Source organism: Paraherbaspirillum soli (assembly GCF_042654985.1).
Classification (GTDB): domain Bacteria; phylum Pseudomonadota; class Gammaproteobacteria; order Burkholderiales; family Burkholderiaceae_D; genus Paraherbaspirillum; species Paraherbaspirillum soli.
Genome location: NZ_JBHSMT010000029.1, coordinates 454623 through 511124, shown reverse-complemented (window position 1 = coordinate 511124; position 56502 = coordinate 454623). Strand labels below are relative to the sequence as shown.

The window sequence follows — 56502 nt, the reverse complement described above, 5'->3', positions numbered from 1 at the left end:
GGCCGCTGCGCTTGCCGCATTGCTGGCGCGCGGTTTCGACATGGAGCAGGCAATCGGCGCGGCGCAGGCCTATTGTCAGCAAACCTTGACTTCGTCCTACGCGATCGCGCCCGGGCAGCGGATTCCGCGGCGCATACTGCCGTTCATGAAAAACAGTTAAATGGAGCACCCGATGAAAGGTCTGTACATCGTCACGCCCGATTGGGATGACACCGACAAGTTGTTGGCAGTGACCGAACAGGCATTGCAGGGCGGGGCGGCGCTGGTGCAGTATCGGCACAAGAGCGCCGACGCGGCTTTGCGGCAGCGGCAGGCGGAAGCGTTGCTGGCCTTGTGCCGTCGTTATCAACGGCCGCTGATCATCAACGATTTTGTCGAGCTGTGCCTGGCGCTGGACGCCGACGGGATTCATGTCGGTGGTACCGACGCCAGCGTGGCCCAGGTGCGCGCCAAGGTCGGACCGGGCAAGATTGTCGGCGCTTCCTGCTATGGCGATTTGGCGCTGGCCCACGATGCCCATCGTGCCGGCGCCAGTTATATCGCGTTCGGCGGGTTTTATCCGTCGCGGGTCAAGAAATATCCGGTGACGACGCCGCCGGACATCATTACCAAGGCCAAAGCCGGGATTCCGTTGCCGAGTGTCGTGATTGGCGGCATGACGCAGGAAAATGCGGTGCCGCTGGTTGCGGCGGGGGCGGATATGGTGGCGGCGATCAGCAGCGTTTATTTAGCGGATGATCCGACAGCTGCAGCGCGAGGCTTTGTCGATCTGTTTACGAAAAAGAAGGGGAGCGCATGGTGGTGAGGGCAAAACTATAGCTGTCACCGTCATCAGGAAGAAACAGCGGGACCATTGCCCGCTGCTTCATCCGATCATCAGCCTTCCAGCAAGCTGCGCAGCATCCACGCATTTTTTTCATGCAGCTGCATGCGTTGCGTCAGCAAGTCGGCGGTCGGCGCATCGTCAGCCGCATCGACTACCGGGAAGATCGAGCGCGCAGTGCGCGTGACGGCTTCCTGACCTGCCACCAGTTGCTGAATCATCTCGGTGGCGGTCGGCACGCCTTCTTCTTCGGTGATCGAAGTCAGCTTGGCAAGTGCTTTATACGTTCCCGGCGCCGGATAGCCGAGAGCGCGAATCCGTTCCGCGACCAGGTCCACGGCCAGCCACAGTTCGTTGTACTGAGCTTCGAACATCAGGTGCAATGTGTTGAACATCGGGCCGGTGACGTTCCAGTGAAAATTATGGGTTTTCAGATACAAGGTATAGGTATCTGCCAACAGCTTGCTGAGGCCGTCGGCGATTTTCTTGCGATCTTTATCGTTGATGCCAATGTCGATTGCGGTGACGTTTTTCTTTGCCATTGTGCTGCTCCTTCTTGTTGGTAGGTGAATGAGAGACTTGCATTCCGGATTCTATGTTAATTCCTTGATCAGGAGAAATGTCGCGCCCGTCGATACAGCATGCCTGTCAAGCCGACCGCCGCCAGCGCGGCGATTGCAGCAAACAGGAATACTTCGGCATAGCCGAATCGACTGACAATCAGGCCGGCCACGGGACCGGTAATGCCGAGCGACAGATCCAGAAATAACGAATAAGCCCCCAACGCGCTGCCTCGGTTATGCGCCGGCAGCAGATTCACCGCTTCCACCCCGAGCGCCGGAAACACCAGCGCGAAACCGATTCCGGTCAATCCGGCGCCGGCCAGTGCAAAAGCCGGTGCGCCGGCTTGCCATAACAGCAGCAAACCAAGCGCCTCCACCAGGAAGCAAATGATCGCTACCCGAAAGCCACCAAAACGGCCGATGGTTTGTGCCAGCAGGAGCCGCGTGCCGATGAAAGAAGTCCCGAACAAAGTCAGTGAATAGGCCGCGTTCGACCAATGCTGACTGGCATAGAACAACGTAATAAAGGTGGCGATCGAGCCGAAACCGATCGAGCCCAACGCCAGTCCCATGCCGTGCGGCAGAACCCTGCGCAGCACAAAGCGAAACGGCAAATGCTCGCCGTGCACCACTGGCGTGGCCGGCTTCCTGCGGGCCAGCAAAAAGCCGATCAGCGATAAGCCCGCGACCGTCAAGCCGACCGCCGACAAACCCCATGCATGAGCGATCGTCACGCCCAGCGGGGCGCCTATCGCCAGCGCGCTGTAGGTAGCGATACCATTCCAGGAAATCATGCGCGCGGTATGCGTCGCGCCGACCTGGCCTATGCCCCAGGTAATGGCGCCGGTGCCGACCATGCTCTCCGCACAACCGAGCACCAGCCGGCCGACCAGCAGGACGCTCAGACTGAGCCACGGAATATGCACAAACCACGCCGTCGCCAGCAAAAAAATGCCGCTGACGCTAGCGCCGAACAGCCCGTACAGCACCGCCGTCTTGGGACCGATAGCATCGGCCATGCGTCCGGCCAGCGGACGGCTCAGGAAAGTCGCTAGATATTGGGCGCTGATCGCGAGTCCGGCCAGCACCGAGCTGTAACCCAGGTCGAGATGCACATAGCCGGGCAGGACCGCCAGCGGAATGCCGATTGCCAGGTAACCGATAAACGTAAAGAAAACGGTGGAAATGATGCGAAACGACACTGCGGCCTGTGATCCGGGCGTGCTGGCGGGATCGAGACGGACTTCTTCAGACATGGATGACAACTTAGGTGATTTTGTGACGAGGGCGCGCAGCAGCGGATGCCGTTTGCCTATGCATGATGCAGCGCAAGATTTTACTCTTGATGTCGCCTGATTGCTTGCATTCGCAGTGACGGGAGGACGGCGTTCATGCGGTCGCGCGCGATCCGCTCATCACCGACAGCTGCGCAGCTTATAATGCGGGGATGCAAAATCTCCTTCATAACCTCAATCAGGAACAACTCGCGGCGGTAACCTTGCCTGCGCAATCGGCTCTCATTCTGGCGGGTGCCGGCTCCGGCAAGACGCGGGTGTTGACCACCCGCATCGCCTGGCTGATTCAGACCGGGCAGGTATCGCCGGCCGGCGTGCTGGCGGTCACCTTTACCAACAAGGCATCCAAGGAAATGATGACGCGCTTGTCGGCGATGCTGCCGATCAATACGCGCGGCATGTGGATCGGGACCTTCCACGGTTTGTGTAATCGCCTGTTGCGCGCACATTACCGCGATGCCGGTTTGCCGCAAACGTTCCAGATCCTGGATTCGCAAGATCAGTTGTCGGCGATCAAGCGGCTGTTGAAGTCGCTCAATGTCGATGACGAAAAATATCCGCCGCGTAATTTGATGTATTTCATCAATGGCGCCAAGGACCAGGGCTTGCGCGCCAATGAAGTCGAGGCCAACGACGATTACAACCGCAAATTTGTCGAGTTGTACGATTTGTACGATCAGCAGTGCCAGCGTGAAGGCGTGGTCGATTTTGCCGAATTGCTGCTGCGCACTTATGAACTGCTGAGCCGCAACCAGCCGTTGCGGGAACACTATCAGGCGCGCTTCCAGCACATCCTGGTCGACGAGTTTCAAGATACCAACGATCTGCAATACAAGTGGCTCAAACTGATGGCCGGCCAGCGCGGTGCGGTGTTTGCGGTGGGCGACGACGATCAGAGCATTTACGCATTTCGTGGCGCCAATGTCGGCAACATGTCGGCCTTCGAACATGAATTCCGGGTCGAGAATCTGATCAAGCTGGAGCAGAACTATCGCTCGCACGGCCATATTCTCGATAGCGCCAATACGTTGATTGCCAACAACAGCAAACGTCTCGGCAAAAATCTGCGGACCGATGCCGGCCATGGCGAGCCGGTGCGGATTTACGAGGCGACCAGCGACCTGCAAGAGGCGCAGTGGATTATCGAAGAAGCCAAGAGCCTGATCAACGAAGGCGCGACGCGCAGCGAAATCGCCGTGCTGTATCGCTCCAATGCGCAATCGCGGGTGATCGAGCATGCGTTGTTTTCGGCCGGGATCCCGTACCGGGTTTACGGCGGTCAGCGCTATTTCGAGCGGGCCGAGGTGAAGCACGCGATTGCCTATTTGCAGCTGATGGACAATCCGCACAATGATTCGGCATTTTTGCGCGTGGTGAATTTCCCGACGCGCGGCATCGGTGCGCGGGCGCTGGAACAATTGCAGGACGCTGCCCGTCAATACGGTATTTCGCTGTACGCCGCAGTGCCGTATGTGGCCGGCAAGGCGGGCGCGACGTTGGGCGCATTCCTGAAATTGATCGAAGGCGGCCGCTTCGAAACGCAGCATTTGCCATTGCCGGAAATGGTGCAGATCGTGCTGGAGATGAGCGGCTTGATCCAGCATTATCGGAATGAAAAAGAAGGCGCCGATCGGATCGAGAATCTGGAGCAACTGGTGAATGCCGCGACCTTGTTTGTGTCGGAGGAGGGCTTCGGCGCCGACGCCCCGGCGCTGCTCGGTCCCAAGGCGCAGGCGGTCGCCGGTGCGGCCATCACGACCGCCGAAGGCATCGAAATATTCGATGCCGATGCACCGTTAGCTACGCTGATGTCGCCGCTGTCGGCGTTTCTGTCGCATGCGTCGCTGGAGGCAGGCGACAATCAGGCCCAGGCCGGACAAGATGCGTTGCAACTGATGACGGTGCACTCGGCCAAGGGCTTGGAATTCGATGCGGTGTTTATTACCGGCCTGGAAGAAGGCTTGTTCCCGCATGAGAATTCGCAGAAAGAAAATGCCGGCGTCGAAGAAGAGCGGCGACTGATGTATGTCGCCATCACGCGTGCCAAACAGCGGCTGTACATGAGCTTTTCGCAAACCCGGATGTTGCATGGACAGACCCGCTACAACACGCGGTCGCGCTTTTTCGACGAACTGCCGGAGGACGCGCTCAAGTGGTTGTCGCCGAAGGTGCAGCCGCATTCCTGGTTCGGCAATCAGAAGTCGGCATGGGATGATGCACCTGAAAAAGGCGTCAATACCATCGCCAAGAATTTCAGCAGAAAAGATATCGGCTGGCGCATCGGTGAAAACGTTTCACATCAAAAATTCGGCGAAGGCGTGATCGTCAACATCGAAGGCAGCGGCGGCAATGCCCGGGCGCACATCAACTTCGGCAAACATGGAATGAAGCTGCTGGACTTGAGCGTGGCGAAGCTGGAGAAGGTGGCGCCGGCCTTGCGCGGCTAGGTGTCGGAGGTGGGCAATCCATTCCGCTGTATAGTGCGCAGCGGGATGGACGGTGCTTTCAGTTAATCCGGGGAATCCGGCAAATCGGCCTCAGGCTTGCCAAATACGTGCGTGTAAGTAGGGTAAAACGAGCAGTACATGACTGCCGACAGCACGATCGTCAGTGGCATCAGCACCATGATGGCGACAGATATATTGCCTGCTAGCAGCAATATCAGCGCGCCGAAGAATGCCGGCAGCAAAAACCCGATGACAACCCATGCCAGTCCATACACCGTGAACGCCCTCATTTCACGCAGCACGGCGAAGAAGCTGTAAAAAATCGCTTTCAACACGCCCATTTTTTGCCAGGCGATCAACGGCGCCGCGTACCAGAACGCCATTGCTGCAGGTGTGTATACCGCCGCGGCAAAAAGCATGGCCAACAGCGCCAGGTTGGCGTCTTGGACATCCTTTGGCTCCGGCGTGTGACCGGTCATGGCCATCCAGAACACCCCGCCATCGATCAATGCCGAGGCGCCGACGGCAGCGATCGCGGCCAGCGGATACAAGCAGCCGAGCAGCATCAATTTTTTCAGCGCCGGCGACTGGAAGCCGACCAACAACAAATTGGGATAAATGCGTTTTCCCTGCTCGATATTGATGCAGGCTTGCATGAAGACGATCGCAAACACCGGCACCAAAATCAACAGCAGTAATTGCCCCAGCAGCGGGATGATGTTGAGCGCCGCCATCAGGAAGGAATAACCCAGGAACAGTGTGGATATCTCAGCCGGTTGCTTGCGGAACAGCGCAAACCCTTCCTTGATCCACACCCATCCGGTTTTTGCAGGCAGTTTATCCATGGTTTCAGGTCACTCAGCTTGATACAGGGCCGGAGCCGGATGTGCCACGCGCTGTCGCAAAATCCGTTCGAAATGGGTCGGATCGTGCGGCGTCAGTATTTCTGCGGCGCGCGGCAAATAAAAATCGTACAAGCGCGATAACCAGAAACGCAATGCGCTGGCGCGCAGCATAGGTTGCCAGGCAATTTGTTCTGCCGCGCTGAACGGCCGTACTGCGTGGTAAGCATCGAGCATCGCACGCACTCTCGGCATGTCGAGTACGCCGCTGTCGAGGTCAATGCACCAATCGTTGACGGTGACCGCCAAGTCGAACAGCCAGGTGTCGCAGCCGGCGAAATAGAAATCGAAAAAGCCGGTTAGCCGGTCGCCGTCAAACATGACATTGTTGCGGAACAGATCTGCATGAACCGGCCCGTGCTGCAACTGGCGATAGGTGTCGGAGCTGGCGAAATTTTCCTGAAATGCCAACTCCGTGCGCAACAGAGCTTGTCCATCTTGCGGCAAATACGGCAGCACTACCGGCGTTGTTTCACGCCACCATGACAGCCCGCGCAAATTTGGCTGGCGGATCGGGAAGTCCTGGGCCGCCACATGCATTTTTGCCAGCATCGCTCCGACTGCCGCGCAATGGATCGGCGCCGGCGCCGGCTGCCATTCACCGTCCAGTTTGGTCACGATGGCTGCCGGTTTGCCATGCAGCGGGTTGATGATTGCGCCTTCCTGATTAGGAATCGGCTCAGGTACCAATACCCCATGCTGAGCCAGGTGGCGCATCAACTCCAGGTAAAACGGCAATTGTTCGAAGCTCAGTTTTTCGAAAATCGTCAGTACGTATTCGCCACGTTCGGTGGTGATGAAAAAGTTACTGTTTTCGATGCCGGACGAGATCCCCTTGATCGCCAATGCCTTGCCTAAGGAAAAGGTGGGAATCCAGCGGGTGAGGTCATCCAGGCTGACTGGAGTAAATACTGCCATGAGAAAAACCAAAAAAACGATGTCGGAATAAATATGCGGCAAACACACGGAGTTTTCCGCATATTGGCCGCATGACTGCCAAGTTTCGGCAGTGGCTTGTATTGTGGCTACTATTTAGCCGGAGTTACGGTGGGCGGCGCTGGCGCTGTGCCTTCCGTTGGTATTTCTTCACCTGGTTTGTGTAGCTTGCGGCCCAGGTCGAATTCCTTGATCTGCCACTGCGCGCCGCGCGCCGGAGCGCTCGGTGTGTCGCCGGGGACCGAGTTGCCGACTTGCTGCGGCTTCAGGTAATACGTGCTGCCGCCAGTTTCTACCTTTACCTCGGTGACGCGGCCTTGCTCGCGCTTCTCGGTGATTTTCGGCTTGGCTTCTCCCGGCTTGCGAGGAGTGGTTGCAGGTGCTACGCCTTCTTCCAGTTTTTCCAGTTCGGGCGGTGGCGGGGCTGCGTTTCCGGCTGCCGGCTGAGCATGTACCAGCAACGGTGTTGCGATAGAAGCAAGGCCTGCCGCGATGAGCTGCCAGACTTTAGATTTGTTCATGGAGTTGTTGGATGCCGTGATTGAAACAGGGTGAAAACAATTGGCCCATTGTAGCAAACCGCCTGCCTTGGTAGGCGATAACAGCCTATCAAGGCGGCCGTTTGCTACGGCTTCAAGGGACGGCCTTACAGCAGTACGCTGGTTTGTCTATCCTCTTCAGCCATGACGGTTTCTCCGGCTTCATAGAATGCTTCAACCGCTGCCAGAATCAAGGCCGGGTCGTCGATTACCTGGATCAGGTCCATGTCTTTTGCCGCAATCATGCCGTCGCCGACCAATTGCGTCCGGAACCATTCCAGCAAACCGCTCCAGAACGTGCTGCCGACCAGGATGATCGGGATATGACGGCATTTGCCGGTCTGGATCAGGGTCAGTACCTCAGTCAATTCATCCATGGTGCCGAAGCCGCCGGGCAGCACGATGTAGGCATCGGCGTAACGCACGAAGGCGACTTTGCGGGCGAAGAAGTGACGGAAACTCAAGGAGATATCCTGCCACTTATTGCCGCTTTGCTCATGCGGCAATTCGATATTGAGGCCGACTGACGGCGACTTACCTTCAAACGCGCCTTTGTTCGCGGCTTCCATCAAGCCCGGTCCGCCGCCGGAGATCACCGCATAGCCGGCATCCGAAAAACGGCGGGCGATATCCGAGCACAAAGCGTAATACGGGTTGTCCGGCTTGATGCGGGCGGAGCCGAAGATCGATACCGCGGGATTCAACTCGGACAGGCGTTCGGTCGACTCGATAAATTCTGCCATAATCGTGAACATATGCCACGATTCGCGCGCCTTCTTTGAGGTGGCGCGTTCGATGTCCGTCACTTGCCGCAACCGCGGCACATTTTTCCCGTTCAATTCCATATGCAAAAAACCCTACTGTTAGTTGATGGTTCCAGTTATCTATATCGAGCCTTTCATGCGCTGCCCGATATGCGCAATGCCGCAAATGAACCGACCGGCGCACTGTATGGGATCTTAAATATGTTGCGCCGCTTGCGCACCGATTATCCCGCAGCTTACCTCGCCTGTGTGTTCGATGCAAAAGGCAAAACCTTTCGCGACGACATGTACGCTGACTACAAGGCAACTCGGGCATCGATGCCGGAAGACCTGGTCAAACAGATTACGCCTATTCATGCTGCGGTGCGCGCGATGGGCTGGCCGATTTTGATGGTCGAAGGGGTCGAGGCCGATGACGTGATCGGCACGCTGGCGGTACAGGCGGTAGCGCATGGGATGGATGTCGTGGTGTCGACCGGCGACAAGGATTTGGCGCAGTTGGTGAACGAGCATGTGACGCTGATTAACACCATGAGCAACGAGACGCTGGACCCGGCAGGTGTCAGCGCCAAATTCGGCGTTCCGCCGGAACGGATTGTCGACTACCTGACCTTGATCGGCGACACCGTCGATAACATTCCCGGCGTCGCCAAAGTCGGCCCCAAGACCGCGGTCAAATGGCTGGCCCAGTACGACACGGTGGATCAGGTGATGGCGCACGCGGCCGATATCGGCGGCGTGGTCGGCGAGAACTTGCGGCAGGCGCTCGACTGGCTGCCGAAGGCGAAGGAGCTGGTGACGGTCAAAACGGATTGCGATCTGAGCGCTCACATGGTGTCGATTCCAGAGTCGCTGATAGCGCCGCAGCAGGACAAGGAAACGCTGATTGACATCTATACCCGTTATAACTTCAAGACCTGGCTGCGCGATCTGAGCACTGCCAATGCCGGTGGCGCGGCGGCCGGTCCGGTCCAGGCCGAGGCCAACGCTGCCGTGCCTGAGAAGGCGGTCAGCGCCGACCAGCCAGCGCAAAGCAGTCTGTTTGCCGCGGTAGCGCGTCATTACGAAACGGTCTCGACCGAAGCGCAGCTGGAACAATGGCTGCAGCGCATCGACCGCGCGGCATTGACCGCGGTGGATACCGAGACCACCTCGCTTGATCCGTTGACGGCCCAGCTGGTCGGAATTTCGTTGTGCTGCGAAGTCGGCAGCGCCGCGTATATCCCGGTCGCGCATCGTTACCAGGACGCGCCGCCGCAATTGTCGCGCGAGTTTGTCCTGCAAAAAATGCAGTCCTGGCTGGAAGACGACAGCAAACCCAAGGTCGGTCAGAACCTCAAATACGACAGTCATATTTTTGCCAATCATGGCGTGACCTTGCGCGGCATTGTGCATGACACCTTGCTGCAATCCTATGTGTTCGAATCGCATCGCAATCACGATATGGACAGCCTGGCGCTGCGCCACCTGAATCATCAGACCATTACCTTCCAGGACGTCTGCGGCAAAGGGGCATCGCAGATCGGGTTTGACGAAGTCGAAATCGGCCGCGCCACCGAATATGCGGCGGAGGATGCCGACATCACGCTGCAATTGCATCTGGCCATGTGGCCCCACATCGTCGACGACGCCAAGCTCAGGTTCATCTACGAAAAAATCGAAGTGCCGACTTCGGTCGTGCTGCAAAAAATCGAACGCAACGGCGTGTTGATCGACGCCGCCCAACTCGCTACGCAATCGCATGAACTGGGCAAGCGGATGCTGGAGATCGAGCAGCAAGCCTACGAGCTTGCGGGGCAGCCATTCAATCTGGGATCGCCGAAGCAACTGGGTGAAATCCTGTTCGAGAAGTTGAAGCTGCCGGTCGTCAAAAAGACGCCTTCCGGCGCGCCGTCGACCGACGAGGAAGTATTGCAGAAGCTGGCCGAAGATTATCCGCTGCCGAAGGTGTTGCTTGAGTACCGCGGCCTGTCGAAACTGAAATCGACTTATACCGACAAGCTGCCGAAGATGGTCAACTCCACGACTGGCCGGGTGCATACCAATTACGCGCAGGCGGTCGCCGTCACCGGTCGTCTCGCATCGAATGATCCGAATCTGCAAAACATACCGATCCGCACCGCCGAAGGCCGTCGCATCCGCGAAGCGTTTGTGGCTGCTGGCGACAACGTGATTGTGTCGGCCGATTATTCGCAAATTGAATTGCGCATCATGGCCCATATTTCCGGCGACGAAAACATGCTGCGCGCGTTTGCCGATGGCGAGGACATTCACCGCGCCACCGCCGCTGAAATTTTCGGCGTTACGCCGCAGGAAGTGAGTGGGGAGCAGCGCCGTTATGCCAAGGTGATCAACTTCGGTTTGATCTACGGCATGAGCGCCTTCGGCTTGGCCGGGAACCTGGGTATCGAGCGTGCCGCCGCGCAAATGTACATCGAAAAATATTTCATGCGCTTTGCCGGCGTCAAGCAATACATGGACCAGACCCGTTTGCAAGCCAAGGCGCAGGGCTATGTTGAAACCGTATTTGGACGCCGTCTGTGGCTGCCCGAAATCAACTCGCCGAACGGCCAGCGGCGCCAGGGTGCGGAACGTGCTGCGATCAATGCGCCGATGCAGGGCACGGCCGCCGATCTGATCAAATTGTCGATGATCGCGGTACAGGGCTGGATCGAAACCGAGCAGCTGAAATCCAAGATGGTCATGCAAGTGCACGATGAATTGGTGCTGGAAGTACCGCAAGACGAATTGGCGCTGGTGCGCGAAAAATTGCCGCAGCTGATGGCCGGCGTGGCGGCGTTGCGGGTGCCGCTGATTGCCGAAGTGGGTGTCGGCAAGAATTGGGATGAGGCGCATTGATCGTGGTGTAGGCGTCTGGCAGCGTGGTCGGCTAACGTCGGTCGGCAACAGAACGGGTTTGCGTCCGAAGCAGTGGATTCACGGAATTTTCACCGAAATGTATTCAATCTTTTCAGGAGAATTTTGATGCCGAATTTAAAAGAAGATTTTGATAGCCTGGTGGCAAAAACCAGTTGGTCCGACGATCTCGATCGCCGCACTTTTCTGAAGGCTACCTTGGGGACCGGATTTGCAGCGGCGGTCATGCCGGTATCGGCTCAGAGCTTGATCAAGACCGACACTGCCGGCCTCACTGCCGGTGCGGTCGAGGTGGAAGTCAATGGCCTAAGCGTGCCGATCTATCGCGCGCAACCGGAAGGCAAGCGCAATTTGCCGGTGATTCTGGTGGTCTCGGAAATTTTCGGCGTACATGAGCACATTGCAGATATAGCCCGTCGTTTTGCCAAGCTGGGCTATCTGGCGATCGCGCCCGATTTGTTCATTCGGCAGGGCAATCCGGCGGCTTTCGCATCCATCCCGGAGTTGCTGAAAACGGTAATTTCACAGGTGCCGGACGATCAGGTTTTGGGCGATCTCGATGCGTGTGTCGCCTGGACCAAAGATAACGGCGGCAATGTCGATAAATTGGGCATTACCGGCTTTTGCTGGGGCGGCAGGATCGCCTGGCTGTATGCCGCCCACAATCCGAAAGTCAAGGCCGCTGTGGCCTGGTACGGTCGCCTGGTGGGAGAAAAGAGCGCGCTCAATCCGAAGCAGCCGATTGATATTGCAGCGACGCTGAAAGTGCCTGTATTGGGTTTGTACGGCGGCAAGGATGACGGCATTCCGCAAGAAACCGTCAAGCAGATGAAGGACGCGCTAGCCAAAGGCAGCAGCAAATCGGAATTTGTCGTGTATCCGAACTCCGGTCACGCGTTCAATGCCGATTATCGGCCCAGTTATGTCGAGGCGGATGCCAAGGATGGCTGGATGCGGACATTGGCCAGGTTTAAGAAATATGGCGTGAGTTGATCGGGGGCAATGCGCTTGCCGTGATTGGGAAGCAACTCAGAACACTAGTTCAATTAATCGCTTAACTAGTTTGCTCAAAATCATCAGGTGTGCTTTAATTTGCAACCCTGTTGCATTTGATGTTTTCCGCTGAGGCTTAAAATTAATTCCACACTTGTTTCGATCCTGCTGGCGACCACTATCGCCGGCGTTTTCAGTATTACAGCCGCGGCTATTTTTTCGTTCGCGTTGCTTTCCAAAATGGTCGAGCGCATGGTCAGCCTGTCGGTCGGGATCATGCTGGCGACTTCCCTGCTGCACGCATTGCCGGAGGCTTTCGAGTCGAAAGCAAACAGCCACACTCTCTTTGCCGTGTTGCTAGGCGGTTTGCTGGCTTTTTTTGTGCTGGAGAAATGTGCGATCCTGCGCCATTCGCATCATCACGAAGACGACGGTCATGGTCACCACCACGGCCACGACAAAAAAGAGGCGGGCAAGGCCGGCTGGATGATCCTGGTTGGCGACGGCCTGCACAACTTTACTGACGGGATCCTGATTGCCGCAGCATTTTTGGCGGATCCGCATTTGGGTTTGATCACCGGTTTGGCCATCATCGTGCACGAAATCCCGCAAGAAATCGGCGATTTCATCGTGCTGCTGAATGCCGGATTTACGCGTACCCGAGCCTATGTTTACAACTTGATTTGCAGTTTGATGGCAGTGATCGGCGGCTTGCTGGGTTACTTTACGCTGGAGCGCGGCATGGAGTGGATTCCCTACGTGCTGGTATTTGCATCGTCAGGATTTATCTATATCGCTGTCAGCGATCTGATGCCGCAGATGCAGCGTCGCTCAACCTTGCGCGAAACGATTCCGCAAATCGTGTTGATCGCCGTTGGTGTCGGCATCGTGTTGATGTTGACCCGTCACGCGCATCAGCACTGAAACCTGTTCAAGATCTTGCTGCGCGGCCCAATCTCGGGCCGCGTCCTTTGCTCAGTTAAGCACCGGTAGCGATCGGCCGGCTTGGATCCGAGCACCATTCGCTCCATGATCCTGGATAGAGCGCAGCGCCGTGCAGCCCGGCGATTTCCAGGGCCAGCAGATTATGGCAGGCAGTCACGCCTGAGCCGCACTGCATGACCGCGGTTTGCGGCTCGCTAATCAATTCGCTGAATTCTTCATGTAACTGATGACCGGGCTTGAAGCGGCCATCGGCTTGCAAATTGTCTCTGAAGAAGCGATTTTTTGCGCCGGGAATATGGCCGCCGACCGGGTCGATGGTTTCGTTTTCGCCGCGGAAGCGATCAGGCGCGCGGGCATCGACCAAGGTGCGCCGGAGGTTGGTCAGATTGCTCAGCACGTCATGCGCATCAACGCTGGCGACCAGTGCCGGTTTGAGACTGATGTTGCCGATCGCCGGCGTCGGCTCCACTGCGGAGAGTGTTTGTCCAGCGGCCAGCCAGGTCGCCAGTCCTCCATCCAGCACCGCGACCGAGGCGTGCCCGAGCGAGCGCAATAACCACCACAGCCGCGCTGCGTACATGCCGCCATGGGCATCGTAGGCAATCACTTGGGTGTCGTCGTTGATGCCCCATTTTCTCAATGTGGCGAGCAAGGCATCTGGCGCCGGCAATGGATGGCGGCCTTTGAATGTGCCGTCGGCAGTGTGTGTGGGACCTGATAAATCGCGGTCCAGATGAGCGAAACGGGCTTGCGGAATATGGCCGGCATCGTAAGCCGCGCGGCCGGCAGCAGGGTCGGCCAGATCGTGACGGCAATCGACGATGACCCAATTTGCTTGCTGTGCATTTTGCTGCAGATTGACGGCGGAAATCAGCGTCGTGTACGGGTGTGCTTGGGACATGGCATTCCTTTAATTTCCAATGGTTGTCAGGTTCTGCAATGGACGCGCCATATGTAACGGGCACGCCTGTTGTAATTATAGAACCTTGCCAACAAGCTGCCGCACAGACGGTGCAAATCCCCAGCGATCAAACCAATCCGGTCTGGCTCCGATACCACTCATGAAAATGCTGCATGCCGTCTTCCATCGGCGACTGGTACGGCCCCGTTTCGCTGGTGCCGCGTTCCATCAGGATCCGGCGTCCGGCATCCATGCGCAGTGCGATTTCGTCATCTTCGTCACAGGTTTCCATGTACGCGGCGCGTTCCGCTTCGACCAAATCGCGTTCGAATAGCGCGATTTCTTCCGGGTAATAGAACTCGACCACATTGGTGGTTTTCTGCGGGCCGCGCGGCCACAGCGTCGATACCACCAGCACGTGCGGATACCACTCGACCATGATGTTCGGATACAGCGTCAGCCAGATCGCGCCGAATTTTGGTACCTTGCCATTGCTGAATTTGAGAACCTGTTCCTGCCATTTCTTGTATGTCGGCGAGCCGGATTTCGCCAGGCCGTGATTGACGCCCACCGTTTGCACGCTGTAATCCTTGCCGAACTGCCATTGCAGATCGTCGCAGCTGACAAAGCTGCCGAGGCCGGGATGGAACGGTTCGACGTGATAATCCTCCAGATAAACCTCGATAAAGGTCTTCCAGTTGTAGTCGCACTCATGCACTTCGACGTGATCGAACAAATAGCCGCTGAAATCGAGGTCTTTGGCAACTCCCAATTGGCTTAGTTTTTGCCCGACGTTAAAGCCGTTCTGTTCGAACTGCAGGCCGTTCCAGCTTTGCAGCGGGGTTCTGGACAGGTTCATGCACGGCGTCTCGGCGAAGTGCGGCGCGCCGATCAGTTCGCCTTTCAGGTCGTAGGTCCAGCGATGCAGCGGGCAAACGATGTTGCGGGCATTGCCGCGGCCGTCGAACATTTTTGCCTGCCGATGTCGGCAGACGTTGGATATCAGTTCAATCCCCTGCGGATTGCGGACCAGCATGCGGCCTTCGTTTTCAGATGCCAATGTCGCGAAATCGCCGACGTTGGGCACCATCAGCTCATGGCCAACATAACGCGGGCCATTCTGAAAAAGTTGCTGAACTTCACGCTGTAACAGCGCTTCGTCAAAATAGACGTTGACCGGAAGTTGCGCGTCGGAGCGCGCGAGCTTGGAAAAGGTAGCCAGATCGGACATCCCCCACCCCCTAATGTGTTGCCAACCAAAGAGAGAAAGAATCCGCAAAAACCTGTGTTCAAACAATATGAAACGGAAATTTTGGACAGAACCGTAGATTATTGCATGAAAAATGGGGTAATTGATCGAAATTCGGCCGATTTATTTGAAAATTGGAAGGCAAACCCTTCAAAATTCAACGAGTTATAGAGGTTTGCTCTAAAATAGCGGGCTAAACTATTTATCGCTACTATGCCAAAAAATCCGATTTCCGCCAGTCGTCCCGCCTCTTTTGAACAGGCAATGGCTGAGCTGGAGCAACTGGTCGCTCAGATGGAAGCCGGCGAGTTGCCGCTGGAAGCATCCGTCGCCGCCTATAAACGCGGGTCGGAGCTGGTCAAATTTTGCGCCGACCAGCTCGACAAGGTCGATAGCCAGGTCAAAGTGCTGGAAGGCGACATGCTGAAACCGTTTGCTGCGGAAACCCTCAACGATCACAGCGGCGGGGCCGACGAATGACGCAAGCCGCTCAGGAACCAAGTTCGATACAACAATCATCAATGCAGCAATTCAGCGACTGGATGCATCAGGTGCAGGGCACGATGGAAGCCGCGCTGGCGGCATTCCTGCCGGAAGCGCACAGCGTCCCGCAGCGTCTGCACCAGGCAATGCGCTATGCGGTGCTGGATGGCGGCAAGCGAGTCCGGCCGCTGCTGGTATTTGCCGCCGGCGCATTATTCGATGCGCCGAGTGCCGCCATGCAGCGTGCCGCCGCCGCGGTCGAAATGATTCACGCATATTCGCTGGTGCATGACGATATGCCATGCATGGATGACGATGCGCTGCGCCGCGGCAAGCCGACGGTGCACGTGCAATACGATGAAGCCACCGCGTTGCTGGTGGGCGATGCCCTGCAGGCGCAAGCCTTCCTGGTGTTGGCCGAGGCTGACGCCAGCATCGATGCTGCGCGCCGCATCGCCATGCTGCAATTGCTCGGACGGGCCTCGGGTTCGCTCGGCATGTGCGGCGGTCAGGCGATCGACCTGGCCAGCGTCGGCCTGAGCTTGTCGCTGGCCGAACTGGAGCAGATGCACAAGCTGAAAACCGGCGCCTTGTTGCGCGCTTCGGTACTGCTGGGCGCCTGGAGCGGCAAGCCGCTGTCGGCGGCTGAGACCGACGCGCTGGAAGCGTACGGCACGGCGATCGGACTGGCGTTTCAGGTGGTCGACGACATCCTCGATGCGACCGCCGATTCGGCCACGCTGGGCAAGACTGCGGGCAAGGACGCAGCAGACAACAAACCGACTTATGTGTCGATTCTGGGTTTGGCGGAATCGAAAACATTGGCGGAAAAATTACGCAACGACGCCCATCAGGCGCTTGCGATTTTCGGGGACAAGGCACGACGCCTGCGTGAGCTGGCGGATCTGATCGTGCAGCGGAAAGCTTAGTGCATATGAACTTACTCAATACAATAAACAGCCCGGCAGATTTGCGGACGCTGACACGGGCTCAACTGAAGCCGCTGGCCGACGAGCTGCGCGAATTTGTCATCGATTCGGTGTCGCAGACCGGCGGCCACCTGTCGTCCAACCTGGGCACGGTCGAACTGACGATTGCGCTGCATTACGTTTTCAATACGCCGGAAGACCGGATCGTGTGGGACGTCGGCCATCAAACTTATCCGCACAAGATCCTGACCGGGCGTCGCGATCAAATGAAAACGCTGCGCCAGCTGAACGGCATTTCCGGTTTTCCGCGACGCAGCGAAAGCGAGTACGACACTTTCGGCACCGCGCATTCCTCGACCTCGATTTCCGCAGCCTTGGGGATGGCCCTGGCGGCCAAGACCAAGGGCGAAACCGAGCGCCATGCGATCGCCGTGATCGGCGACGGCGCAATGACGGCCGGCATGGTGTTCGAAGCGATGAACAATGCCGGTGTCTACGACGACATCAACTTGCTGGTGATCCTGAACGATAACGATATGTCGATTTCGCCGCCGGTGGGCGCATTGAATCGTTATCTGGCGCGGCTGATGTCGGGCCAGTTTTATGCCAAGGCCAGGAACGTCGGCAAGTCGATCTTGCCGGGGCCGGTGCTGGAGCTGGCCAAGCGTTTCGAAGAGCATGCCAAGGGGATGGTGGTGCCGGCCACCATGTTTGAAGAATTCGGCTTCAACTACATCGGCCCGATTGACGGCCATGACCTGGAATCGCTGATTCCGACCTTGCAAAACCTGAAGAACCTGAAGGGCCCGCAGTTCCTGCACGTGGTGACCAAAAAAGGCCAGGGCTACAAACTGGCGGAAGCCGATCCGGTGCTGTATCACGGCCCCGGCAAGTTCAACCCGGCAGAAGGAATCAAGCCGGCCGCGGCCAGCAAAATGACTTACACCCAGGTCTTCGGCGACTGGCTGTGCGACATGGCGGCAGCCAACGACAAATTGATCGGCATTACGCCGGCGATGCGTGAAGGCTCCGGCATGGTGCAGTTCGAGCAGCGCTTTCCGCAGCGTTATTACGATGTCGGCATCGCTGAACAGCACGCCGTGACATTCGCTGCCGGCCTGGCTTGCGAAGGCTTGAAGCCAGTCGTGGCGATCTATTCGACCTTCCTGCAACGCGCCTACGACCAGTTGATCCACGATGTGGCTTTGCAAAACCTGGACGTGACGTTTGCGCTGGATCGTTCCGGCCTGGTCGGCGCCGATGGCGCAACCCACGCCGGCAACTACGATATCGCGTATCTGCGTTGCATCCCCAACATGGTGGTGATGGCGGCTTCCGACGAGAACGAGTGCCGGCAGATGCTCTCCACCGCGTTCCACTACAACGGCCCGGCGGCGGTGCGCTATCCGCGCGGCGCCGGCGTCGGCGCTGCGATCGATCCCGGCTTGGCTACATTGGAGCTAGGCAAGGGTGAAATTCGGCGTCAAGGGCAGAGCATAGCGATTCTGGCGTTCGGCTCGATGCTGGCGCCAAGTCTGGCTGCCGCCGAGCTATTGAATGCAACGGTCGCCAATATGCGCTTTGTCAAACCGCTCGACGTGGAGCTGGTGCTGGAACTGGCCAAGACCCACGATGCATTGGTGACAGTGGAAGAGGGCGCGATCATGGGTGGCGCCGGCGCCGCTGTGGCAGAAGCGCTGGCAGCGGCAGGATGCGTCAAACCGATCTTGAATTTGGGCTTGCCGGACCGATTTATCGACCACGGCGATACCGCCCAACTGCTGGCGCAATGCGGTCTGGATGGGGCAGGCATTGCCGCTTCGGTCTGGCAGCGTTTCGGTAATGGCCAGCCGCGCATGGTAGTGAACCAGAACTAATCTGTGGGCCACTTCTAAAGCCGTAGCGAGCGGCTGCCACTAATAACGATCAAATCAGACCGCTGCGGCGGTCTGCCATTAACAGGCCAAACAATCAATGAATACCCGCGACCACAATCTGACGATTCCCGATGTGCAAAGTACCGTAGATACCCGACGTGTTGCGATTCAGCGTGTCGGCGTGAAAGGGGTGCGCTATCCCGTCACGATCAAAACCGCCGATGCGGCGCAGCCGACCATCGGCAGCTGGAATATGTATGTGCATCTGCCTGAACAGGTAAAAGGCACCCACATGTCGCGCTTCATTGCGCTGCTGGAGGGGCTGGAAGGGCCGCTCGATGTGCACTCGTTCGGCGACTTGATGCGCAAGATGGTGACTTTGCTGGATGCCGACAGCGGCCGCATCGAGCTCACTTTCCCGTATTTCATCAATAAAACGGCACCGGTATCCGGCGTCCAGAGTTTGATGGATTACGAAGTCGGCTTGACCGGCGAAATCAAGCAGGGCGTGCTGGAAGTGACGCTGAAAGTCATGGTGCCGGTAACCAGCCTGTGCCCTTGCTCGAAGCAGATTTCGGCTTACGGCGCGCACAACCAGCGCTCGCATATCACGGTCAATGCGGTGCTGGAAGGCGATATCCTGGTCGACGAGTTGATCGCCAGGATCGAGGCGCAAGCATCTTGCGAATTGTACGGCCTGCTGAAACGTCCCGATGAAAAATACGTTACCGAACGTGCTTACGACAATCCGAAATTCGTCGAAGACCTGGTGCGTGACGTGGCGGTAGCGCTGAATAATGAACCGCGTATCGTCGCCTATGTATTGGAAGCCGAAAACTTCGAATCCATCCACAATCACTCGGCGTATGCGCTGATCGAGCACGATAAGCGCGGCAAATAATTCGGATAGCCGGATTTTTGAGATGCCGATTCAAAAAAAGAGACGCTAGCGTCTCTTTTTTTACGTCCAATTAAAAGTCAGCATCGTCAAGCGGCCATACCTTCGGCTCGACATACACCCATTCCTTTTGGTCAAACGGAATTTTCCAGGTTTTCCTGGTCAGTTTTTTTCCATTTTTGTCGCCGGTCACGGTGAGCAATAGTGGGTAAACTTTTTCATCGATGACGGATGCATCCATTTCCAGCTTGGTTTCTATCGATGACACTTTATTAGGATCGCTCATGGCGCCTGAGTTATCGTAACTAGCCGTGAGCATATGTGCCAGATCTCGAATTCCCTTGCCGTACGGCGCCAGAATGGCGTATCTGCTTCCGCAATACCCTTGATGGCAATCGCTCCAGGTGCTTTGCCAGCCTATATAGTCCGATGCCCCAAGTTTGATCAGCTTCCAAGGCGACGGCGGCTGTCTGTCCGCGCCTATCAGCATTTTAGGATCGCTAGCGATAATTTCTGGCTGCCCGTCATGGTTTTCCAGAATGAAAGCGCCAACCATGCCGGGGGTCAGATGTCCGCCATCCGGATGGCCCTCCTCGTCAACGGGTTCACCTGCTGCCAGCACATATACTCGCTCCCCCGTCACTGAAGTTATTTTTTCAGCGTGGACCAGTTTCATGCAGTAGTTCTGGCTACTTTCATCATCGATGGCAGGCCAACAGGCAGTTTTTTGATCGTATTGGCCATAAACCTTATCCAGCAGTTGTTTCGAAGGAGCTTGCAAGTCGGCGGCTATGGTCGGCGCTTCCGTGTCGTCTTGCGCTGTCGGCTTTGGCTCTGAAGTGCCGGCCGTACTCGGCTGGTCGGCGATTTGCTCCGGCTTTCCAATTTTCTCAATGGGCACGGATTTGGTCGGTGGGACTTTGCCAATATCACCATATTGAAAAGCGATGAAGGCTAAAGCGATAAGCGGAAGCAAAGCCCAAGGCCAGCGACGGCGCTTCTTTTCCAAGCGCGGCTGTTCGCCATCAAGCAATTTCTTTTTCAGGGACTCAAACTCGTCAGCGGTGATGGCGCCCTTATTTTTTAACTCGTCCAGCTTTAATAATTCGTCAGATACGCTCATTTATTTCGCCTTTGCCCACATAGGGTGTGCCATTTTTAATGGGCGAATCATATTGCTGACGAACAATTTACGCAATCATCCTTCAATGCCGGCAATCGGCTGGTGTGGCGCAAAATACCTGTCAATCTATTTTCACTTTTGCCTGGAAGGTGAGGGCGCCATAAAGCCGGTCTTTATAGTTTGGAATGAACGCCAGATTCAAGCCGACCCTTTGATAATCGACGCTGACAACCGGAATCGCCGCCAAAAACCAACCGCCATTTTGCATCTTCGGATAGCCGTTAAAGCCGCCGGCGACGACGCCTAACCTTGCCGGCCCGATGAACAGCGGTTGGTAATACACGCCGACGTAGTTGGAATAGGCTCTATCGCTGTTGTAAAACCTGCCGGCTGTGACGGAGGCCACGGTTGAAAATCGGTATTCGACGCCAAGACCGAGGTTGCGGTCATTCAGGCCCTTGTCGCGATTGAGGTGATAAGAATAGAAGCCGGCATTCAGCCATGTTTCGCTCAGCGGCTTGTTTTCTATCATTCCAAACAGATCGCCCTGCTCGGCTTGCGCGTAAGAACAGGAAAAAAGTAACACAACGGCTAATTTTCGCAGCAGCGGCAATGTAGGCATGGGGATCTCAAGGATTTTTGACCTGCGCATGGTGTCATGAATAAATGGCGAAATCAATTGATGAGGACGGAACACGCTAGAGGAGGGGCTGATCATGCGTTACAAACTGTATTATTGGCCGACGATCCAGGGACGCGGAGAGTTTGTCAGGTTGGCGCTGGAAGAGGGCGGCGCTGATTATATTGATGTGGCGCGCCGCTCGGAGCGCAGCGGTATGGGCGTGCCGGCCATGCTGCGCCTGATGGAGGATGTGGCCGTATCCCGGCCGTCGTTTGCTCCGCCATTTTTAAAGGCGGGAGAACTGATCATCGGACAGACCGCCAACATATTGTTGTTCCTGGCGCCAAGGCTGGCCCTGATACCGCCTGATGAATCGAGCCAACTGTGGGCGCATCAACTGCAGCTGACTATTTCCGATTTGCTGACCGAGGCGCACGACACCCACCATCCGATCGCCAGCAGTCTGTATTACAAGGATCAAAAGCCGGAAGCGTTGCGGCGGGCCGCGGACTTTACCGCGAACAGGCTGCCGAAATTCCTGGATTATTTTGAGCGCATTCTGGCGCACAATCCGCATGGTGACGGGTACCTGTTGGGCACCACTTTCTCCTACGTCGATCTGTCGATGTTCCAGGTCATGGCCGGTCTGCTGTATGCATTTCCGAAGACGATGAAACGGCTGGCGCCGAGCTATCCGCACTTGCTGGAGTTGCACCGGCGTGTCGCCGAGCGCCCGCGCATCGCCAGGTATCTGGCATCGGCGCGACGGCTGGCGTTTAACAAACAAGATATTTTTCGCCGCTATCCGGAGCTGGACGCATGACGGCTGGATTGCTGCGGCATGCAACGTAACGCGCTGGCCCGCACCTTCTTTCTGATGCGGTCGCTATGGTCTTGTGGAATTATATTTGAACGACGTATAATATTTTCCGTCGTTCAATAAATTTCCATTGCTCCATGACTGCCTCGACTTCTTCACAGCCCGATACCAATACCGACATCGATCCCGGCAGGCGCGAACGCAAGCGCCGTCAGACCCTGGATCACCTTGCCGCCACCGCCTTCCGCCTGTTCGAGGCGCACGGTTACGACGCCGTGACCATGGAGCAGATCGCCGCCGAGGCCGATGTATCCAAGGGCACTCTCTACAACCATTTCCCGATCAAGGAAGCGCTGTTGGCGCACTTGTTTCATGGCGAGCTGGCGCGTGACATGCCGCGACTGCGGGCTGCGATCGAGGCCGAGCCGGATTTTGCCGGCCGCATGCGCTGTCTGCTGCATGCCTCGGCCGACTGGTCTGAAAGCCATCGCACCTATTTGCCGCATTACTTGCGCTTTCGCCTCGCCAATGTCGATAGCGGCGAAGCCGACGCCGATGCCAAGCGTCCCCGCAGCGGCCTCGACCAAGTATTCGAGGCATTGATACGCGCAGGCCAGGCGGCCGGGGAACTGCGTTCCGATCTCCCTTCCGTGCAATTGGCGCAGATGTTCCATTTCCTTTACCTGGGTGCGTTGATGCGCTGGCTGGCCGTGCCCGACAGCGAGCTTCGAGCCGAATTTGACGCCGTGTTGGACGTGTTTCTGCGCGGCTTGATCGCAGCGCGCGCCGGGAGCACGCAATGAGCGCCCTGATTCTCGACTGGGACGCCGCGGCGCACGCCGGCCCCGCCCAAGCCGGCGGCAAAGGTTGGCAATTGGGCCGTCTGGCCCGATTCGGAGTTTCGGTGCCGCCCGGCTTTATCATTGCGGCCGCCGCCAGTATCCAACGCCAGCCCGGCGACCCGCTACCGGCCAACCTGGTCAAGCTGCTGACAGAAGAAATCACGCATCGAGGCTGGAGTCAGCGCCCGCTGGCGGTGCGTTCCTCGGCCCCGCAGGAAGATTCCGCGCGCGCCTCGTTCGCCGGCATCCATCGCTCTTGCCTGAACGTGCAAGGTGAGGCGGCAATTATCCAGGCGGTGCAGGAAGTCTGGGATTCGCTGTGGACGCCCCATGCCGTCGCGTACCGGCAGCGCCTCGGTATCGCCGACAGCGAGGCGGCGATGGCGGTACTGGTAATGCCCTTGCTGCCGGCGCAAGCCTCGGGCATTGCCTTCACATGCGATCCGATCTCAGGCCGCGATGATCAATTGCTGATTCATGCCCACTGGGGTTTGGGCGAGGCCTTGGTGGCCGGCCAGGTCGATGGTGACGAGTACCGACTCCAGCAGAACTATCTGGATGACAGTTTGCACTTGATCGAACAGCGCCTGGGCAGCAAGGCTAGCATCAGCATGCCCGTTGCCACGGGCGGCACCGAGTTGCGCGCAACGCCGGCCGACCTGGCAGGTCAGTCCGTGTTAAGTCCGGCCCAGGCATTGGAGTTGGGCGAATTGGCGCGCGATGCCGCAAGCGCCCTCGACTACACCAATAGCGGTTACGACGTGGAGTGGGTGTGGGACGGCGAGCGCTTCTGGATAGTCCAGGCGCGGCCGGTCACCGCCCGCGGCCGCCATACCTACCCGCAACTTGCAAATCAGCCGGCCCTTTGGTCACGCGGCAATACGCGGGAAATACTGCCCGAGCCCTTGTCCGCGTTGGACTGGGGACTCAGCCGCACGATGGTCAACCGCATGCTCACCCGCGGCTACGAACTGAGCGGCTATGCTCCGCGAGCGGGAGTCCAGCGCGCCGGACTGTTCCACGGCCGTCTTTATCTCGAGACCTCTCTGATGCAATGGGAAGGCTACGATGCCCTCGGCGTGCCGCCCAAGGCCATGAACCAGCTGCTGGGTGGCCGCCAAGCGGAGATCAGCGTGTTGCCTCCAACGCCTGGGCAACGTTGGGCTCGGGGGCTGCGCATGCTGCGTTACCTGCGACGCTCCATTCGCGTGCGCCGCAACGCCGACGCCGCGCTGAAGCTGGCCAGGCAGCGTGCCGCCGATTGGCTGGCTCAGGAACTGCCGGTCGACAACGCCGAGCTGGCGCGACAATTGCGCCGCCAGTTCGCTGCGGTTCATGGCGCCGACGACCTGTTCTTCCTGCAGGGCTCAGGCGGCGGCACCTTATTCAACCTGGTACAGCTGGTGGAAAAGTACTGCCCCGGAGAAGGTCACGCCCTCACGGCCGCCTTGATGGCCGGCGGCGAGCCGAGCGTCACCGCCGCGCAAGGCTACGAACTGATGGAACTGGCCCGGATTGCCGCAGGCGACGCCAAGACGCTGGAGTGGCTGCGCCGCCCCGACCGCATCGCTATCGACTGGCCGCAACAACTCGCTGAAGACAGTCCATTTCGCCACGCCTTTGCCGACTTCATGCAGCGGCACGGCCATCGCGCCGTCTATGAGACCTATCTGCGCAGCCCGCGCTGGCGTGAGGCGCCGGCTTACCTGCTGGACAGCGTGCTCAATCTAATCGGTTGCGATCCAGCCCCGCTGCGCCAGCGCCAGCAGCAAGCGGCAGCCGCTGCCTGGCGGCGGCTGCGTCGGGATCTGCCTGTCTGGCTGCGGCCGATCGTGGTGAAGTTGGTGAAGACGTCCAGCGTCGAGAGTAACCATCGCGAGGCGGCCCGCAGCGTCCTGGTCGCCTACCTGGAAGTCCTGCGGCGGGGAATTTGCGCGCTTGCTCTACGCTTGACCGGGCCCGGCGGGCTGGAGCGGGCGGACGATATTTTCAACCTGACCGCGGCCGAAATGTTCGCGCTCGCCGAAGGCCGGCTGCCGGTGGCCGCCGCCGCTTGCCGCGCCGTGGAAAGACGCCGCCAGTTTGACGCCTGGCTGGCCGAATCCGAACCGGATGTGGTGACCGAGCATGGTGCCGCCGTGCCGCCATCCGATGCCAACGCTGAGCGCGCGGGAAATGGCGGCGGCGAAGGCTGGCGCGGTACCGCCGTCGGCAGCGGCCATGCCCGCGGAACAGTGCATCTTGCCCGCAGTCCCGCCGACGGACTGGCGATGGCGGCGGGCGCTGTGCTGGTGACCCCATCCACCGACCCGGCCTGGACGCCGTTGTTCCTGAAGGCCGGCGCATTGGTGATGGAGACCGGCGGCTATCTTTCGCACGGCGCGATTGTCGCGCGCGAGTTCGGCATCCCGGCAGTGGTGAATTTGCCTGGGATACTCGATCAGTTGCGTGCTGGCGAGCAGGTGGAAGTGGATGGCAGCAGAGGGGTGGTGCGGCGTCAGTGAATTGCTAAAGCACCTGCCAGAGCTCAATGGGATGGTCGCTGCTGATCCGATTGACTCATCGCAAGGCAATTTTCTCTAACGCACTCGTACAAAGTATTCACGGAGGTGAAGTGTTGGAAAAGTTTCTCCTCCCAAGTAGATCCATATAGTGTTCTCACCGTCGAAGTGGTACACGGTGATTCTCGGCAAGCCTGTCACCGGCTCGCGGGTACTGATTGCGACCTCGGTGCGAGTGCTGCCGAGCTGCTTGTATGGATGTGTCTCTTTGAAGCCGGCCATCGTCGACTTGATCCCGAGTGCGGACTGAATCTCGCAGTCCGGCATCTCGGTGCTAACCGCACTTGAGGTAAAAGTGATGGTTTGCCGACCCGTCATTTGCTCAAGGAACAGCAGCGTCTTGTCTTCGAGTCTGGCTCGCTCCCGGTTGAATGTCATAGTCAGTTCGGCGTCCGACTTCCATTGCCCAATCAGCTTCGGGTCAGCGCGTGCGACGCCGACACAGGCGACGAGCACGAGTGCTATGGCGAATTTCTTCATGGGGCTAACCCCGACTTGGCCGACATGGTGCCTTGGCGAGGGTGAGTGGTGTGTTAAGTGCGATTCCCATGTTCTACGGCTGTTGGGGCGCGACACTTTGGCGGAGCGTACCCATGTTGGATTTGATTAAGCAACGATTGGACAGTGATTTCCAATTCGTCCTGGTTGCACCAGTATTCGTCGATGATGCCGAAAGCGCTGTAGCGGGAGGTGTTAAAGCCGTCTTCGATATCGTTGTACCAGACGACGATTTGTCCAAGCACCGCAACGACCCAGAAACCGCCGCCTTCATCTCCGTATGGGCATTGCGCCCATTTTTGCGGCGCAAGCTTGATTGTCTCCCACAGCCTTAGCTGTTCCGGATTCATCCGTACTTCAGCCTGGACGATGTTGTCCCAAATCTCAAGTTCGGTAATCGGTTCCCAGGTCATTTCTGCGTGCTCCTCAGTCTGAAATGGCCAGCGCAGTAATCATGAAAATAAAATTAGCGAAATCCAAAATTGGCAATAATGGATCCGATCGTGGATTCTCAAGCAATTTAACGCCGTAGCTCTGGGGGAGCCCCTTTGTTGCTAAGGGCAAGTGCTTCCTTAATGTGGTTCAGTGGAGAACAATTCTTGTTATTAGTGACAATTTCATGAAGATCCGGGTAAAGCGTCTGTGCTTCAGTGAAGTATGGTTTTCCAGAATCAGGAACCCCGGATATGACGCTTTGAGCCCATTTTCGGTAAAGTGCCGCAGCCAACATATAACGCCCAGCGCCGTAGTTCATGATACTCAGTGCCTGGCGAGAGCGCTTAATTGACTGCTCATAGTCATCCTTCTGGCAGAGAAGAAATTGAGCGTAATTTCCGTAGCCCCATGCAGCATCAGGTTCGAACTCTAGTTGTTTTCGATAGATTTCATCCGCCTGGTCGAGCTTGCCCACAGCTTTGTAGTATTTAATTAGTCCCTCCAATGCTGATCCCATGGCCTTCTTGTTTGACGTCTTGCTATCGACTACTTGTCGATATAGTTGAGCTGCTTCTTCGTATTTTCCTTCATCGATTAGCAAATCCGCCCAGTTGTTTTGAAGCCATGGATCTTTGGTTCCCAGTTTTTTCGCCTGTTCAAGAGCCGCCACGGCGTCCTGGTGTCTATTCATCAGACCGTACACATGACCCAATAACACATATGCCTCAGCGTAATTCGGACTAATCTCGATCGCTTTTTTGATCGAGGATTCTGCCGCTTCAAGCGAGCCTGGCTGGAAATTTTTATAGTTTATGTGCCCGCTCATAATGGCGTATCTCGCCAACTCCCTATATGCAGGCGCATAACGAGGCTTTTCCTTAAGGACGCTTTCGAGTTCAGCACGTGCGGCTTCCAGAGATGAAGTGTCTCCGCGGTAGTGATCCAACGAAGCTACGGCATGATTAAATCTCGCCGAATATGAATCGCGTAATATCGATTGCTCTGCTGGTGTTGAATTATATTTTTCAGCTGCGGCAAAAGCCGGGGCTGACGCAAAAATGACGATTGTGCTGACAATGTAAAGTCGTTTCATGTTGATTTTTCTAATTCGTTTTTGTAAGCGATACAGCGGCAGTATTGGGTTTTTTTACGTCTAACCGGCACTCAGCCCGAGACGGCCGCCGCTGCAATCATGATTGCGCGTCCAACGTCTTTGCTCCAGCAATAGTCCAAGCCTTGCTGATTCGGCCGTCCTGCACCTCGTAGATCATGGTCAACTCGATCTTGCCGGGGCCTTCGGCGAAGGTGCGCGTCACCCGCTCGTGATCCACCACAATGTTCCCCATCACTATCCGCTGCAGCAGTGCCGCGTACAGGTTCTGCTCCTGGAAACGTACCAGGAATCGCTCGCGTAGCGCAGCCGAGCCGCTCGCGAGCAGGGTTGCCGGATGCTCGAATGTTTGCGCATCGTCGGCGTATATCGCCAGCAGCGCTTCGATATCGCGTGCGTTGTATGCGTCAAGCTGGCGCTGGACGACTGTTTCAGGAGACGGTAATGGCGACATATGGTTTTGACCTGGCTATTGAATTGAACGGACCCCGCATTTCGGTAAGGGTTGTAGTGTACGGATAACGCTTGTCATCGTCTATGCAGCAAACCTCCGGGAACTGTCGGCTCGAGGTGCTGGTTGCCGCGACCAATCACGTCGCCGGCCAAGAATGCTCAGGCACTAGTGGACTGTAACGATAGATTCGATAGTGCCTGCCGCGTACTCGACGCGCATGGCGGCGTTGCAAATGCTCGCGATAGCCCACTATCGCTGTGCTTCGCGCCTTGCACTGCACGCCGGGTACACGCCTTTCACTCCCGAATCCACCCTTACAGCCCACTGGTTTGAAGCTTGCCGTGTTTCAATTCGAAACACTTGATACACAATCCCGATGTGTAATTGGCCGACTCCTCAGTACACTCAATTCATCGTCAACGTTCACTGGAGAATCAAATGGAAGCCATCCAATCAGCACCTCGCATGCACCCGCTAGTCGCCGGCGCGGCAGTGTCCTTAATTTTGGTGAGCCTGCTTGGCGTGGCGGCGATTACCGGCTTGATCCCGAGTTCTCACGGTAACGTCGAAGCTCCGCAAGCTGCAGCCGCAACCCCTGCGCCACAGCTGGCAATGAGCGCTCCCGCTGCGCCCGTAGCCCCAGCAGCAGGGGCGCCGGTATTGGTTCAAACAGCGAACGGCTATCAATACATGCAGCCGGTTGCCGCGCCTGCGGTGGCTGGATATCAGGTTGAGCCGACGCGCACTACGCCGCCACAAAAAACCGTAGTCCATCACGTTTATCGTCATCATCAAGCATCGTATGCACAGGCCGAGCCTGCGCCAGCGCCGCAATACCAAGCCCAAGCTCCGGTCGAGCAATCGCGCCCGGTAGCGCAAGCCGCGCCAGTCGCACCACAAGTGAGCCCGTTGGGGATAGCTACCGGTGCGGTGATCGGCGGACTGCTGGGACATCAGGTTGGCGGCGGGAACGGCCGTACTTTGGCGACAGTTGCCGGTGTGGTTGGCGGCGGATATTTGGGTAATACGGTCGCCAAGAATTACGGCTACTGATTAAGCTGCGGGCGGCGCATCTTCGGCGCCGCCAGCTCACCCGCCAGTCTTCGCCGCAGCAGCATGCGCGGCCGCAACCTCGGCGCTAACGGATCTCACCGTGCCAGCTAAGCAGAGTTCAGAATAGATCGCCAATGTCTAACGCGATGTCAAAGAAGTCATACAAGTAAAATCCATCGCAGCTTCGGTTGTCGCCCAGTTCGACACTTTGTCGCTTCTCCGATTCCCGGCGTACGCGATCCTGATCATCTAATACGACCACTTGCTCCTTGGTAAAGAGCATTTCGGCGGGAAGCGCAGCGCCACAGTACAAGCAGCGATCGAACCTGCGATTCAGGATCCCTCGTTTGCATGAGGGGCATGCATACCTTGGATGAGGCTCTACCATCATTTCACGGAAGGTCGTCCGCTATTGGTGCGCCTGCTTCATACCGGCCGCAACTGCTCGGCAAGCGAGCGCGTCTTTTCGGTGACGACATCGCCAGTGTGAAGTGTGGATTTACGTTCGATCAGCATGACGTGGCACTCCTGCTCCGCCACCGGGTTGTGCCGAACGCCTTTGGGGACGACGTACATTTCGCCTTCGGACAGTTCGACCGAGCCTTGTTCCATTTCGATGCGTAGGTGGCCTTTGAGGACCAGGAACAGTTCGTCTTCGTTGTCATGGCTGTGCCACGCCAATGAGCCGTTGATCTTGGCTACCTTGATGTATGAATCATCGACTTCCGCCACAACGCGAGGCGACCAGTGTTCGCTCAGTGATGCTGCGACTTGTTTGGGGGATATGACGTTCGACATCTTGCTCTTGCTGACTAACGGGTTTACACGTCACCTGAACAGCTGGTGCATTGACTGATAACGCACTGCGAGTCGCCCCGCAAGCGAGGCGGCACATCCAATGAGCAACCTCTTGGCGCTCGCAGGATTGTGGTCAGGGACTACGACCCAGCTTAGGCCGGGCCTTTGCGACAGGTGGGGAAATCTGCGACAGCCTGACCCACTTCTGGGCCACCTGTTCGCCGACACCATAGTCGACACCGGAACGCTGGCGTTGGTAGTCGTAACGCGGGATGCCAAGCAAATTCGCTTCCGTCGTTTGCACCAAGACCAAGCCGTCGTTGCGCTTGATTTCGATGACCAGGCCCAAGTTCGTCAGATCGCCGGGCTTCAGCGCCTGCCGAAACGCCTCCAATGTTTCATCTTGCTGCGCCGTGGTCGCGGGCGCAGTTGCCGGCGCTTGATTCAGCCCTTGCAGGAAATCGTCGTGATAGCGGGCTTGGGAGTTCCGGCCCGATTTAGCCTCGGTGTATTGCCCCAGCCCGTTTTTCCTGCCGGCGCTGAAGGGGCCTTTAAACACGTCGCCGTTGCGCCAGGTATACACACCATCGCCCTGCGGCACGCCGTCTTTTATGCCGCCTGCATAACGGTCGCCGCTGGCGTAGCGAATTTCCGCTTTATTCTCAAGCAAGCGGCCTTGCTTGAATTGGCCTTGCAGCTCGTCGCCATTGGCGAAGCGCACGACGCCGCTGCCGTCGCTCAAGCCGTTCAGACACGGCCCTTGATATTGATGGGCCGGCCAGGCTTGGCTGTCGCTTAAACGGCAAGCCGCCGTAGCGTCAGCAGCCGGCAAGGCCTGGACTTCGTTGGCGGCGGTAGCAGCGTTGGCAAGCGGACTCAGGCAGGACAGCCAGAGCGCGACCAACAGCCCGGCCCGAGACGGCCGATTAATAGGGAAGGGTTTTCCAAAGCGCCACATAAACATCCGGGTTCGTATAGTCTGAAGAAAGAAATCCCGCGTCCTGCAACAAGCGATCGCGTAGCGCCACCCCGGTTTCAGTGTATTTGCCGGTGAGGGCGTAGGCGCTGACCAAGGTGTTGAATTTTTGCTCTATTTCCAGCGGCGTTCTGGCGCGGCGGACTTGCGTAAAAGAGAGGGTATGGGTATTGGGGATGGTTTCCACGTTTTGCGCTTCTTGGGTTTGGATAAATTCGCGCCGCGCAGTCTCTACCGTCTCCGGGTCTTCTATGCCGCCCGGCAAGCATTTCCAGTAAGGCACCGGCACCGCTTTGCCCAAGGTTTCAATCACGCCCAGCTCAACCAGCAGGCGCACCGAGGCATGCCGGGCTTCGATCCGCGACAAGGAGTCGCTCCAGCCGATCGAATTGCCATTGATGCTGATGTCGTAGTTGTGATCGACGCTGTCGAGGTTCAGCACCATCGCATTGGTCGACGCGGTGTGGTTGGCAATCGAAAACATCGTGGTCTGGTTGGCGTAAAAATCCATCACGATACGGGTGCTGGTCTTCTGTGTGTTACGGCCAAAATCGAAGTTGGTCATGCCCTTGCCGGCGCCGAACTCGGTGGATAAATTTTGCGAGGTTTTTTTGTTGTAGAACGCGCGGTCAAACTCGGTCACCGCGCCGTACAGGGTAAAAATCGTATCGTTGCCAAACGCCCGGCTCGGAATCATCGCCGCCCCGCCGATATTGAACAATTGCGTTTCGTCTATCGTCGGACGGTAGACGATGCTGAGCGGGCCGCCGATTTTAGACAGGGTGCTGACGGTCATATCGCGCAAATCAATCGGGATTTCACCGTCTCTGGACGCGCCGGTGGCATCCCTGATCACGCCAACCTCGATCGGCAGCGGCTGATCGACATAGGCGTTCAACATCCGGCCAAAACATTGCAGGCTATTGTTAAACGCGTTAATCCGTTGTTTGGGGAGGCTATTAGGCTCGACCACCAGGGCTTCGCGGCTGGCGCAGGCGGCGAGTAATGCCGTGACCAGCAAAATGTAAATAAAGCGAATCAAACGCAGCATCGTGTGTTTTTATATTAAGAAAAATTATTCTAATAGCTTATTCAGACGGCAAATTTTTTATCTCTTGCGATCCGTTTATCTCTTGGCCGGGCCTGGATTGACAATGGTTGAACGGGAGTGATCTGCATTGATGATAATCGTTGCGTTATTCATTCTTGCATTCGATCCGATATTGACGCTATTGACATTCGCGCCGCCGTCGCTTGTCCCTTTGACAGTCCGGTGATTACCACCTTCGGACATCCCTGCACGGGATTCTTTATTGGCACGATTCGTTGCGTTGCTGGTAATGAATTGGGTGTTCGTTAATGGCTTGGTGTCTTTCTGCATTTGGCTCAATTGCCCTTTATATGCATCGTAGGTAGTGCTGTCGGCCAGGGCCAAGCCAGCATGGGAGGCGGACAATATAAACAATAGAAGGGTCTTGGAAATTGAGCGGATCATATTATTTATACTCCTCGATTAATTGGTAAGACTCTCAAAAGAAAGCGCCGAAGCCCTTAAGCGACGGCGCCTACTTATTTCGATTAAACAAACGGTGAATTATTGGCTATGGATTTATTTGCCAACAACGATCGAATTCTGCGTACCTTGACCAGTAATCGAATTGTCACCGCCTTTAAGGCTGATGGTGTTAATCGAACGTGCTTTCGCATCGTTGACGATAATCGAGTTTTGGAGCGCAGCACCGCCGATAGTGGCATTGCCGCCCTTAATCGGACCGATTCCCACTTTGGCGCTGCCTACGGCTACGTTAGTGATTTTATTCTTCGTTCCTTCTTGCTTGATCGTGTTAGTGGTATCCGCAAAACCGATGCTGGAAACCATACTCATAAAACCAAACACAACAATACTTTTAGCGAATCGCATGATAGCCTTTCTTTGTGAGTAAAAAAAACGAACTACACTTAACTTCCCTGGTTTTGTTCAAGTAAGTAGGTCTCCCCAGCACCTCTCGAAGCGTAGAAGCATGGGGCGAATACAACAGATGAGACTTCTTGTTTTCGTCTGTCAGACCACTTGCGCGGATCCCCTTCACGCCCATCCTTATAAAGCGCTCCGCCCGTTGCTCTGAAGGCAAGTTCTGTTATGAGATACGTGTTGACGATAGGGCTTTTATTAATTATAGGCAACCAATTTCCAGTGGTCAACACTGCTGAATGCAGCGCTTAGCTATAGTGTTGTTTTTGAGAAAAAGAAGGCTGTTGGGCTACATTGGGCAAGTGGGCAGAGTTGTTCATTTCTACCAGAACTGTATGAAATTCAATGACATGGAGCGCATCTTGCTCCAGCCCAGCCACTGTTCCAGCCTCGCGCGACGAGCGTGTATGCGCGGTAGGCGATGCGGTCTGGCCAATGCGCTACTGTGTCGTATCCTGATATTTACTGCAGGATAATTAACTGCAGATTGTCTGCTCATGTTGTCGAAGCATGGCTTGAGCGGCTGAAAATGCAAGCCCGACTGGCAGGAGCCTGATCAGGGCGCCGATGCATGGGAACTGGATATATTTATTGCAACTCTGTATCAGCCATCTTATTTAAGAAATCATGATAAAAAACTTATTATCAATACTCATAAACGGAATTGTTTTTGTAATTTGCAACAGCGCTTCTGCTTCCGAAATAAGCATTTCAAAAGTAGATAGCAGCTTTCTTGTTGAAGAACATATTCATCTTAATAAAGGGGAGCTGGTTTCTGCTTTTAACTTACAAGATAAAAATGGCCGGCACGTGCTGGTTTTGACAAGAAAAATTGGCCCATCGGAAATCGAAAGAAATCCTGCTCGGAATGAGCGAATTGATTTGCAGGCGGTGTTTTATACAAAAGCCAATGAAAACTGGACTGAAGAATGGCGCATCACGGATTTTGTCGATTGCCCCGGCTTGGATTTCAGTGCGTCATTTTTTTCAAATGCGGTGACGATGACCGATTTGAATAAGGACGGTGTCGCCGAGGTTACAGTGCCTTACCAAATGTTTTGCGGTGGCGGGGTTGATCCCAGCACGATTAAAGTCATCATGCGGCAGGGAAAAGAGAAATTTGCGATTAGGGGCGAATCCCTGATTGTGATTCCCGGTCAAGAACCTTTCGGCGGCGGCAAAACCTACGATAAATCCCTGATGCTGCCTGAGAACGCGATATTCAAGAAACATCTTGAAGCGGTGTGGAAGAAAATCTACATCCAGCACTATTGAAATAGCAGGCCTCCTCGTGGCGCAATCAAATATCGCGCTGACGATCCTTCTGCCACAACACATCGCCGCCGCCCTCGACCCGATTCAACACCCGCGACAACACAAACAGCAAATCCGACAAGCGGTTCATATAGAGCCGTAGCGGCGGCTGCACCGTTTCATGTTTGCCCAGGCTGACTATGTTGCGTTCGGCGCGACGGCATACGGTGCGGCAGACATGCGCCAGCGCCGCGGCGCGGGTGCCGCCGGGCAGGATGAATTCTTGCAGCGGCGGCAAGTCGGCATTGTATTTTTCCAGCAAGCGATCCAGGCGCGCCACCTGCGTCTCGGTCACCAGCGTATAACCCGGGATGCACAGCTCGCCGCCGAGGTCGAACAGGTCATGCTGGATCGAAAATAATTCTTCGCGCAAGTCAGTGTCCAGCGCCTCGCACAGCAGCACGCCGAGTTGCGAATTGAGTTCGTCGACCTCGCCGATCGCATGGATGCGCAGGCTATCCTTGCCGGTGCGGCTGCCGTCGCCGAGGCCGGTGGTGCCGTTGTCGCCAGTGCGGGTGGTGATTTTCGAGAGTCGATTGCCCATGATTTTTAGCCTGTGCCCAGAATGGAATGACGCACACTCTACACCAGCGTCGGCTCGGACCGCGGGGTAGAATTCAAAAAAACCGGAGACCCCACATGAATCAAGCTGTTGACCAAACGGCGTTAAAAAAGCCGCTACCCGAGACCTTGCTGACGGCGCTGCATTCCTTGTTTGGCGAGCGTTTCACGACCACGCTGGCGATGCGTGAACATCACGGGCGCGATGCATCTTCCTACGATCCGATGTTGCCCGATGCGGTGGTGTTTGCCGAGTCGACCGATGAAGTCGCCGCCGTGCTCAAGCTGTGCAGCGAACATCGGGTCCCGGTCATTCCTTTCGGCAGCGGCACTTCGCTGGAAGGTCACATCCTGGCGGCGCAAGGCGGCATCTCGCTTGATTTGTCGCGCATGAACCGACTGCTGGCGATCCATGCCGAAGACCTGACGGCAACCGTGCAGGCCGGGGTCACGCGCAAGCAACTGAATCATGAATGCAAGGACAGTGGCTTGTTCTTCCCGATTGATCCCGGTGCCGACGCCACCATCGGCGGCATGGCCGCGACCCGCGCTTCCGGGACCAATGCAGTGCGTTACGGCACCATGCGCGAGAACACGCTGGCGCTGACGGTGGTGACTGCCAACGGCCGAATTATCAAGACCGGCACCCGTGCCCGCAAGTCCTCCGCCGGCTACGACCTGACGCGGCTGTTTGTCGGCAGCGAGGGCACGCTGGGGGTGATCACCGAAGTGACCGTCAGGCTGTATCCGCAGCCGGAAGCGGTCTCCGCCGCGGTCTGTTCGTTCGGCAGCGTGGCCGATGCGGTCAACGCGGTGATACAGACGATTCAACTTGGGGTGCCGGTGGCGCGGGTCGAGCTGCTGGACCGGAACGGGGTCAAGGCGATCAACGCTTATGCCAAGCTGGCGCTGCCGGAGCAGGCGTTATTGCTGTTTGAATTTCACGGCAGCGAACACGGCGTCCAGGAGCAGGCCGAAACAGTGCAGGCGGTGGTGGCCGAACATCACGCCACCGGTTTTGAGTGGGCGACGCGGCCGGAGGATCGCTCGCGCTTATGGGCGGCCCGTCACAACGCCTATTTTGCGCTACTGCAGATGCGTCCCGGCTGCCGCGCCATTTCGACCGATTGCTGCGTACCGATTTCGCGGCTGGCCGAATGCATCCTCGAGACCCAGGCCGATTGCGAAGCGAACGACATGATTTATTCGATCATCGGCCATGTCGGCGATGGCAATTTCCATGTGCAAATGCTGGTCGATCCCGACGATGCGGCCGACATCGCCCGCGCCGAAGCAGTCAATGCGCGGATGGTCGGCCGGGCGCTGGCGATGGATGGCACCTGCAGCGGCGAGCACGGCGTCGGCCTGCACAAAATGGATTTCCTGATCCAGGAACATGGCGTCGAAGCGATCGAAAGCATGCGCATGCTGAAGCATGCTTTCGATCCGTGCAACATCATGAACCCCGGCAAAATCATTCGCTGGTGAAGCGCCATGCTTCTCACATCGCAGTACCTCACATCAGTAACAGGAATGCCAGAATGAATGTCGTCGCACCCGCATCTGTCCCCGCTTCCACAGAACCAGCTTTCAGCCCCGCCCGCCAACAGCAGGTGGTGGCGGCATTGCGCCAGATACTGCCCGCGCATGCCGTGCTGTTCAACGACGAAGATACCCGCCCCTACGAATGCGATGGCTTGGCCGCTTATCGGCAATTGCCGATGGTGGTCGTGTTGCCGGAAACCGAGGCGCAAGTTGTCGCGATCATGCAAACCTGCCGCGATCTGCAAGTGCCCATCGTGCCGCGCGGCGCCGGCACCGGACTGTCGGGCGGGGCGATGCCGATCGCCGCCGGGGTCGTGCTGTCGACCGCCAAGTTCACACGCGTGGTCAAGCTCGATGCCGCGGCACGAACCGCGACGGTGCAGCCGGGAGTGCGCAACCTGGCCATTTCGGAGGCGGCAGCAGCGCATGATTTGTATTACGCGCCGGACCCGTCATCGCAGATTGCCTGCACCATCGGCGGCAACGTCGCCGAGAATTCCGGCGGCGTGCATTGCCTCAAATACGGCTTGACGGTGCACAACGTGTTGCGAGTGCGGATGGTGACCATCAACGGCGAGATTGTCGAACTCGGCAGCGAGGCGCTGGATGCGCCCGGCCTCGATCTGCTGGCGGTATTCATCGGCTCCGAAGGCATGCTGGGTGTAGTCACCGAAGTCACCGTCAAATTGATCCCGAAGCCGCAACTGGCGCGGGTCATCATGGCCTCGTTCGACGACGTGGTGCAGAGCGGCAATGCGGTCGCCAACGTGATCGCCGCCGGCATCATTCCCGCCGGCCTGGAGATGATGGACCGCACCAGCGTGCGCATGGTCGAGCCGTTCGTCAAAGCCGGTTACGACACCGATGCCGCAGCGATCCTGCTGTGCGAATCGGACGGCACCAGTGAAGAAGTGGAAGAAGAAATCGGCCGCATGCGCGAGGTGTTGAACGCCAGCGGCGCGACCCGCATCGAGGTGTCGCAGACTGAAGCGGAACGCTTGCGTTTCTGGTCCGGGCGCAAGAATGCCTTCCCCGCTGCCGGCCGCATTTCGCCGGACTATTACTGCATGGACGGCACCATTCCGCGCAAGCATCTGGCGCGGGTATTGCTCGGCATCGCGCACATGGAAAACAAATACGGCTTGCGCTGCGCCAATGTGTTCCATGCCGGCGACGGCAATCTGCATCCCTTGATTTTGTTCGACGCCAACCGGCCCGGCGAACTGCATCTGGCTGAGGAATTCGGCGCCGAGATTCTTGAATTATGTGTCGCCGTCGGTGGCACGATCACTGGCGAGCACGGCGTCGGCATCGAAAAAATCAATTCGATGTGCGTGCAGTTTTCCCCGCTGGAACGGGATGCATTTTTCAGCGTCAAGCGCGCCTTCGATACTGCCTTTTTGCTCAATCCCGACAAGGCCATCCCGACCTTGCAACGCTGTGCGGAATACGGACGGATGCACGTACAAGGCGGGCAATTGAAGTTCGCCGAACTGCCGCGTTTTTAGCCATCAATCTCCGTCGCGTAAAGATTAAAAACTCATGGATACACAACAATTCCGGGATCAAATCACGGCGGCCAGCGCCGAACGCCGTCCGCTGCGAATACGCGGCGGCGGCAGCAAGGACTGGTACGGCCAGCAGCCGCACGGCGAGTTGCTGGATACCCGCGCCTACAGCGGCATCATCGACTATGAGCCGACCGAACTGGTAATCACGGCGCGTTGCGGCACGCCGCTGGATGAGATCGAAGCAGCGCTGGCGTCGCGCAATCAGGCGCTGGCTTTCGAGCCGCCGCATTACGGCGCCGGCGCCACGCTAGGCGGCATGGTGGCGTGCGGTTTGTCGGGACCGTCGCGGCAGGCGGTCGGCGCGGTACGCGATTTTGTGTTGGGTGCGGTGCTGATGGATGGTCGCGGCGACACGCTGCGTTTCGGCGGCCAGGTCATGAAGAATGTCGCCGGCTACGATGTCTCGCGTTTGCTGACCGGCGCGCTCGGCACGCTCGGCCTGATGCTTGAAATTTCATTGAAAGTATTGCCGCGCCCGGTGGCCGTCAGCAGCCGCCGTTTTGCGGCGACCGAAGCCGAAGCGATTGGCCGGCTCAATGAGTGGGGAGGGCAGCCGCTGCCGATTTCCGCCAGTTGCTGGAGCGACGGCGTGTTGACGATACGCTTGTCGGGAGCGCAGGCGGCGGTCAGCGCGGCGGAGAAAAAACTCGGTGGCGAGACGGTCGTTGATGACCATGCGTTCTGGCACAGCTTGCGCGAGCAGACCCATGCGTTCTTCGATATTCAGGGGCCGCAGAAAGCGTTATGGCGCTTGTCGGTGCCGTCCGTGACGCCGCCGCTTGCGCTGCCGGGCGCGACCTTGATCGAGTGGGGCGGCGCCCAGCGCTGGCTGCGCACTGGCGCCGATGCCGACGCTGGAAAAATTCGCAGCGCGCTGGCCGGCATCGGCGGTCACGCGACTCTATATCGCGGCGCGGACAAAAGCGTCGGCGTGTTCCAGCCGCTGGCGCCGGCGGTCGCGCAGATACACCGCAACCTGAAAGCCAGTTTCGACCCGGCCGGGATTTTCAATCCGGGGCGGATGTATCCCGATTTCTGAAGACGGATTTTCATGCAAACCAACTTAGCCGATTTCATCAAAAACACGCGTGAAGGTCAGGAAGCCGACGCTATTCTGCGCGCCTGCGTCCATTGCGGTTTTTGTACCGCGACCTGTCCGACCTATCAGCTGTTGGGGGACGAGCTGGATGGTCCGCGCGGTCGGATTTACCTGATCAAGCAAGTGCTGGAAGGGAAGCCGGCCACCGCCAAAACGCAATTGCATCTGGATCGCTGCCTGACCTGCCGCAATTGCGAGACCACCTGTCCGTCCGGCGTGCAGTACGGCCGCTTGCTGGATATCGGCCGCAAGGTGGTGGACCAGCAGGTGCCGCGTCCCGTCGCGCAGCAACTGATGCGCAACGCGCTGAAAGCGCTGTTGCCGCGGCAATGGCTGTTCAAGCCGGCCATGCGAGCGGGGCAATGGCTGCGGCCTGCGCTGCCGCAAAAGCTGAAGAACAAGGTTCCCGAAAAACAGAATGCCGGCATGCTGCCGCAGCGCCGGCATGCACGCCGGATGCTGTTGCTGGATGGCTGCGTGCAACCGGCAATGGCGCCCAACATCAATCGCGCCACCGCCCGCGTATTCGATGCGCTGGGCGTGCAACTGATGGTCGCGCCGAAAGCGGGGTGCTGCGGCGCGATTCGATATCACTTGAACGATCAGGACGGCGGCCTGGACGATATGCGCCGCAATATCGACGCCTGGTGGCCGTATGTGGAGGGCGGAAACATCGAAGCCATCGTCATGACCGCATCCGGCTGCGGCGTCACGGTCAAGGAATATGGGCATTTGCTGGCGCACGATCCGGCCTACGCCGCAAAGGCCCAAAGAATTTCGGCGCTGACGCAGGACCTGAGCGAGATTTTGCCGGCGTTCGAAGCGCAGTTGCAGCAACTGCTGGGCGGCAAGCTGCATTGCCGGGTTGCCTATCATCCGCCATGCACCCTGCAGCATGGACAGCAGATCCGCGGCAAGGTCGAGGGTTTGCTGCGCAATGCCGGCGTCGATGTGCAGCTGTGCGCCGATAGCCATTTGTGTTGCGGCTCGGCCGGTACCTATTCGGTGCTGCAGCCGGAACTGTCGCTGCGCCTGCGCGACAACAAGCTGAATAATTTACAGGCGACCGGGCCGGACATGATTGTGTCCGCCAATATCGGTTGCCTGACTCATTTACAGTCGGGCACCGCGACCCCGGTCAAGCATTGGATTGAGTTGCTGGATCAGGCTTTGACCCGATAGGTGACACTGCGTGAGCATGATGTCGGGACAAAGATCATTCATAATCGGAGACCTTATTTTTAATCAGTTGAGGACAGAGTAATTCGTCGCGCTTCGGCGACTCTTAAACTCTGTCCCGCAAAAGATAAAATTTATGCCACAGATATCAGCGCCGACGCTTAACGCGCGTCAACAGGAATTGCTAAGTTATGTCCAGCGCGACGGCTTCATGACGGTCGAGCATTTGGCAAATCGTTTCCAGATCACGCCGCAGACGATACGGCGCGACATCAATTTGCTGGCGGAATTAAACCTGTTGCAGCGCTATCACGGCGGCGTCGGCTTGCCGTCCAGTGCCGAAAATATCGCTTACGGCGCGCGGCAAGGATTGTATTCGGAAGAAAAACGCCGCATCGCGGCCCTGGTGGCCGAGCACATCCCGGACCAGGCCACACTGTTCATCAACCTCGGCACCACCAATGAGGAAGTGGCGAAGGCGCTCAGCCGCCGGCGCAACCTGCGCATCATCACCAACAATCTTAACGTCGCGGCGATCATGAGCGGCTACCCCGGCTGCGAAGTGATCATCACCGGCGGCGTGGTGCGTGCCCGCGATCTCGGCATTACCGGCGAAGAAACGATAGACTTCATCCGCCGCTTTAAAGTCGATTTCGGCATCATCGGCATTTCCAGCATCGAAGCCGACGGCACCTTGCGCGATTTCGATTACCGCGAAGTGCGGGTTTCCGAGGCGATCATCGAGCACTCGCGCACCGTGTTCCTGGTGGCCGACCATTCAAAATTCTGGCGTCCCGCCTTGGTACGTCTGGGCGACATAGCTAAGATCAATGCCTTGTTTACAGACCAGCCGGTGCCGGAGGCGATGCAACAGGTTTTCCAGGAAGCGCAAGTCGATGTATTTGTCGCCGCCAAGCCTGAATCTGAATAAGGCATCAAACGGCTTCTTATCCGAGCTTCTCAAGTTTCCGCCCCCACCCCGCCGCTTGCGGCAGCGCATGCCTGCTCGCTGTCATTACCAGGTCATTGCCGTGAGGCACAATAGGCGGCGACTATCCGCATGAGAGTCCATTGCTATCGCGCAATTGCTATTCATTGATATAAATGATTGTTAATGTTCGAATTCGAACAATATACTTTCGAATATAAATATTTTATGATGCTCGGTGACATTGCGGGCATGCTCTTTTGATAGCGGCATGTCGATTCAATGAGTGAGTTACCGACACAAGGAGATAGCAGTGGCGCCAGGTGAGATTGTCGATTTATTGGTGGTTGGGGGCGGCGTCAACGGCGCCGGGATTGCGCGCGACGCGGTAGGGCGCGGGTTGAGTGTGCTGCTGTGTGAACAGGATGATCTGGCGGCGCATACCTCATCGGCCAGCACCAAATTGATACACGGCGGTTTGCGCTACCTGGAACACTACGAATTCAGCCTGGTCCGCAAGGCTTTGCAGGAGCGCGAGGTGCTGCTGCGCATGGCGCCGCACATCATTGCGCCGCTGCGCTTTGTGATGCCGCATGTGTCCAGTTTGCGGCCGGCCTGGATGATTCGCGCCGGCTTGTTTTTGTACGACCATCTGAGCAAGCGGGAAGTATTGCCTGGCTCGCGCGGCATCGATTTCCGCCGCCACGTGGCCGGCGCGCCGCTGAAGAAGACCCTGACCAAAGGCTTTGTCTATTCCGACGCCGCAGTACAGGATGCCCGTCTGGTGGTGCTGAACGCGATGGATGCCAAGGAGCGCGGCGCCACGATTTTGACCAAGACCCGTTTGCTGGAAGCCCGGCAGGGCGAGCAATATTGGGATGCGCGCTTGCTGTCGACCGCGACCGGAGCGGTGTTCAATGTCAGCGCACGCTGCATCGTCAATGCCGCCGGACCTTGGGTCGCGAACCTGCTCAACGGCGCATTGAATACCCCTGCACAGCATCAGATCCGCCTGGTCAAGGGCAGCCATATCGTGACCAAGCGCCTGTTCGATCACAATCACGCTTATATCTTCCAGAACCCCGACCAGCGCATCGTATTTGCGATTCCGTACGAAAAGGATTTCACGCTGATCGGCACCACCGACGTCGAGTACACCGGCGATCCGAGCAAGGTCGCGATTTCGGAAGAAGAGATCGCTTACCTGTGCGAATCGGTCAACCGCTATTTCGAGGTCGCCGTGTCGTCGGAGCAAGTGGTGTGGTCTTACGCCGGCGTGCGTCCGTTGCTGGAAGAAGAAGTCGCCAATCCATCCGCAGTCACGCGCGACTATAAGCTGGAGCTGAAAGCCGAGCCGAACCGGGCCCCGGTGTTGTCGGTGTTCGGCGGAAAAATCACGACCTACCGCCGTCTGGCCGAAGAAGCGATGGAGCATTTGCAGCCGCTGTTCGGTTACAAGAAAGCGCACTGGACCGCGCACGCGCCATTGCCGGGCGGAGATATGCCGAATGCGGATTTCGCCGGCTTCCTGAAACAATTCCAGGCAGCGCACGCATGGCTGCCGGCGGCATTGGCGGAACGTTATGCACGCGCTTACGGTACCCGCGCCGCGCAACTGCTGGACGGTATTCGCGATCTGGCCGGACTCGGCGAGCTGTTCGGCGCCGATTTATATGAGGCCGAAGCGCGCTATCTGGTGCGTAACGAATGGGCGTTGAGCGCGGATGACATTCTGTGGCGCCGTTCGAAACTGGGATTGCGGCTTGATGCCGATGCGGTAAATCGTTTGAGCGCCTGGCTGGCGGCGCAGCAAGCGGCATCGCTGACGCCGCCCAAAACAGCATTGCATGCCTGATTTTTTGTACCGCTGCAGGAAGTAGCCGATACGCGCAGCAGCTAACGCGTACCGGATGACATGTATTGCAGCGGAAAATAAAAAGACGGATCCGGGCAACTCTGGATCAAAGTCGACATCCGGTCCGCTTGTGCGGACTTACCAACCTTGGAGTAGACAAGTTGAAAGATAAATACATTCTGGCCCTGGATCAGGGCACGACCAGCTCGCGCGCAATTCTGTTTGATCGCCAAGGCAACATCGTTTCGTCGGCGCAGAAAGAGTTCCGCCAAATCTATCCGCAACCGGGTTGGGTCGAGCACGATCCGCAGGAAATCTGGTCGACCCAGGTCGGCGTCGCCGCAGAAGCCTCGACCAACGTCGGCTTGGACGGCACCTCGATTGCCGCCATCGGCATCACCAACCAGCGTGAAACAACCGTAGTCTGGGATCGCGAAACCGGCAAGGCGGTCTACAACGCCATCGTCTGGCAGGATCGCCGCACCGCGGGATTCTGCGACGAACTGAAAGCGCGCGGCCTGGCAGAGAAGATCCGTGAAAAGACCGGCTTGCTGGTGGATTCCTATTTTTCCGGCACCAAGATTCGCTGGATCCTGGAAAACGTCCCAGGCGCACAGCAACTTGCCGATCAGGGCCGGCTGGCATTCGGCACCATCGATACCTGGCTGGTCTGGAATATGACCCGCGGCAAATTGCACATCACCGATGTCTCCAATGCATCGCGCACGATGCTGTTCAACATTCACACGCTGGAGTGGGATGAAGAGCTGCTGCAGATCATGGGCATCCCGCGCAGCATGTTGCCGCAAGTACGCTCGTCGAGCGAAGTTTACGGCCACACTGAAATCTCCGGCTTCGGTTCCGAAATCCCGCTGGCAGGGATTGCCGGCGACCAGCAGGCGGCGCTGTTCGGGCAGATGTGCACCCAGCCCGGCATGGTCAAAAATACCTATGGCACCGGCTGCTTCATGATGATGAACACAGGCACCAAGCCGATCATCTCGAAGAACAATCTGCTGACCACGGTAGCCTGGAAAATCGGCAACGAAGTGAGCTATGCGCTGGAAGGCAGCATCTTCATCGGCGGCGCGGTGGTGCAGTGGTTGCGCGACGGCCTCGGCATCATCAAGACTTCGGCTGAAATCGAAACCTTGGCGCGTAGCGTCAAGAGCAGCGACGGCGTCTACCTGGTGCCGGCGTTTGCCGGTCTCGGCGCGCCGCACTGGAATCCGCATGCGCGCGGCACCATCTTCGGCGTCACCCGCGGCACCACCTCGGCCCACTTCGCCCGTGCTGCGCTCGACAGCGTCGCTTATCAAACCATGGATGTGTTGAAGGCGATGGAAGCGGATGCCGGGATTGTGATTCCGGAGTTGCGAGTCGATGGCGGCGCCACCAGCAACAATTTGTTGATGCAATTCCAGTCCGACATTCTGGGCGTGGATGTGGTGCGTCCGAAGGTGACGGAAACGACGGCGCTCGGCGCCGCCTACCTGGCTGGCCTGGCGGTCGGCTATTGGAGCAGCACCGACGACGTGCAAGGACAGTGGCAGCTCGATCAGCGCTTCCATCCGGCGGCGCCGAGCGAAGAAGTGCAAGCCAGCGTCAAAGGCTGGCAGCGCGCGATCGTGGCGGCAACCGCTTGGGCTGATGCCTGATTCCATTTCACATCACCTATTCGAAAGAGCTTGTCATGACTCCCTTATTAGCTGAATTTATCGGCACCACGTTGTTGGTGTTGCTGGGCAACGGCGTGGTTGCCAATGTCATTTTGAACAAAACCAAAGGCAACGGCGGCGGCCTGATCGTGATCACCGTCGGTTGGGCCATGGCCGTGTTTGTGGGGGTATTTGTTGCCGCCGCGGCCAGCGGCGCGCACCTGAATCCGGCGGTGACTATCGCGTTGGCGGTGGCCGGCAAGTTTGCCTGGGCCGGCGTGCCGGCCTACGTCGCATCCCAAATGCTGGGCGGGATGATGGGCGCGTTCCTGGTGTGGCTGATCTACCGCAACCATTTCGAGCACACCGACGACGGCGATACCAAGCTCGCCGTATTCTGCACCGGCCCTGCGATTCGGAACATTTTCAGCAACCTGGTTTCCGAGGTTATCGGCACCTTTGTGCTGGTTTACTGCGTGCTGAGCATTGCTTCGCCGAAGTTCGGCCTGGGTGCGCTGGATGCGTTGCCGGTGGCTTTGCTGGTGATGGCGATCGGGGTATCGCTGGGCGGCACGACGGGCTATGCGATTAACCCGGCGCGCGATCTGGGGCCGCGGTTGATGCATGCGATTCTGCCGATTCCCGGCAAGCGCGATAGCGACTGGGGTTATGCTTTTGTGCCGGTGCTGGGTTCGATACTGGGCGGGGTGTTGGCGGCACTGCTGCACAACCTGTAAGTAATAAGAAGGGCACTTCGAAAAACCTACTGCGCGTCCCAATCTCGGGCCTGTGATGCTCACCGTACCTCCGTACGGCTGCGCTTCTCGGCTCGACCTTGGGCCGCTCGCTACGGTTTTTCGAGGTGCCCACTTGATGCCGCTGCGAAAGCGGCATCAAGCGTCCGGCTGATTTTATTCAGCGAGTAGTTTTTCAATATCCGCGACCAATGCCTCCGGCTTGGTTTGCGGAGCAAAACGGTCCAATACGCGGCCTTCCTTATTCACCAGGAACTTGGTGAAATTCCACTTGATGCCTTCGCTACCGAGCAGACCCGGCACCGCACTTTTCAGATGCTGATAGAGCGGGGCGGCATGCTCGCCATTGACATCGATTTTTTCAAACAATGGAAAAGTGACGCCGTAGTTCTTTTCGCAAAAAGCGCCGATTTCTTCTGCATTGCCCGGCTCTTGCGCGCCGAACTGGTTGCAGGGAAAGCCCAGCACTTCGAAACCCTGCGCATGGTATTTCTGATAGATCTCTTCCAAGCCTTTGTACTGCGGCGTGAAGCCGCATTCGCTGGCGGTGTTGACGATCAGTAAAACCTTGCCGCGATAGGCTTCCAGCGCGGCGGGGGTGCCGTCCAGCCGCTTGACGCTAAAGCCATAGATGTTGCCGCTGTCTTTGCTCATACGATCCCCAAATGTTCGGTGCCGGCGGCCAGATCGCGGTCCTTCGAATCCTTGCCGCGCAGCTTGATGGATAGGCGTAAATCGTTGACCGAGTCGGCATTGCGTAATGCGTCCTCGTAGGTGATTTTATCGTCTTCATACAGATCGAACAGCGCCTGGTCGAAAGTCTGCATGCCGAGCTCGCGCGACTTCTTCATGATTTCCTTGATCTCATGGACGTCGCCCTTGAAAATCAGGTCTGAAATCAACGGTGAATTCAACAGGATCTCGACCGCCACAGCGCGTCCCTTGACGGTCTTCAGCGGCACCAGGCGCTGCGAGACCACGCCCTTCAGGTTGAGCGACAGATCCATCAGCAATTGCGGCCGGCGTTCTTCAGGGAAAAAGTTGATGATGCGGTCCAGCGCCTGGTTGGCGCTGTTGGCGTGCAGTGTCGCCAGGCACAGATGGCCGGTCTCGGCAAATGCGATGGCGTAATCCATCGTTTCGCGGTCGCGGATTTCGCCGATCAGAATCACGTCCGGCGCCTGCCGCAAGGTGTTCTTCAAGGCCACTTCCCAGCTGTCGGTATCGACCCCGATTTCGCGCTGGGTGACGATGCAGTTCCGGTGCGGGTGGACGTATTCGACCGGGTCTTCGATGGTGATGATGTGGCCGTAGCTGTTCTCGTTGCGATAGCCGATCATGGCAGCCAGCGTGGTCGATTTGCCCGAGCCGGTGGCGCCCACCATGATCACCAGGCCGCGTTTGGTCATGGCGACATCTTTCAGCGTGTCCGGCAAACCCAGGTCTTCGAATTTCGGAATTTCGGTGGTGATGGTACGCAAGACCATGCCGACCTTGCCTTGTTGCACGAAAGCCGATGCCCGGAAACGGCCCAGTCCGGACGGACTGATGGCGAAGTTGCACTCCCTGGTTTCTTCGAAATCGGCGGCTTGTTTATCGCTCATGATGGCGCGCGCCAATTCGATCGTGTGCTGTGCCGTCAGCGGCTGGTTGGATACCGGCGTGATCTTGCCGTCGATCTTGAAGGCGGGCGGAAAGTCTGCAGTGATGAACAGATCGGAGCCGCGTTTGCTGACCATCAAGCGCAGCAGGTCGTGCATGAATTTGGTTGCTTGATCTCGTTCCATGAATATCTCGATAAAGTAAAAAATAATTGGGGACAGAGTTTAAGAACCGCCCGGTCTTATCCTGCGGCAGATTACCCTGTCCCCACAAAAGCAAATAACGTGCTAACGACCGCTTACCCCGGGAAGTTATCCGGCGACTTGGCCGCTGCACGCGCAGTCGCCATCGAAATCACATTCCGCTTGACCAATTCCGTCAGGTTGCTGTCGAGCGTTTGCATGCCGACATTGCTGCCGGTCTGGATCGCCGAATACATCTGGGCGATCTTGCTTTCGCGGATCAGGTTGCGGATCGCCGGCGTGCCCAGCATGATCTCGTGCGCTGCGACTCGGCCGCTGCCGTCCTTGGTCTTCAGCAGCGCTTGTGAAATCACCGCTTGCAGCGATTCCGACAACATGGCTTTGACCATTTCCTTTTCTTCCGCCGGGAACACGTCGACGATACGGTCGATGGTTTTGGCGGCGGACGAAGTATGCAATGTGCCGAACACCAAGTGCCCGGTTTCCGCCGCGGTCATCGCCAGGCGGATGGTTTCCAGGTCGCGCAATTCGCCGACCAGGATCACGTCCGGGTCTTCCCGCAGCGCCGAGCGCAGCGCGTTGCTGAAGGAATGCGTATGCGGCCCGACTTCACGCTGGTTGATCAGGCATTTGTTGGACTGGTGGACGAATTCGATCGGGTCCTCGATGGTCAGGATATGGCCGTATTCGTTTTCATTGATGTGATTCACCATCGCGGCCAAGGTGGTCGATTTGCCGGAGCCGGTCGGGCCGGTGACCAGCACCAGGCCGCGCGGTTTCAGGGCCAGTTCGGCAAAAATGCGCGGGGTGTTGAGTTGTTCCAGCGTCAGCACTTTGGACGGAATGGTCCGCAGCACTGCGGCGGCGCCGCGATCCTGGTTGAACGCGTTGACCCGGAAGCGCGCCAGGCCGGGAATTTCGAACGAGAAGTCGCATTCCAGATGTTCTTCGTAAGCCTTGCGCTGACCGTCGTTCATGATGTCATAAATCATCGCGTGCACATCTTTGTGCTCCATCGGCGGCAGATTGATGCGGCGAACATCGCCATGAACCCGGATCATCGGTGGCAGGCCTGCTGACAAATGTAAATCGGATGCCTTATTCTTCACCGAAAAAGCCAGAAGTTCGGAAATGTCCATTTATAATCCTTGAGCTGTATTTTGTTTGTTGAATGGCATCTCTGGAAATCTATAGTGCGTTGCAATCCCAGGATTGCGATGCCGCCTCAGGATGTTGTCGACATTTCCATGAGGTAATTCCAAAGTATCCCGATTATGTCCTTAATCTCCCAGAAGTTGCAAGCCATGCACAGTAGTATTGCGGCCGCCGCCAACGCGGTGTCGCGCCAGTCCGACAGCGTCGCACTGCTGGCGGTGTCCAAAACTTTTGATGCCGACGCGGTATTGGAAGCGGTTGCCGCCGGCCAGCGCGCGTTTGGTGAAAATTATCTGCAAGAGGCGCTGGACAAGATCGCCGCAGTGCGTGCGTCCTTGAGTGCCGACATATTGCTGGAGTGGCATTTCATCGGCCCGATCCAAAGTAACAAGACGCGTCCGATAGCGGAACATTTCGACTGGGTGCATACCGTCGACCGCGAGAAAGTCGCGCAGCGGTTATCCCAGCAGCGGCCGCCGCAGTTGCCGCCGCTGAACGTTTGCCTGCAGGTCAATATCAGCGGTGAAGCCAGCAAAAGCGGTGTGGCGCCAGCCGATGTGCTGGACCTGGCGCGCGCCATTATCGACTTGCCACAGTTGACATTACGCGGCTTGATGGCGATTCCGGAGCCGACCGACGATGTGCAGAAACAACGCGCGACATTTCGGCAGGTTGCAGAATTGCTGGCCCAGTTGCAAACGCAATTGGGCGCCGATGGACGCCAGCTGGATACTTTATCAATGGGGATGTCGGCCGATATGGCGGCGGCGATTGCCGAAGGCGCGACTATCGTGCGCATCGGCAGTGCAATCTTTGGACAACGACCACAGGCAACGAAAGAGGCAGTGCATCATGCAAAACAAACCTAACATCAGTTTTATCGGCGGCGGCAATATGGCAACCGCCTTGATCGGCGGGCTGGCCGGAAAAGTAACGGACGGCGCCAATATCCATGTGGTCGATCTGAATCCCGAGGCGCTGCAAAAACTGGCACAGCAATTCGGCGTCAGTACCGCGCCTGAGATTGATAGCGCAATCAGCCGCAGCGAAGTCATCGTCTTGGCGGTCAAGCCGCAGCAAATGAAAGAGGTGGTCGCCAAATTGCTGCCGCATATAACAACGCAACTGGTGCTGTCGATTGCCGCCGGCATCCGCGCCGTCGACCTGGCGCGCTGGTTGAATGGGCATGACGCCATCGTGCGCTGCATGCCGAATACGCCGGCGCTGATAGGGCAGGGCATCACCGGCATGGTGGCCACCGCGGGGGTGTCGCCGCAACAGCGCGCCACTGCCGACCTGATCTTGCGCGCAGTGGGCGGCACCGTGTGGCTGGATGACGAGGCGCTGATCGACGCGGTCACGGCGGTGTCGGGCAGCGGCCCGGCGTATGTGTTTTATTTCATTGAAGCGATGCAGCAAGCCGCGCAGGAACTGGGCTTGAGCCCGCAGCAAGGCATCGAGTTGGCGGTGGCGACCTTTACTGGCGCGTCACAGTTGGCGGCACAATCCGCTGAGCCGGTGTCGGTTTTGCGGGAGCGGGTGACATCGAAGGGGGGCACCACTTATGCCGCATTGACCAGCATGGAAGATAGCGGCGTCAAGAGCGCGATTGTCACTGCAATCAAAGCGGCCGCGGCGCGGGGCAAAGAGCTGGGCGATGAATTCGGGCGTGATTAGATCGCTAAGGGCATAAAAAAAACAGGGCGCAACCGCATCGCGATTGCGCCCTGTTTTTTTAGGGGGGCTTATTCGATGATTGCCGTTTATTTGCTGCGACCGATCACCAGACCCGCCAGTAAACCGATAGCGGCGGCAAGGCTGACCGCTTTCCAGGGATTGTCGGCGACGTATTCGTCAGTCGCATGGGCTGCATGCTTGGTTTTTTCCAGTGCTTTTTTTGTGGCTTTGGGCAGCTCTGTTTTTGCCGTTTCCAACGCTGCTTTCAACTTGGCGCGCGCTGCTTCATACTTTTGTCCGCCTTGTTCCTGGGCGCCGTCGAGCAGGTTTTCCGCTTCTTGAATGACCGATTTGAGGTCGCCAGCCAGATTTTCGCGAGTGTCATTTGTGTGTTCGGTCGTAGCCATTATTTACCTCTTCAATGTAGTTGGTGGGCGTGCTGCTAAAAGAACTTTAAATAACATGTCGAATTGTTATCGCAACGCGTAGTCTAGCGCAATCCCACCGAATACGGCGGCGCCAAGCCAGTTGTTGTGACGGAAGGCGGCAAAGCAGCCGGCGCGTTCCCTGCTGCGGATCAGCGTGTAGTGATAAATGGCGCAGCCGACGGCCAGCAGCAAGCCAGCGCCGAACCAGCCGCGCAAACCATATTGCCAGCCCACCGCGAATACCAGCCCCAGACTGACCGCGTAGCACAGCATGACTGCCAGCACATCGTGGCGGCCAAAGGTGATGGCCGAGGTGCGAATCCCGATCTTGAGGTCGTCGTCGCGGTCGACCATCGCATATTCGGTATCGTAGGCGACTGCCCAGAACACATTGGCGATCAGTAATAACCAGGCTGCCGGCGGCACCGAACCCTGGACGGCAGCGAAGCCCATCGGGATGCCGAAGCCGAAGGCAATCCCCAGATAGGCTTGCGGGATCGCGAAGAAGCGTTTGAAATACGGATAACTGCCGGCCACGATGACGGCGATCACCGATAGCTGTTTGGTCAGCGTATTCAGCGGCAGGATCAGCAGCAATGACGCCAAGGTCAGCACCAGCGCCACCATCACCGCCTCCCACGGCGCGATCTTGCCGCTGGTCAGCGGCCGTTGCGCGGTACGTTCAACGTGCTTGTCAAAATCGCGATCGGCGAAATCGTTGATCGCGCAACCGGCCGAGCGCATCAGCACGGTGCCGGCACAGAAAATCCCGACCAGCGACCACGCCGGCTTGCCGCCGGCGGCCAGCCACAAGGCGGCCAGCGTCGGCCACAGCAGCAGCAGGCTGCCGATCGGTTTGTCCATGCGGATCAGTTGCAGATAGAGTTTGAAGCGGGTCATCATTTGCAAATATTCGGTGCAATTAGAAAGGCGCAGGCCGGAAAACTTTGTGCTTTTCCGGCCTATTTTGTTATGTGAAAGTCGGCGAAAAATTCTTCAACCGTAGAACTATCCTTCGAGCGCCTTCGCATCGTGCAGCAAGTTCACGCCGTGCAAGCCGCAGCTGAGCACAGCTTGTTGCACCGCGTTGATGGCGGCGCTGCGCGTAAAGCTTTTGCGCCAGGCGATGACGACACGGCGCGACGGGCTGGGTGTGGAAAACGGTACATAACGCAGCATGCCGTCCTTGTTGTCGATGTCCGGCACCGAGGCCAGCGGCAGCACGGTAATGCCGATCCCGGACGCCACCATGTGGCGGATGGTTTCCAGCGACGAGCCCTCGAAGGTCCGGGCGATGCCATCGCCGGTGGTCGAGAAGCGCGACATTTCCGGACAAACTTCGAGGACCTGGTCGCGGAAGCAATGGCCGTTGCCCAGCAACAGCATGGTTTCCGATTTGAGGTCCTGGGCGCTGATGCTTTCGCGCTCGGCCCAGGCGTGATGTTTTGGCAGCGCCACCACGAACGGTTCGTCGTACAGCGGTTGCACCATCAGACCGTGTTCCGGGAACGGCAGGGCGATGATGGCGGCGTCGAGTTCGCCCTGGCGCAGCAGTTCCAGCAGCCGCACGGTAAAGTTTTCCTGCAATACCAGCGGCATTTGCGGCACTTGCTCGATCATGGTTTTGACCAGCGGCGGCAGCAAATAGGGGCCGACCGTATAGATGATGCCGAGGCGCAGCGGCCCGGCTAGCGGGTCTTTATTCTGGTTGGCGATTTCGCGGATGGTGGCGGTTTGCTCCAGTACGCGTTCGGCCTGGGCCACGATCTGGGCGCCTAGCGGGGTCACCGAGATTTCGGTGCCGCCGCGCTCGAAGATCACCACGCCAAGCTCGTCCTCGAGCTTTTTGATCGCAACGGAGAGCGTCGGCTGCGCGACGAAACACGCTTCCGCAGCATGGCCAAAATGCTTGACGCGGGCTACCGCGACGATGTATTTGAGTTCGGTCAGAGTCATGGCGTTATCTTCGCATAATTTTTAGTGGGGAGATGTCCCTATGTCGCGGTCCTGCCATAGGCAAAACCAGTTCGCTGTAGTGCTTAGCTGTCAGTTTTGACAGGGGTGCTATACCTTCAAAAAATCCTCACGTCCGCCGAGCCAGCGCGCCAAATGCGCTTCCACCGTTGCCGCGCTGGCCGGCGCCGGGTCGTGCAGCAGCGTCTGGGCCAGATCGCGGGCTTGATCGACCAGCCATTGATCGGTGGTCAGATCGGCAAAGCGCAGCATGGCCTGACCGGATTGACGCGCTCCCAGAAATTCTCCGGGGCCCCGAATCTCCAGGTCGCGCCGCGCAATTTCAAAGCCGTCGGTGGTGGCGCGCATGGTCATCAAGCGTTGTCTGGCGATGCTGCCGAGCGGGCTTTGATACAGCAACAAGCATACGCTGGCCGCCGATCCGCGTCCAACCCGGCCCCGCAGCTGGTGCAACTGCGACAGCCCGAAGCGCTCGGCATGCTCGATCACCATCAGCGACGCGTTGGGAACATCGACCCCGACCTCGATCACGGTGGTGGCGACCAGGACTTGGACTTCGCCGCGGCTGAAAGCGTCCATCACGTCCTGCTTTTCGGCCTGCTTCAGACGTCCGTGAACCAGGCCGACGCGCAAGTCGGGCAGCGCTTCCGCCAGCATCGAATAGGTGTCGGTGGCAGTCTGCAGCTGTAGTGCTTCCGACTCCTCGATCAGCGGGCAGACCCAGTACACCTGGCGGCCGTCCTGAGCCGCCGCATGCACCCGGGCTATTACTTCGTCGCGCCGGTTCTGGTCGACCGCGCGGGTGACGACCGGCGTGCGGCCAGGCGGCAATTCGTCGATCACCGAAATTTCCAGGTCGGCGTAATAGGTCATCGCCAGCGTGCGCGGGATCGGCGTCGCACTCATCATCAATTGATGCGGCACAAAGTTGGATGTCATCGCGAGCGTGCTTTCGCCGTCAGCGCCGCCATTTTCGGTCGCCGCCTTGTTGCGCAAAGCCAGCCGCTGACCGACCCCGAAACGGTGTTGTTCGTCGACGATCACCAAGCCAAGGCGGGAAAATTGCACGCTGTCCTGAATCAACGCGTGGGTGCCGATCACCAGTTGCGCCTGGCCCGATTCGATCAGGGCTTGGGCGGCGATTTTTTCTTTCTTTTTCAGGCTGCCGGTGAGCCAGGCGACGGTGACGCCAAGCGGCTCCATCCAGGCCGCGATTTTGCGGAAATGCTGGTCCGCCAGAATCTCGGTCGGCGCCATCAGCACCGCCTGAAAGCCGCTGTCTATCGCCTGTGCCGCCGCCAGCGCGGCGACCACGGTTTTGCCGCTGCCGACATCGCCTTGCAGCAAGCGCTGCATCGGGAATGAGGCGCGCAGGTCGGTCCGGATTTCGGTCAATACCCGTTGTTGTGCGGCGGTCAGGGCGAACGGCAGGCGGCTCAGGAAAGCATCGGACAGCGCGCCGATCTGCGGCAGCGCGCGGGCGTTCTTGGCGCGGCGCGCCACCTGTGCCCGCTTCAGCGACAACTGCTGCGCCAGCAGTTCATCGAACTTCATCCGCACCCAGGCCGGATGCGAGCGGTCTTCCAGTGCGTTTTCGTCGACTTCCGGCGGCGGGTTGTGCAACAGCCGTACCGCCGCTTCGAACGGCGTCAGACGCAACGCCGCCAGCTGTTCGGCGGAGAGTGTGTCGCGCCACTGCAAGCGTTGCATGGCGTCGGCAATCGACTTGCGCAGATAGGCTTGCGACAAGCCTTCGCCGGACGGATACACCGGCGTCAATGCCGACGGCAGCGGCGCGCCTTCAAGCACGACTTTGTAAGTCGGATGCACCACCTCGGCGCCGAAAAATCCGTGGCGGATTTCGCCGCGCGCCCGGACCCGGGTGCCGACCGCCAACTGCTTGGTTTGGCTGCCGTAAAAATTCAAGAATCGCATCACCAGCTGGCCGCTGTCGTCGGCGATGGTCACCACCAATTGCCGCCGCGGCCGATACTGGATATCGCAGGCGCTGACCACGCCCTCGACCTGCGCCACGCTGGAACCCATCAGGTCGGCTTGGCGGATGCTGATCACTTGCGTTTCGTCTTCGTAGCGCAATGGCAGGTGCAGCACCAGATCCATATCCGAGTGCAAACCCAGGCGCGCCAATTTGCTTGCGCGGCTGTTGGCGGCGTTGGGGACGGCGGCGGCAGTGGCAGGTTTTCGCTTCGTGACTGGCATATCAGGCCGTTAATTGGGTACAGGGCGTGGGCTACAAGGCGTAAAATAGCGGGTTCGGTCGTTGGGCTCCTCTAAAAACCTACTGCGCGACCCAATCTCGGGGCTGCGATGCTCGCCCGCTCCGTACGACTGCAGGTGTTGTAACATCGTCGCCCCGACCTTGGGCCGCTCGCTACGGTTTTTAGAGGAGCCCTTTACTGCCGTACTTTCTGTGTTGAGCAGGCTTTTAGCGGGTGCCATTGTAAAGCCTATGGCCGTATTGGCAACCCGGCAACCCTTAGATTGTTTCCCTTATTTATCTGCGCATGCATTCTCTTTCCGATTACGATTTCGTGCTGCCGCCTGAACTGATTGCGCAAACTCCGCTTGCCGAGCGCAGCGCGTCGCGTTTGCTGCATGTAGCCCAGGGCGGCTTGATCGATCGTCAATTTACCGACATCGTCGATCTGCTGGCTCCCGGCGATCTGCTGGTATTCAACGACACGCGTGTGCTGAAGGCGCGCTTTTTCGGCGTCAAGCAAACCGGCGGCAAAGTCGAAGTGCTGGTTGAGCGGGTGGTCGACAACCGTACCGTGCATGCGCAGGTGCGCGCTTCGAAATCGCCGCCGGCCGGCAGCACCATCAAACTGGCCGACGCATTCGAGGTGGTGGTCGGCGAGCGCGTCGGCGAGTTTTACACGCTGCTATTCCCGGCCGACGTGTTTGAATTGATCGACCACTACGGCCGTCTGCCGTTGCCGCCGTATATCGAACATGCGGCCGATGCCTTCGATGAAACGCGTTATCAAACCGTCTACGCCAAGCAGCCGGGTGCGGTGGCGGCGCCTACCGCCGGCCTGCATTTCGATCAGGCACTGCTGGAACGCTTGCGGCAAAAGGGCGTCGGCTTTGCTTACGTCACGCTGCACGTCGGCGCCGGCACTTTCCAGCCGGTGCGCACCGAGAATCTGGCCGAGCACAAAATGCATAGCGAGTGGTACACGATATCCGCCGCCACGGTCGATGCCGTGCGCGCCACCAAAGCCGCCGGCGGCAATGTGGTGGCGGTCGGCACCACCAGTTTGCGGGCGCTGGAATCGGCCTCGCAATCCGGAACGCTGCAAGCCGGCAGCGCCGATACCGCGCTGTTTATTACGCCGGGTTATCGCTTCCATACGGTGGACCGGCTGATTACCAATTTCCATTTGCCCAAATCGACGCTGCTGATGCTGGTCTCGGCATTTGCCGGCTACGACTGCATCAAGGCCGCCTATGCCCATGCGATCGCCCAGCGTTATCGCTTCTTCAGCTACGGCGATGCCATGCTGCTGACTTATACCCTCACTGAATAGATTCCAATGCTTGAATTCACGCTGCTCAAAACCGAAGGAAAGGCCCGTCGCGGCCGTTTGAAACTTAACCACGGCGTCGTCGAAACGCCGATTTTCATGCCGGTCGGCACTTACGGCTCGGTCAAGGCCATGTCGCCGCTGGAACTGGTGGAAATCGAGGCGCAGATTATCCTCGGCAATACCTTCCATTTGTGGCTGCGGCCCGGCATGGACGTGATCGAGAAGTTCGGCGGCCTGCATAAATTCATGGGCTGGGATAAGCCGATTTTGACCGACTCAGGCGGTTTTCAAGTGTTTTCGCTAGGCGCGATGCGCAAGATCACGGAAGAGGGCGTCAAATTCGCCTCGCCGATCAACGGCGATAAATTGTTCCTGTCGCCGGAAGTCTCGATGCAAATCCAGAAGGCGCTGAACTCCGACATCGTGATGCAGTTCGACGAGTGCACCCCGTATGAAATCGACGGCCGCCCGGCGACCAGTGACGAAGCCGCGCAATCGATGCGGATGTCGCTGCGCTGGGCCAAACGTTCGAAGAATGAATTCGATCAGCTGGAAAACCCGAACGCCTTGTTCGGCATCGTCCAGGGCGGGATGTACGAGCATTTGCGCGACGAGTCGCTGGCCGGGCTGCAAGACCTGGACGCCCATGGCGGTTTTCACGGCATCGCCATCGGCGGTCTGTCGGTGGGCGAGCCGAAAGAAGAAATGATGCGGGTGCTGTCGCACATCGGCCCGCGTTTGCCGGCCGACAAGCCGCACTA

Annotated in this window: 54 protein-coding genes (2 of these 54 running past the window's edge); 27 read left to right on the top strand and 27 right to left on the bottom strand. The window is 57.9% G+C overall.

The window, feature by feature from the left end; all coding sequences use genetic code 11:
• Both thiD and thiE read left to right on the top strand, forming a co-directional pair.
• On the top strand, positions 1–160 hold the end of the coding sequence (thiD, locus tag ACFPM8_RS19965) for a bifunctional hydroxymethylpyrimidine kinase/phosphomethylpyrimidine kinase (RefSeq protein ID WP_379000217.1). Its footprint begins 638 nt before the window's first position; 160 of the gene's 798 nt are visible here — the last part of the coding sequence; the start codon falls outside the window, past its left edge; its stop codon occupies positions 158–160.
• A 12-nt stretch (positions 161–172) separates the two neighbouring features.
• The gene (gene thiE, locus ACFPM8_RS19960; RefSeq protein WP_379000215.1) at positions 173–805 is read left to right on the top strand and encodes a thiamine phosphate synthase; all 633 of its coding nucleotides are present in this window, start codon (positions 173–175) and stop codon (positions 803–805) included.
• Between the two features lie 71 nt (positions 806–876).
• On the opposite strand, the gene ACFPM8_RS19955 is transcribed toward thiE, so the two are convergent.
• Together ACFPM8_RS19955 and ACFPM8_RS19950 are read right to left on the bottom strand one after the other, a co-directional pair.
• The gene (locus ACFPM8_RS19955) at positions 877–1365 is read right to left on the bottom strand and encodes a Dps family protein (RefSeq protein ID WP_379000213.1); all 489 of its coding nucleotides are present in this window, start codon (positions 1363–1365) and stop codon (positions 877–879) included.
• Positions 1366–1433: 68 nt separating this feature from the next.
• Positions 1434–2642 (bottom strand): MFS transporter, encoded by a 1209-nt coding sequence (locus ACFPM8_RS19950; protein WP_379000210.1) that lies wholly within the window; start codon positions 2640–2642, stop codon positions 1434–1436.
• A 191-nt stretch (positions 2643–2833) separates the two neighbouring features.
• Between ACFPM8_RS19950 and ACFPM8_RS19945 the strand changes: the two genes are divergently transcribed.
• Positions 2834–5128: a UvrD-helicase domain-containing protein gene (locus ACFPM8_RS19945; protein ID WP_379000209.1), complete on the top strand. Its 2295-nt coding sequence runs from the start codon at positions 2834–2836 to the stop codon at positions 5126–5128.
• A 62-nt stretch (positions 5129–5190) separates the two neighbouring features.
• On the opposite strand, the gene ACFPM8_RS19940 is transcribed toward ACFPM8_RS19945, so the two are convergent.
• From ACFPM8_RS19940 to ACFPM8_RS19925, 4 genes are all read right to left on the bottom strand, one after another.
• The gene (locus tag ACFPM8_RS19940) at positions 5191–5973 is read right to left on the bottom strand and encodes a BPSS1780 family membrane protein (RefSeq protein WP_379000207.1); all 783 of its coding nucleotides are present in this window, start codon (positions 5971–5973) and stop codon (positions 5191–5193) included.
• A 9-nt stretch (positions 5974–5982) separates the two neighbouring features.
• Positions 5983–6948, bottom strand: a complete 966-nt coding sequence (locus ACFPM8_RS19935; RefSeq protein ID WP_379000205.1) for a homoserine kinase — start codon at positions 6946–6948, stop codon at positions 5983–5985.
• A 110-nt stretch (positions 6949–7058) separates the two neighbouring features.
• Positions 7059–7487: a DUF2782 domain-containing protein gene (locus ACFPM8_RS19930; protein WP_379000203.1), complete on the bottom strand. Its 429-nt coding sequence runs from the start codon at positions 7485–7487 to the stop codon at positions 7059–7061.
• A gap of 125 nt (positions 7488–7612) precedes the next feature.
• Positions 7613–8350 (bottom strand): LOG family protein, encoded by a 738-nt coding sequence (locus ACFPM8_RS19925; RefSeq protein WP_379000201.1) that lies wholly within the window; start codon positions 8348–8350, stop codon positions 7613–7615.
• Here ACFPM8_RS19925 and polA point away from each other — a divergent pair, their 5' ends adjacent.
• The 3 genes from polA (at position 8351) to ACFPM8_RS19910 (ending at position 13063) form a co-directional block, all read left to right on the top strand.
• Positions 8351–11128 (top strand): DNA polymerase I, encoded by a 2778-nt coding sequence (gene polA, locus ACFPM8_RS19920; RefSeq protein ID WP_379000199.1) that lies wholly within the window; start codon positions 8351–8353, stop codon positions 11126–11128.
• 126 nt (positions 11129–11254) lie between these two features.
• The gene (locus ACFPM8_RS19915; RefSeq protein ID WP_379000198.1) at positions 11255–12139 is read left to right on the top strand and encodes a dienelactone hydrolase family protein; all 885 of its coding nucleotides are present in this window, start codon (positions 11255–11257) and stop codon (positions 12137–12139) included.
• A 165-nt stretch (positions 12140–12304) separates the two neighbouring features.
• Positions 12305–13063 carry a ZIP family metal transporter gene (locus ACFPM8_RS19910; protein WP_379000276.1) on the top strand — a complete coding sequence of 253 codons (759 nt, stop codon included), beginning with the start codon at positions 12305–12307 and terminating at the stop codon, positions 13061–13063.
• 55 nt (positions 13064–13118) lie between these two features.
• Here the strand turns inward: ACFPM8_RS19910 and ACFPM8_RS19905 are convergent, their stop codons facing one another.
• Both ACFPM8_RS19905 and ACFPM8_RS19900 read right to left on the bottom strand, forming a co-directional pair.
• Positions 13119–13985, bottom strand: coding sequence for a sulfurtransferase (locus tag ACFPM8_RS19905; protein WP_379000196.1), 867 nt, complete (start codon positions 13983–13985; stop codon positions 13119–13121).
• Positions 13986–14112: 127 nt separating this feature from the next.
• A complete protein-coding gene (locus ACFPM8_RS19900) occupies positions 14113–15216 on the bottom strand; it encodes an aromatic ring-hydroxylating oxygenase subunit alpha (protein WP_379000194.1) in 1104 nt (367 codons plus the stop codon).
• A 231-nt stretch (positions 15217–15447) separates the two neighbouring features.
• Between ACFPM8_RS19900 and ACFPM8_RS19895 the strand changes: the two genes are divergently transcribed.
• From ACFPM8_RS19895 to folE2, 4 genes are all read left to right on the top strand, one after another.
• A complete protein-coding gene (locus ACFPM8_RS19895; RefSeq protein WP_379000192.1) occupies positions 15448–15714 on the top strand; it encodes an exodeoxyribonuclease VII small subunit in 267 nt (88 codons plus the stop codon).
• A 41-nt stretch (positions 15715–15755) separates the two neighbouring features.
• Positions 15756–16646 carry a polyprenyl synthetase family protein gene (locus ACFPM8_RS19890; protein WP_379000190.1) on the top strand — a complete coding sequence of 297 codons (891 nt, stop codon included), beginning with the start codon at positions 15756–15758 and terminating at the stop codon, positions 16644–16646.
• Between the two features lie 5 nt (positions 16647–16651).
• Positions 16652–18523, top strand: coding sequence for a 1-deoxy-D-xylulose-5-phosphate synthase (dxs, locus tag ACFPM8_RS19885; RefSeq protein ID WP_379000187.1), 1872 nt, complete (start codon positions 16652–16654; stop codon positions 18521–18523).
• 97 nt (positions 18524–18620) lie between these two features.
• Positions 18621–19424: a GTP cyclohydrolase FolE2 gene (folE2, locus tag ACFPM8_RS19880; RefSeq protein ID WP_379000185.1), complete on the top strand. Its 804-nt coding sequence runs from the start codon at positions 18621–18623 to the stop codon at positions 19422–19424.
• Positions 19425–19494: 70 nt separating this feature from the next.
• On the opposite strand, the gene ACFPM8_RS19875 is transcribed toward folE2, so the two are convergent.
• Positions 19495–20544 carry an SHOCT domain-containing protein gene (locus ACFPM8_RS19875; RefSeq protein ID WP_379000183.1) on the bottom strand — a complete coding sequence of 350 codons (1050 nt, stop codon included), beginning with the start codon at positions 20542–20544 and terminating at the stop codon, positions 19495–19497.
• Between the two features lie 121 nt (positions 20545–20665).
• On the bottom strand, positions 20666–21262 hold the full coding sequence (locus ACFPM8_RS19870; RefSeq protein WP_379000181.1) for a hypothetical protein: 597 nt from the start codon (positions 21260–21262) through the stop codon (positions 20666–20668).
• Between ACFPM8_RS19870 and ACFPM8_RS19865 the strand changes: the two genes are divergently transcribed.
• From ACFPM8_RS19865 to ACFPM8_RS19855, 3 genes are all read left to right on the top strand, one after another.
• Positions 21261–21989, top strand: a complete 729-nt coding sequence (locus ACFPM8_RS19865; RefSeq protein ID WP_379000179.1) for a glutathione S-transferase — start codon at positions 21261–21263, stop codon at positions 21987–21989. The two genes, ACFPM8_RS19870 and ACFPM8_RS19865, sit on opposite strands and share 2 nt — an antisense overlap.
• Positions 21990–22123: 134 nt before the next feature.
• The gene (locus ACFPM8_RS19860; RefSeq protein ID WP_379000177.1) at positions 22124–22789 is read left to right on the top strand and encodes a TetR/AcrR family transcriptional regulator; all 666 of its coding nucleotides are present in this window, start codon (positions 22124–22126) and stop codon (positions 22787–22789) included.
• The gene (locus ACFPM8_RS19855; RefSeq protein WP_379000175.1) at positions 22786–25332 is read left to right on the top strand and encodes a PEP/pyruvate-binding domain-containing protein; all 2547 of its coding nucleotides are present in this window, start codon (positions 22786–22788) and stop codon (positions 25330–25332) included. Before ACFPM8_RS19860 ends, ACFPM8_RS19855 begins: the two co-directional genes overlap by 4 nt.
• A 75-nt stretch (positions 25333–25407) precedes the next feature.
• Here the strand turns inward: ACFPM8_RS19855 and ACFPM8_RS19850 are convergent, their stop codons facing one another.
• The 4 genes from ACFPM8_RS19850 to ACFPM8_RS19835 form a co-directional block, all read right to left on the bottom strand.
• The gene (locus tag ACFPM8_RS19850) at positions 25408–25869 is read right to left on the bottom strand and encodes a hypothetical protein (protein ID WP_379000173.1); all 462 of its coding nucleotides are present in this window, start codon (positions 25867–25869) and stop codon (positions 25408–25410) included.
• A gap of 53 nt (positions 25870–25922) precedes the next feature.
• The gene (locus tag ACFPM8_RS19845) at positions 25923–26300 is read right to left on the bottom strand and encodes a hypothetical protein (RefSeq protein ID WP_379000171.1); all 378 of its coding nucleotides are present in this window, start codon (positions 26298–26300) and stop codon (positions 25923–25925) included.
• A gap of 107 nt (positions 26301–26407) precedes the next feature.
• Entirely contained in the window at positions 26408–27415 is a 1008-nt protein-coding gene (locus ACFPM8_RS19840; protein WP_379000169.1) for a tetratricopeptide repeat protein, read from the bottom strand.
• Positions 27416–27512: 97 nt separating this feature from the next.
• Positions 27513–27887, bottom strand: a complete 375-nt coding sequence (locus ACFPM8_RS19835; protein ID WP_379000167.1) for a nuclear transport factor 2 family protein — start codon at positions 27885–27887, stop codon at positions 27513–27515.
• A 438-nt stretch (positions 27888–28325) separates the two neighbouring features.
• On the opposite strand from ACFPM8_RS19835, the gene ACFPM8_RS19830 reads away from it, so the two are divergent.
• Positions 28326–28940, top strand: coding sequence for a glycine zipper 2TM domain-containing protein (locus tag ACFPM8_RS19830; RefSeq protein WP_379000166.1), 615 nt, complete (start codon positions 28326–28328; stop codon positions 28938–28940).
• 426 nt (positions 28941–29366) lie between these two features.
• Here the strand turns inward: ACFPM8_RS19830 and ACFPM8_RS19825 are convergent, their stop codons facing one another.
• The 5 genes from ACFPM8_RS19825 to ACFPM8_RS19805 all read right to left on the bottom strand — a co-directional run bounded on the left by ACFPM8_RS19825 (position 29367) and on the right by ACFPM8_RS19805 (position 32635).
• Entirely contained in the window at positions 29367–29738 is a 372-nt protein-coding gene (locus ACFPM8_RS19825; protein ID WP_379000163.1) for a cupin domain-containing protein, read from the bottom strand.
• A gap of 133 nt (positions 29739–29871) precedes the next feature.
• On the bottom strand, positions 29872–30642 hold the full coding sequence (locus ACFPM8_RS19820; protein ID WP_379000162.1) for an MORN repeat-containing protein: 771 nt from the start codon (positions 30640–30642) through the stop codon (positions 29872–29874).
• Positions 30643–30664: 22 nt separating this feature from the next.
• Positions 30665–31765: a hypothetical protein gene (locus ACFPM8_RS19815; protein WP_379000160.1), complete on the bottom strand. Its 1101-nt coding sequence runs from the start codon at positions 31763–31765 to the stop codon at positions 30665–30667.
• Positions 31766–31840: 75 nt separating this feature from the next.
• Complete coding sequence (locus ACFPM8_RS19810; RefSeq protein ID WP_379000158.1) at positions 31841–32209, bottom strand: hypothetical protein; 369 nt, start codon at positions 32207–32209, stop codon at positions 31841–31843.
• 114 nt (positions 32210–32323) lie between these two features.
• The gene (locus ACFPM8_RS19805) at positions 32324–32635 is read right to left on the bottom strand and encodes a hypothetical protein (RefSeq protein WP_379000156.1); all 312 of its coding nucleotides are present in this window, start codon (positions 32633–32635) and stop codon (positions 32324–32326) included.
• Between the two features lie 678 nt (positions 32636–33313).
• Between ACFPM8_RS19805 and ACFPM8_RS19800 the strand changes: the two genes are divergently transcribed.
• Positions 33314–33961 (top strand): M949_RS01915 family surface polysaccharide biosynthesis protein, encoded by a 648-nt coding sequence (locus ACFPM8_RS19800; protein WP_379000154.1) that lies wholly within the window; start codon positions 33314–33316, stop codon positions 33959–33961.
• 25 nt (positions 33962–33986) lie between these two features.
• Here ACFPM8_RS19800 and ACFPM8_RS19795 read toward each other — a convergent pair whose 3' ends face one another.
• Positions 33987–34544, bottom strand: coding sequence for a cob(I)yrinic acid a,c-diamide adenosyltransferase (locus ACFPM8_RS19795; protein WP_379000153.1), 558 nt, complete (start codon positions 34542–34544; stop codon positions 33987–33989).
• 95 nt (positions 34545–34639) lie between these two features.
• Between ACFPM8_RS19795 and ACFPM8_RS19790 the strand changes: the two genes are divergently transcribed.
• From ACFPM8_RS19790 to ACFPM8_RS19755, 8 genes are all read left to right on the top strand, one after another.
• Positions 34640–36049: an FAD-binding oxidoreductase gene (locus ACFPM8_RS19790; RefSeq protein WP_379000152.1), complete on the top strand. Its 1410-nt coding sequence runs from the start codon at positions 34640–34642 to the stop codon at positions 36047–36049.
• Between the two features lie 53 nt (positions 36050–36102).
• Positions 36103–37614 carry an FAD-linked oxidase C-terminal domain-containing protein gene (locus ACFPM8_RS19785; RefSeq protein ID WP_379000150.1) on the top strand — a complete coding sequence of 504 codons (1512 nt, stop codon included), beginning with the start codon at positions 36103–36105 and terminating at the stop codon, positions 37612–37614.
• 34 nt (positions 37615–37648) lie between these two features.
• On the top strand, positions 37649–38716 hold the full coding sequence (gene glcE / locus ACFPM8_RS19780; RefSeq protein ID WP_379000148.1) for a glycolate oxidase subunit GlcE: 1068 nt from the start codon (positions 37649–37651) through the stop codon (positions 38714–38716).
• A 12-nt stretch (positions 38717–38728) separates the two neighbouring features.
• A complete protein-coding gene (gene glcF, locus ACFPM8_RS19775) occupies positions 38729–39958 on the top strand; it encodes a glycolate oxidase subunit GlcF (protein ID WP_379000146.1) in 1230 nt (409 codons plus the stop codon).
• A gap of 133 nt (positions 39959–40091) precedes the next feature.
• Positions 40092–40886 carry a DeoR/GlpR family DNA-binding transcription regulator gene (locus ACFPM8_RS19770; RefSeq protein ID WP_379000144.1) on the top strand — a complete coding sequence of 265 codons (795 nt, stop codon included), beginning with the start codon at positions 40092–40094 and terminating at the stop codon, positions 40884–40886.
• A gap of 310 nt (positions 40887–41196) precedes the next feature.
• The gene (gene glpD, locus ACFPM8_RS19765) at positions 41197–42738 is read left to right on the top strand and encodes a glycerol-3-phosphate dehydrogenase (protein ID WP_379000142.1); all 1542 of its coding nucleotides are present in this window, start codon (positions 41197–41199) and stop codon (positions 42736–42738) included.
• 161 nt (positions 42739–42899) lie between these two features.
• Positions 42900–44396 carry a glycerol kinase GlpK gene (glpK, locus tag ACFPM8_RS19760; RefSeq protein ID WP_379000140.1) on the top strand — a complete coding sequence of 499 codons (1497 nt, stop codon included), beginning with the start codon at positions 42900–42902 and terminating at the stop codon, positions 44394–44396.
• A 35-nt stretch (positions 44397–44431) separates the two neighbouring features.
• Complete coding sequence (locus ACFPM8_RS19755; protein ID WP_379000138.1) at positions 44432–45133, top strand: MIP/aquaporin family protein; 702 nt, start codon at positions 44432–44434, stop codon at positions 45131–45133.
• A gap of 174 nt (positions 45134–45307) precedes the next feature.
• Here ACFPM8_RS19755 and ACFPM8_RS19750 read toward each other — a convergent pair whose 3' ends face one another.
• From ACFPM8_RS19750 to ACFPM8_RS19740, 3 genes are all read right to left on the bottom strand, one after another.
• A complete protein-coding gene (locus tag ACFPM8_RS19750) occupies positions 45308–45805 on the bottom strand; it encodes a glutathione peroxidase (RefSeq protein WP_379000136.1) in 498 nt (165 codons plus the stop codon).
• Entirely contained in the window at positions 45802–46938 is a 1137-nt protein-coding gene (locus ACFPM8_RS19745) for a PilT/PilU family type 4a pilus ATPase (RefSeq protein ID WP_379000134.1), read from the bottom strand. The genes ACFPM8_RS19750 and ACFPM8_RS19745 overlap by 4 nt, the downstream gene beginning before the upstream one ends.
• Before the next feature lie 113 nt (positions 46939–47051).
• Positions 47052–48095, bottom strand: a complete 1044-nt coding sequence (locus tag ACFPM8_RS19740; protein ID WP_379000133.1) for a type IV pilus twitching motility protein PilT — start codon at positions 48093–48095, stop codon at positions 47052–47054.
• 135 nt (positions 48096–48230) lie between these two features.
• On the opposite strand from ACFPM8_RS19740, the gene ACFPM8_RS19735 reads away from it, so the two are divergent.
• Together ACFPM8_RS19735 and proC are read left to right on the top strand one after the other, a co-directional pair.
• Entirely contained in the window at positions 48231–48980 is a 750-nt protein-coding gene (locus ACFPM8_RS19735; protein WP_379000131.1) for a YggS family pyridoxal phosphate-dependent enzyme, read from the top strand.
• Positions 48964–49788 (top strand): pyrroline-5-carboxylate reductase, encoded by an 825-nt coding sequence (gene proC, locus ACFPM8_RS19730; protein WP_379000130.1) that lies wholly within the window; start codon positions 48964–48966, stop codon positions 49786–49788. The genes ACFPM8_RS19735 and proC overlap by 17 nt, the downstream gene beginning before the upstream one ends.
• Positions 49789–49874: 86 nt before the next feature.
• On the opposite strand, the gene ACFPM8_RS19725 is transcribed toward proC, so the two are convergent.
• The 4 genes from ACFPM8_RS19725 to recG all read right to left on the bottom strand — a co-directional run bounded on the left by ACFPM8_RS19725 (position 49875) and on the right by recG (position 54410).
• Entirely contained in the window at positions 49875–50195 is a 321-nt protein-coding gene (locus ACFPM8_RS19725; RefSeq protein ID WP_379000128.1) for an ElaB/YgaM/YqjD family protein, read from the bottom strand.
• 66 nt (positions 50196–50261) lie between these two features.
• Positions 50262–51116, bottom strand: a complete 855-nt coding sequence (gene ubiA / locus ACFPM8_RS19720) for a 4-hydroxybenzoate octaprenyltransferase (protein ID WP_379000274.1) — start codon at positions 51114–51116, stop codon at positions 50262–50264.
• Positions 51117–51224: 108 nt separating this feature from the next.
• Complete coding sequence (locus tag ACFPM8_RS19715) at positions 51225–52172, bottom strand: LysR substrate-binding domain-containing protein (protein WP_379000126.1); 948 nt, start codon at positions 52170–52172, stop codon at positions 51225–51227.
• Positions 52173–52280: 108 nt separating this feature from the next.
• Entirely contained in the window at positions 52281–54410 is a 2130-nt protein-coding gene (gene recG / locus ACFPM8_RS19710) for an ATP-dependent DNA helicase RecG (RefSeq protein WP_379000124.1), read from the bottom strand.
• A 305-nt stretch (positions 54411–54715) separates the two neighbouring features.
• Between recG and queA the strand changes: the two genes are divergently transcribed.
• Positions 54716–55741: a tRNA preQ1(34) S-adenosylmethionine ribosyltransferase-isomerase QueA gene (gene queA, locus ACFPM8_RS19705; RefSeq protein ID WP_379000122.1), complete on the top strand. Its 1026-nt coding sequence runs from the start codon at positions 54716–54718 to the stop codon at positions 55739–55741.
• Positions 55742–55747: 6 nt separating this feature from the next.
• A protein-coding gene (tgt, locus tag ACFPM8_RS19700; RefSeq protein WP_379000119.1) for a tRNA guanosine(34) transglycosylase Tgt crosses the window boundary here: on the top strand, positions 55748–56502 show its 5' portion. The gene runs 385 nt beyond the window's last position; 755 of the gene's 1140 nt are visible here — the first part of the coding sequence; it begins with the start codon at positions 55748–55750; its stop codon lies off the right edge, out of view.

Excerpts from the sequence above, each read along its gene's own strand:
- thiE (WP_379000215.1), top strand. The coding sequence starts at position 173 with ATGAAAGGTCTGTACATCGTCACGCCCGATTGGGATGACACCGACAAG.
- ACFPM8_RS19955 (WP_379000213.1), bottom strand. The coding sequence starts at position 1,365 with ATGGCAAAGAAAAACGTCACCGCAATCGACATTGGCATCAACGATAAA.
- ACFPM8_RS19950 (WP_379000210.1), bottom strand. The coding sequence starts at position 2,642 with ATGTCTGAAGAAGTCCGTCTCGATCCCGCCAGCACGCCCGGATCACAG.
- ACFPM8_RS19945 (WP_379000209.1), top strand. The coding sequence starts at position 2,834 with ATGCAAAATCTCCTTCATAACCTCAATCAGGAACAACTCGCGGCGGTA.
- ACFPM8_RS19940 (WP_379000207.1), bottom strand. The coding sequence starts at position 5,973 with ATGGATAAACTGCCTGCAAAAACCGGATGGGTGTGGATCAAGGAAGGG.
- ACFPM8_RS19935 (WP_379000205.1), bottom strand. The coding sequence starts at position 6,948 with ATGGCAGTATTTACTCCAGTCAGCCTGGATGACCTCACCCGCTGGATT.
- ACFPM8_RS19930 (WP_379000203.1), bottom strand. The coding sequence starts at position 7,487 with ATGAACAAATCTAAAGTCTGGCAGCTCATCGCGGCAGGCCTTGCTTCT.
- ACFPM8_RS19925 (WP_379000201.1), bottom strand. The coding sequence starts at position 8,350 with ATGGAATTGAACGGGAAAAATGTGCCGCGGTTGCGGCAAGTGACGGAC.
- polA (WP_379000199.1), top strand. The coding sequence starts at position 8,351 with ATGCAAAAAACCCTACTGTTAGTTGATGGTTCCAGTTATCTATATCGA.
- ACFPM8_RS19915 (WP_379000198.1), top strand. The coding sequence starts at position 11,255 with ATGCCGAATTTAAAAGAAGATTTTGATAGCCTGGTGGCAAAAACCAGT.
- ACFPM8_RS19905 (WP_379000196.1), bottom strand. The coding sequence starts at position 13,985 with ATGTCCCAAGCACACCCGTACACGACGCTGATTTCCGCCGTCAATCTG.
- ACFPM8_RS19900 (WP_379000194.1), bottom strand. The coding sequence starts at position 15,216 with ATGTCCGATCTGGCTACCTTTTCCAAGCTCGCGCGCTCCGACGCGCAA.
- ACFPM8_RS19895 (WP_379000192.1), top strand. The coding sequence starts at position 15,448 with ATGCCAAAAAATCCGATTTCCGCCAGTCGTCCCGCCTCTTTTGAACAG.
- ACFPM8_RS19890 (WP_379000190.1), top strand. The coding sequence starts at position 15,756 with ATGCAGCAATTCAGCGACTGGATGCATCAGGTGCAGGGCACGATGGAA.
- dxs (WP_379000187.1), top strand. The coding sequence starts at position 16,652 with ATGAACTTACTCAATACAATAAACAGCCCGGCAGATTTGCGGACGCTG.
- folE2 (WP_379000185.1), top strand. The coding sequence starts at position 18,621 with ATGAATACCCGCGACCACAATCTGACGATTCCCGATGTGCAAAGTACC.
- ACFPM8_RS19875 (WP_379000183.1), bottom strand. The coding sequence starts at position 20,544 with ATGAGCGTATCTGACGAATTATTAAAGCTGGACGAGTTAAAAAATAAG.
- ACFPM8_RS19865 (WP_379000179.1), top strand. The coding sequence starts at position 21,261 with ATGCGTTACAAACTGTATTATTGGCCGACGATCCAGGGACGCGGAGAG.
- ACFPM8_RS19870 (WP_379000181.1), bottom strand. The coding sequence starts at position 21,262 with ATGATCAGCCCCTCCTCTAGCGTGTTCCGTCCTCATCAATTGATTTCG.
- ACFPM8_RS19860 (WP_379000177.1), top strand. The coding sequence starts at position 22,124 with ATGACTGCCTCGACTTCTTCACAGCCCGATACCAATACCGACATCGAT.
- ACFPM8_RS19855 (WP_379000175.1), top strand. The coding sequence starts at position 22,786 with ATGAGCGCCCTGATTCTCGACTGGGACGCCGCGGCGCACGCCGGCCCC.
- ACFPM8_RS19850 (WP_379000173.1), bottom strand. The coding sequence starts at position 25,869 with ATGAAGAAATTCGCCATAGCACTCGTGCTCGTCGCCTGTGTCGGCGTC.
- ACFPM8_RS19845 (WP_379000171.1), bottom strand. The coding sequence starts at position 26,300 with ATGACCTGGGAACCGATTACCGAACTTGAGATTTGGGACAACATCGTC.
- ACFPM8_RS19840 (WP_379000169.1), bottom strand. The coding sequence starts at position 27,415 with ATGAAACGACTTTACATTGTCAGCACAATCGTCATTTTTGCGTCAGCC.
- ACFPM8_RS19835 (WP_379000167.1), bottom strand. The coding sequence starts at position 27,887 with ATGTCGCCATTACCGTCTCCTGAAACAGTCGTCCAGCGCCAGCTTGAC.
- ACFPM8_RS19830 (WP_379000166.1), top strand. The coding sequence starts at position 28,326 with ATGGAAGCCATCCAATCAGCACCTCGCATGCACCCGCTAGTCGCCGGC.
- ACFPM8_RS19825 (WP_379000163.1), bottom strand. The coding sequence starts at position 29,738 with ATGTCGAACGTCATATCCCCCAAACAAGTCGCAGCATCACTGAGCGAA.
- ACFPM8_RS19815 (WP_379000160.1), bottom strand. The coding sequence starts at position 31,765 with ATGCTGCGTTTGATTCGCTTTATTTACATTTTGCTGGTCACGGCATTA.
- ACFPM8_RS19810 (WP_379000158.1), bottom strand. The coding sequence starts at position 32,209 with ATGATCCGCTCAATTTCCAAGACCCTTCTATTGTTTATATTGTCCGCC.
- ACFPM8_RS19805 (WP_379000156.1), bottom strand. The coding sequence starts at position 32,635 with ATGCGATTCGCTAAAAGTATTGTTGTGTTTGGTTTTATGAGTATGGTT.
- ACFPM8_RS19800 (WP_379000154.1), top strand. The coding sequence starts at position 33,314 with ATGATAAAAAACTTATTATCAATACTCATAAACGGAATTGTTTTTGTA.
- ACFPM8_RS19795 (WP_379000153.1), bottom strand. The coding sequence starts at position 34,544 with ATGGGCAATCGACTCTCGAAAATCACCACCCGCACTGGCGACAACGGC.
- ACFPM8_RS19790 (WP_379000152.1), top strand. The coding sequence starts at position 34,640 with ATGAATCAAGCTGTTGACCAAACGGCGTTAAAAAAGCCGCTACCCGAG.
- ACFPM8_RS19785 (WP_379000150.1), top strand. The coding sequence starts at position 36,103 with ATGAATGTCGTCGCACCCGCATCTGTCCCCGCTTCCACAGAACCAGCT.
- glcE (WP_379000148.1), top strand. The coding sequence starts at position 37,649 with ATGGATACACAACAATTCCGGGATCAAATCACGGCGGCCAGCGCCGAA.
- glcF (WP_379000146.1), top strand. The coding sequence starts at position 38,729 with ATGCAAACCAACTTAGCCGATTTCATCAAAAACACGCGTGAAGGTCAG.
- ACFPM8_RS19770 (WP_379000144.1), top strand. The coding sequence starts at position 40,092 with ATGCCACAGATATCAGCGCCGACGCTTAACGCGCGTCAACAGGAATTG.
- ACFPM8_RS19755 (WP_379000138.1), top strand. The coding sequence starts at position 44,432 with ATGACTCCCTTATTAGCTGAATTTATCGGCACCACGTTGTTGGTGTTG.
- ACFPM8_RS19750 (WP_379000136.1), bottom strand. The coding sequence starts at position 45,805 with ATGAGCAAAGACAGCGGCAACATCTATGGCTTTAGCGTCAAGCGGCTG.
- ACFPM8_RS19745 (WP_379000134.1), bottom strand. The coding sequence starts at position 46,938 with ATGGAACGAGATCAAGCAACCAAATTCATGCACGACCTGCTGCGCTTG.
- ACFPM8_RS19740 (WP_379000133.1), bottom strand. The coding sequence starts at position 48,095 with ATGGACATTTCCGAACTTCTGGCTTTTTCGGTGAAGAATAAGGCATCC.
- ACFPM8_RS19735 (WP_379000131.1), top strand. The coding sequence starts at position 48,231 with ATGTCCTTAATCTCCCAGAAGTTGCAAGCCATGCACAGTAGTATTGCG.
- proC (WP_379000130.1), top strand. The coding sequence starts at position 48,964 with ATGCAAAACAAACCTAACATCAGTTTTATCGGCGGCGGCAATATGGCA.
- ACFPM8_RS19725 (WP_379000128.1), bottom strand. The coding sequence starts at position 50,195 with ATGGCTACGACCGAACACACAAATGACACTCGCGAAAATCTGGCTGGC.
- ubiA (WP_379000274.1), bottom strand. The coding sequence starts at position 51,116 with ATGACCCGCTTCAAACTCTATCTGCAACTGATCCGCATGGACAAACCG.
- ACFPM8_RS19715 (WP_379000126.1), bottom strand. The coding sequence starts at position 52,172 with ATGACTCTGACCGAACTCAAATACATCGTCGCGGTAGCCCGCGTCAAG.
- recG (WP_379000124.1), bottom strand. The coding sequence starts at position 54,410 with ATGCCAGTCACGAAGCGAAAACCTGCCACTGCCGCCGCCGTCCCCAAC.
- queA (WP_379000122.1), top strand. The coding sequence starts at position 54,716 with ATGCATTCTCTTTCCGATTACGATTTCGTGCTGCCGCCTGAACTGATT.